The 57,671-nt window shown below is 36.1% G+C and carries 54 protein-coding genes and 3 tRNA genes (1 of these 57 running past the window's edge); 16 read left to right on the top strand and 41 right to left on the bottom strand.

What is annotated here, in order from left to right; translation table 11 throughout:
* From JML65_RS21570 to JML65_RS21485, 18 genes are all read right to left on the bottom strand, one after another.
* Nucleotides 1–140, bottom strand: partial view of a cysteine desulfurase family protein gene (locus JML65_RS21570; protein ID WP_202272105.1) — the 5' portion only. 1,036 nt of this gene lie to the left of the window's left edge; the window shows 140 of its 1,176 coding nt (coding positions 1–140); its start codon is at nt 138–140; its stop codon lies off the left edge, out of view.
* Nucleotides 141–142: 2 nt separating this feature from the next.
* Nucleotides 143–610: a hypothetical protein gene (locus JML65_RS21565; RefSeq protein ID WP_047486983.1), complete on the bottom strand. Its 468-nt coding sequence runs from the start codon at nt 608–610 to the stop codon at nt 143–145.
* Between the two features lie 24 nt (nt 611–634).
* Nucleotides 635–1,222 (bottom strand): HAD-IB family hydrolase, encoded by a 588-nt coding sequence (locus JML65_RS21560; protein ID WP_047486987.1) that lies wholly within the window; start codon nt 1,220–1,222, stop codon nt 635–637.
* Nucleotides 1,223–1,226: 4 nt separating this feature from the next.
* Nucleotides 1,227–1,952: an SDR family NAD(P)-dependent oxidoreductase gene (locus tag JML65_RS21555; protein ID WP_047486989.1), complete on the bottom strand. Its 726-nt coding sequence runs from the start codon at nt 1,950–1,952 to the stop codon at nt 1,227–1,229.
* A complete protein-coding gene (locus tag JML65_RS21550) occupies nt 1,952–3,271 on the bottom strand; it encodes an FAD-dependent oxidoreductase (RefSeq protein WP_047486994.1) in 1,320 nt (439 codons plus the stop codon). Before JML65_RS21550 ends, JML65_RS21555 begins: the two co-directional genes overlap by 1 nt.
* On the bottom strand, nt 3,268–4,155 hold the full coding sequence (locus tag JML65_RS21545; protein ID WP_047486997.1) for a decaprenyl-phosphate phosphoribosyltransferase: 888 nt from the start codon (nt 4,153–4,155) through the stop codon (nt 3,268–3,270). The genes JML65_RS21550 and JML65_RS21545 overlap by 4 nt, the downstream gene beginning before the upstream one ends.
* A 107-nt stretch (nt 4,156–4,262) precedes the next feature.
* Nucleotides 4,263–4,952, bottom strand: a complete 690-nt coding sequence (locus JML65_RS21540; RefSeq protein WP_047487000.1) for an OmpA family protein — start codon at nt 4,950–4,952, stop codon at nt 4,263–4,265.
* A 27-nt stretch (nt 4,953–4,979) separates the two neighbouring features.
* Entirely contained in the window at nt 4,980–5,471 is a 492-nt protein-coding gene (locus tag JML65_RS21535) for a lipocalin family protein (RefSeq protein WP_047487004.1), read from the bottom strand.
* 125 nt (nt 5,472–5,596) lie between these two features.
* Nucleotides 5,597–7,279 (bottom strand): S8 family serine peptidase, encoded by a 1,683-nt coding sequence (locus tag JML65_RS21530; RefSeq protein ID WP_047487198.1) that lies wholly within the window; start codon nt 7,277–7,279, stop codon nt 5,597–5,599.
* 99 nt (nt 7,280–7,378) lie between these two features.
* Nucleotides 7,379–8,002 carry a WbqC family protein gene (locus JML65_RS21525; protein ID WP_373866362.1) on the bottom strand — a complete coding sequence of 208 codons (624 nt, stop codon included), beginning with the start codon at nt 8,000–8,002 and terminating at the stop codon, nt 7,379–7,381.
* Between the two features lie 57 nt (nt 8,003–8,059).
* Nucleotides 8,060–9,709, bottom strand: a complete 1,650-nt coding sequence (gene lepB, locus JML65_RS21520; protein WP_202272103.1) for a signal peptidase I — start codon at nt 9,707–9,709, stop codon at nt 8,060–8,062.
* Between the two features lie 132 nt (nt 9,710–9,841).
* Nucleotides 9,842–10,543 (bottom strand): 4-hydroxy-tetrahydrodipicolinate reductase, encoded by a 702-nt coding sequence (gene dapB / locus JML65_RS21515; protein ID WP_047487008.1) that lies wholly within the window; start codon nt 10,541–10,543, stop codon nt 9,842–9,844.
* Between the two features lie 70 nt (nt 10,544–10,613).
* Nucleotides 10,614–11,255 (bottom strand): DUF5683 domain-containing protein, encoded by a 642-nt coding sequence (locus tag JML65_RS21510; RefSeq protein WP_047487017.1) that lies wholly within the window; start codon nt 11,253–11,255, stop codon nt 10,614–10,616.
* Nucleotides 11,255–12,145: a ParB/RepB/Spo0J family partition protein gene (locus JML65_RS21505; protein ID WP_047487021.1), complete on the bottom strand. Its 891-nt coding sequence runs from the start codon at nt 12,143–12,145 to the stop codon at nt 11,255–11,257. Before JML65_RS21505 ends, JML65_RS21510 begins: the two co-directional genes overlap by 1 nt.
* A 68-nt stretch (nt 12,146–12,213) precedes the next feature.
* A complete protein-coding gene (locus tag JML65_RS21500; RefSeq protein ID WP_047487023.1) occupies nt 12,214–12,987 on the bottom strand; it encodes a ParA family protein in 774 nt (257 codons plus the stop codon).
* Nucleotides 12,988–13,154: 167 nt separating this feature from the next.
* On the bottom strand, nt 13,155–13,997 hold the full coding sequence (locus JML65_RS21495) for a hypothetical protein (protein WP_047487026.1): 843 nt from the start codon (nt 13,995–13,997) through the stop codon (nt 13,155–13,157).
* Nucleotides 13,998–14,185: 188 nt separating this feature from the next.
* Nucleotides 14,186–14,470 carry a hypothetical protein gene (locus JML65_RS21490; RefSeq protein WP_047487028.1) on the bottom strand — a complete coding sequence of 95 codons (285 nt, stop codon included), beginning with the start codon at nt 14,468–14,470 and terminating at the stop codon, nt 14,186–14,188.
* A 125-nt stretch (nt 14,471–14,595) separates the two neighbouring features.
* Nucleotides 14,596–15,882 (bottom strand): adenylosuccinate synthase, encoded by a 1,287-nt coding sequence (locus JML65_RS21485; RefSeq protein ID WP_084087835.1) that lies wholly within the window; start codon nt 15,880–15,882, stop codon nt 14,596–14,598.
* A gap of 227 nt (nt 15,883–16,109) precedes the next feature.
* Between JML65_RS21485 and JML65_RS21480 the strand changes: the two genes are divergently transcribed.
* The 4 genes from JML65_RS21480 (at nt 16,110) to JML65_RS21465 (ending at nt 19,004) form a co-directional block, all read left to right on the top strand.
* Nucleotides 16,110–16,706, top strand: a complete 597-nt coding sequence (locus tag JML65_RS21480; RefSeq protein WP_202272101.1) for a hypothetical protein — start codon at nt 16,110–16,112, stop codon at nt 16,704–16,706.
* A 20-nt stretch (nt 16,707–16,726) separates the two neighbouring features.
* A complete protein-coding gene (locus tag JML65_RS21475) occupies nt 16,727–17,656 on the top strand; it encodes an alpha/beta fold hydrolase (protein WP_202272099.1) in 930 nt (309 codons plus the stop codon).
* 171 nt (nt 17,657–17,827) lie between these two features.
* Complete coding sequence (locus JML65_RS21470; protein ID WP_202272097.1) at nt 17,828–18,385, top strand: AAA family ATPase; 558 nt, start codon at nt 17,828–17,830, stop codon at nt 18,383–18,385.
* A gap of 100 nt (nt 18,386–18,485) precedes the next feature.
* Entirely contained in the window at nt 18,486–19,004 is a 519-nt protein-coding gene (locus tag JML65_RS21465) for a HEAT repeat domain-containing protein (RefSeq protein ID WP_202272095.1), read from the top strand.
* Between the two features lie 208 nt (nt 19,005–19,212).
* Here JML65_RS21465 and JML65_RS21460 read toward each other — a convergent pair whose 3' ends face one another.
* Nucleotides 19,213–20,802 (bottom strand): ABC-F family ATP-binding cassette domain-containing protein, encoded by a 1,590-nt coding sequence (locus JML65_RS21460; RefSeq protein WP_202272093.1) that lies wholly within the window; start codon nt 20,800–20,802, stop codon nt 19,213–19,215.
* A gap of 472 nt (nt 20,803–21,274) precedes the next feature.
* On the opposite strand from JML65_RS21460, the gene JML65_RS21455 reads away from it, so the two are divergent.
* From JML65_RS21455 to JML65_RS21435, 5 genes are all read left to right on the top strand, one after another.
* The gene (locus JML65_RS21455) at nt 21,275–21,829 is read left to right on the top strand and encodes a phosphoribosyltransferase (RefSeq protein ID WP_047487041.1); all 555 of its coding nucleotides are present in this window, start codon (nt 21,275–21,277) and stop codon (nt 21,827–21,829) included.
* Between the two features lie 136 nt (nt 21,830–21,965).
* On the top strand, nt 21,966–22,544 hold the full coding sequence (locus tag JML65_RS21450; RefSeq protein WP_047487043.1) for an adenylate kinase: 579 nt from the start codon (nt 21,966–21,968) through the stop codon (nt 22,542–22,544).
* Between the two features lie 79 nt (nt 22,545–22,623).
* Nucleotides 22,624–23,607, top strand: a complete 984-nt coding sequence (gene obgE, locus JML65_RS21445; protein ID WP_047487047.1) for a GTPase ObgE — start codon at nt 22,624–22,626, stop codon at nt 23,605–23,607.
* A 188-nt stretch (nt 23,608–23,795) separates the two neighbouring features.
* Nucleotides 23,796–24,284: a DUF6438 domain-containing protein gene (locus JML65_RS21440; protein ID WP_047487054.1), complete on the top strand. Its 489-nt coding sequence runs from the start codon at nt 23,796–23,798 to the stop codon at nt 24,282–24,284.
* 99 nt (nt 24,285–24,383) lie between these two features.
* On the top strand, nt 24,384–25,007 hold the full coding sequence (locus JML65_RS21435; protein WP_081988945.1) for a porin family protein: 624 nt from the start codon (nt 24,384–24,386) through the stop codon (nt 25,005–25,007).
* 81 nt (nt 25,008–25,088) lie between these two features.
* On the opposite strand, the gene JML65_RS21430 is transcribed toward JML65_RS21435, so the two are convergent.
* The 6 genes from JML65_RS21430 to JML65_RS21405 all read right to left on the bottom strand — a co-directional run bounded on the left by JML65_RS21430 (nt 25,089) and on the right by JML65_RS21405 (nt 32,382).
* On the bottom strand, nt 25,089–26,798 hold the full coding sequence (locus JML65_RS21430; protein WP_202272091.1) for a T9SS type A sorting domain-containing protein: 1,710 nt from the start codon (nt 26,796–26,798) through the stop codon (nt 25,089–25,091).
* 3 nt (nt 26,799–26,801) lie between these two features.
* Nucleotides 26,802–27,977, bottom strand: a complete 1,176-nt coding sequence (locus JML65_RS21425; protein ID WP_202272089.1) for a hypothetical protein — start codon at nt 27,975–27,977, stop codon at nt 26,802–26,804.
* Nucleotides 27,978–28,057: 80 nt separating this feature from the next.
* A complete protein-coding gene (locus JML65_RS21420; RefSeq protein WP_202272087.1) occupies nt 28,058–29,728 on the bottom strand; it encodes a T9SS type A sorting domain-containing protein in 1,671 nt (556 codons plus the stop codon).
* 14 nt (nt 29,729–29,742) lie between these two features.
* Nucleotides 29,743–30,885, bottom strand: coding sequence for a hypothetical protein (locus JML65_RS21415; RefSeq protein WP_202272085.1), 1,143 nt, complete (start codon nt 30,883–30,885; stop codon nt 29,743–29,745).
* Nucleotides 30,886–30,906: 21 nt separating this feature from the next.
* Nucleotides 30,907–32,091 carry a hypothetical protein gene (locus JML65_RS21410; protein WP_202272083.1) on the bottom strand — a complete coding sequence of 395 codons (1,185 nt, stop codon included), beginning with the start codon at nt 32,089–32,091 and terminating at the stop codon, nt 30,907–30,909.
* A gap of 141 nt (nt 32,092–32,232) precedes the next feature.
* Nucleotides 32,233–32,382, bottom strand: coding sequence for a hypothetical protein (locus JML65_RS21405; protein ID WP_202272081.1), 150 nt, complete (start codon nt 32,380–32,382; stop codon nt 32,233–32,235).
* A gap of 552 nt (nt 32,383–32,934) precedes the next feature.
* On the opposite strand from JML65_RS21405, the gene JML65_RS21400 reads away from it, so the two are divergent.
* Nucleotides 32,935–34,221, top strand: coding sequence for a DEAD/DEAH box helicase (locus tag JML65_RS21400; protein ID WP_047487071.1), 1,287 nt, complete (start codon nt 32,935–32,937; stop codon nt 34,219–34,221).
* A gap of 68 nt (nt 34,222–34,289) precedes the next feature.
* On the opposite strand, the gene JML65_RS21395 is transcribed toward JML65_RS21400, so the two are convergent.
* The 8 genes from JML65_RS21395 to JML65_RS21360 all read right to left on the bottom strand — a co-directional run bounded on the left by JML65_RS21395 (nt 34,290) and on the right by JML65_RS21360 (nt 41,971).
* Nucleotides 34,290–35,051, bottom strand: a complete 762-nt coding sequence (locus JML65_RS21395) for a TatD family hydrolase (RefSeq protein WP_202272079.1) — start codon at nt 35,049–35,051, stop codon at nt 34,290–34,292.
* 7 nt (nt 35,052–35,058) lie between these two features.
* A complete protein-coding gene (locus tag JML65_RS21390; protein WP_202272077.1) occupies nt 35,059–35,583 on the bottom strand; it encodes a DUF4269 domain-containing protein in 525 nt (174 codons plus the stop codon).
* Nucleotides 35,576–36,535: a GSCFA domain-containing protein gene (locus JML65_RS21385; RefSeq protein WP_202272075.1), complete on the bottom strand. Its 960-nt coding sequence runs from the start codon at nt 36,533–36,535 to the stop codon at nt 35,576–35,578. The genes JML65_RS21390 and JML65_RS21385 overlap by 8 nt, the downstream gene beginning before the upstream one ends.
* Before the next feature lie 87 nt (nt 36,536–36,622).
* Entirely contained in the window at nt 36,623–37,594 is a 972-nt protein-coding gene (locus JML65_RS21380; protein WP_047494488.1) for a polyprenyl synthetase family protein, read from the bottom strand.
* A gap of 101 nt (nt 37,595–37,695) precedes the next feature.
* Complete coding sequence (locus JML65_RS21375; protein ID WP_047494485.1) at nt 37,696–38,838, bottom strand: inorganic phosphate transporter; 1,143 nt, start codon at nt 38,836–38,838, stop codon at nt 37,696–37,698.
* 22 nt (nt 38,839–38,860) lie between these two features.
* Complete coding sequence (locus tag JML65_RS21370) at nt 38,861–39,499, bottom strand: DUF47 domain-containing protein (protein ID WP_042723220.1); 639 nt, start codon at nt 39,497–39,499, stop codon at nt 38,861–38,863.
* 152 nt (nt 39,500–39,651) lie between these two features.
* Nucleotides 39,652–41,367: a DEAD/DEAH box helicase gene (locus tag JML65_RS21365; protein ID WP_047494481.1), complete on the bottom strand. Its 1,716-nt coding sequence runs from the start codon at nt 41,365–41,367 to the stop codon at nt 39,652–39,654.
* A 421-nt stretch (nt 41,368–41,788) separates the two neighbouring features.
* On the bottom strand, nt 41,789–41,971 hold the full coding sequence (locus tag JML65_RS21360) for a bacteriocin-like protein (RefSeq protein WP_047494478.1): 183 nt from the start codon (nt 41,969–41,971) through the stop codon (nt 41,789–41,791).
* A 168-nt stretch (nt 41,972–42,139) separates the two neighbouring features.
* Here JML65_RS21360 and JML65_RS21355 point away from each other — a divergent pair, with 168 nt between their 5' ends.
* The 3 genes from JML65_RS21355 (at nt 42,140) to JML65_RS21345 (ending at nt 45,413) form a co-directional block, all read left to right on the top strand.
* Nucleotides 42,140–42,802, top strand: coding sequence for a DUF2461 domain-containing protein (locus JML65_RS21355; protein WP_202272073.1), 663 nt, complete (start codon nt 42,140–42,142; stop codon nt 42,800–42,802).
* Nucleotides 42,803–43,130: 328 nt separating this feature from the next.
* Nucleotides 43,131–43,925, top strand: a complete 795-nt coding sequence (locus tag JML65_RS21350; RefSeq protein ID WP_047494474.1) for an FkbM family methyltransferase — start codon at nt 43,131–43,133, stop codon at nt 43,923–43,925.
* Between the two features lie 9 nt (nt 43,926–43,934).
* Nucleotides 43,935–45,413 carry a lipopolysaccharide biosynthesis protein gene (locus JML65_RS21345; RefSeq protein WP_202272071.1) on the top strand — a complete coding sequence of 493 codons (1,479 nt, stop codon included), beginning with the start codon at nt 43,935–43,937 and terminating at the stop codon, nt 45,411–45,413.
* A 162-nt stretch (nt 45,414–45,575) separates the two neighbouring features.
* On the opposite strand, the gene JML65_RS21340 is transcribed toward JML65_RS21345, so the two are convergent.
* From JML65_RS21340 to JML65_RS21305, 8 genes are all read right to left on the bottom strand, one after another.
* Nucleotides 45,576–46,718 carry a cytochrome-c peroxidase gene (locus JML65_RS21340; protein WP_202272069.1) on the bottom strand — a complete coding sequence of 381 codons (1,143 nt, stop codon included), beginning with the start codon at nt 46,716–46,718 and terminating at the stop codon, nt 45,576–45,578.
* A 1-nt stretch (nt 46,719) separates the two neighbouring features.
* Complete coding sequence (locus JML65_RS21335) at nt 46,720–48,309, bottom strand: DUF6850 family outer membrane beta-barrel protein (protein ID WP_202272067.1); 1,590 nt, start codon at nt 48,307–48,309, stop codon at nt 46,720–46,722.
* A complete protein-coding gene (locus JML65_RS21330; RefSeq protein WP_084087854.1) occupies nt 48,299–49,642 on the bottom strand; it encodes a DUF4876 domain-containing protein in 1,344 nt (447 codons plus the stop codon). Before JML65_RS21330 ends, JML65_RS21335 begins: the two co-directional genes overlap by 11 nt.
* An 18-nt stretch (nt 49,643–49,660) precedes the next feature.
* The gene (locus JML65_RS21325; RefSeq protein WP_237390961.1) at nt 49,661–52,357 is read right to left on the bottom strand and encodes a TonB-dependent receptor plug domain-containing protein; all 2,697 of its coding nucleotides are present in this window, start codon (nt 52,355–52,357) and stop codon (nt 49,661–49,663) included.
* 213 nt (nt 52,358–52,570) lie between these two features.
* Nucleotides 52,571–53,617 carry a hypothetical protein gene (locus tag JML65_RS21320; protein ID WP_202272065.1) on the bottom strand — a complete coding sequence of 349 codons (1,047 nt, stop codon included), beginning with the start codon at nt 53,615–53,617 and terminating at the stop codon, nt 52,571–52,573.
* A 101-nt stretch (nt 53,618–53,718) separates the two neighbouring features.
* Nucleotides 53,719–54,573, bottom strand: coding sequence for a glycosyltransferase (locus JML65_RS21315; protein ID WP_202272063.1), 855 nt, complete (start codon nt 54,571–54,573; stop codon nt 53,719–53,721).
* Between the two features lie 78 nt (nt 54,574–54,651).
* A complete protein-coding gene (gene aspA, locus JML65_RS21310; RefSeq protein ID WP_047494455.1) occupies nt 54,652–56,052 on the bottom strand; it encodes an aspartate ammonia-lyase in 1,401 nt (466 codons plus the stop codon).
* Nucleotides 56,053–56,125: 73 nt separating this feature from the next.
* The gene (locus tag JML65_RS21305; RefSeq protein WP_202272061.1) at nt 56,126–57,151 is read right to left on the bottom strand and encodes an N-acetylmuramoyl-L-alanine amidase; all 1,026 of its coding nucleotides are present in this window, start codon (nt 57,149–57,151) and stop codon (nt 56,126–56,128) included.
* A 135-nt stretch (nt 57,152–57,286) separates the two neighbouring features.
* On the opposite strand from JML65_RS21305, the gene JML65_RS21300 reads away from it, so the two are divergent.
* The 3 genes from JML65_RS21300 to JML65_RS21290 all read left to right on the top strand — a co-directional run bounded on the left by JML65_RS21300 (nt 57,287) and on the right by JML65_RS21290 (nt 57,576).
* Nucleotides 57,287–57,371, top strand: a tRNA-Ser gene (locus JML65_RS21300).
* A gap of 14 nt (nt 57,372–57,385) precedes the next feature.
* A tRNA-Pro gene (locus JML65_RS21295) sits at nt 57,386–57,460 on the top strand.
* A gap of 42 nt (nt 57,461–57,502) precedes the next feature.
* Nucleotides 57,503–57,576, top strand: a tRNA-Arg gene (locus tag JML65_RS21290).
* Nucleotides 57,577–57,671 lie beyond the last annotated feature (95 nt).

Below are 57,671 nucleotides of genomic sequence, written 5' to 3'. Positions count from 1 at the left end.
ATAAGTATTTTTGCTTCCTGGCCAAAGCTGTGAGTGGAAGATGGATTTCCGAAATTCATCTTCATCGTACCAACCATTGCATCTATTACTTCTTCTGCAAGAGGAGTGGTTGCGGCATTATCTAAATATATTTTATCCATTATTATTTTGAATATTTTAATTCTACGGAGTTAAATTGGTAATCTGAAGGAACTGCAAAAACAAACCATGGGCTAGAAATCACCTGAATTTCCATTCCACCGGAAGGTTCTCCGGCAGGAACTTCTACATAAAGGATATTGTTGCTTACAGACACCGATTTAATCTCTGTAATTCTGTGACTTCCTGACCTGAAGCTTCCCAGGTTATAGAGAACAATTTTCTTATTTTTTGGAAATTTCGGGTAATTAATAGCGGATTCTTTTTCCATATCTGCAACACCCAAGCTTTCTTTGATGCTGTTCTGAAAATCTTTTTCGTCTTTAATTATTCTGAAACCAGCCTGGTCTGTGCCTCCCTGAGACTCAGAAACGAGAATTTCTACGCTTTTCTGCATACCTGAAGCCTTTTGGGATGGTGTATTTGCGCAGCTCACGAGCATTGCAGCACATACAGTTAACAGCCTTTTCATTTTTTACACTTTTATCATCCAAAATTAATGAAAAAATTGGTAATGTCCCTCATTTGCCCATTTCAACATTGGCCGATCTCCGGAAGTATCACCAAATGCAATAATTTTATCGTATCTGGAATCGTTTATTTCTTCTTTTATTCTTACCAGTTTTTCTTTTCCATTACAGTTTTTACCGATAAAATTTCCTGTGAAAACTCCGTTTTTAAACTCTGCCCGTGTAGAAACAAGCTGCATTTTCAATTCTTCAGCAAAAGGTTTTACCCAGATATCCAAAGAAGCTGTGACCAATAAACTCTGTATATTATTCCTATCGATATTTTTTATAAAGTCGAGGGCATTTTCCCTAACAATCTGAGGGTAATGGTGCTCAAAAAACTGCTTAGATTTCATCTCTATTTTTTCCTGGGTCTGTCCTTTCAGAATAGATCCTATAAAACTTTTTTTCACCTTTTCGGTTTCAGCAAGTTTCAGTTTCAGTAAAATAAAAAGAGGAACATGCTTTAAAAATTGTATTCTGTACTTTGTAGAATCGTAAAACTTGAGATACATAAACATAGTATCCTTATACGTCAAAGTTCCGTCAAAATCAAAACAATACAATTTTTTCATTTTTTTAAAGCTTTAATTTTTTAAATATAAATTCAGGGATATTCCTGATAATCATCATGATAATACTCCAAATCGGCAAAACATATGCCACGTTATTTTGCTTTTTGAATGCTTTATAAATACAGGCGGCAGCTTGCTTGGGGCTTGCTGTCAGCTTAGGATTTAAAGGCAGGCCTTCTGTCATTTTGGTAGCCATAAATCCGGGTTTTACTGTCAGGACATGTACTTTTTTATCAAAAAGGTAATTCCTCAGACCGCTTAAATAAGCTGTAAAAGCAGCTTTTGCACTTCCATAGATAAAATTACTCTGCCTTCCTCTGTCTCCGGCTACGGATGAAAGCCCGATAATGGTTCCCGATCTTCTGTTTTCAAATTTATGAGCAAAATAGTTCATTACAGGAATAAGCTTAGAATAATTGATCCCGATAATACGTTCTGTATTTTTGTTATCATAAAGCCCTTCTTCTGTTCCTTCCCCCAAATATCCCACAGCACAAAATAATACATTTGAATTGATATTATCAAATCTATTATAATCAATTTCTTTCATCAGATCCAATTCAACAACTTCAGACTGTTGCAGAAATTTGACATCTATATGTCTTGCAAATCTTTCTGTAGTTTCTTTATTTGAGGTAAAAAGATATATTTTTTCAAACTTTTCGCCTTCCTGAAGTGCTTTTTCCACAAAAGCCTGTGCCACCTCAGATGTACTTCCCAGAACTATCATTATGAGTTGTTATTTAAGATTCTTTTGTGCTGTAAAGACACAAATTTAGAGTTTCTAATATTTTTCAGGTAGTTGGTCAGTGATGATCTGCTCATACTGTCTTTGGTAAGGTAAATTCTTCCTCCAAACTCCTGAACGATGCTGTCCAGCTGATCTACCAGTTTTTTCAGTTTTGAATTCACTTTGAAATCCAGAGCCAGTGTATAGCCTTCTACAGGAAATGAATTATAAGCTTCCGGATTATTCTTTCCAAAAAGCTTTAATACAGCCAGAAATGACCCGTTGCCACTTTTAGCAATCGTTTCAAGGATTCTTTTCATCCCTTCTTTTCCTGCTTCCTTAGGAATAACCATCTGATACTGAATGAAGCCGGATTTTCCATAGATTTTATTCCAATCATTAATGGCATCTAACGGATAAAAAAACGTCTCATAATCAATAAAATTTTTGACCTCCTTCTTGGATTGTTTTTTATAATATAGCCAATTGAAAATTTTCACTGTCAGGGCATTCAATACAAATCCCGGAAAGTAAAAAGGAACGGTAGGCTGTAGTTTTTTCTTTAATCTGAGGGGTGTTTTCGCCAAATTCTGGGGAAGCTCATGCTGAAAAGCATGTTCTCCTCTCATGAGAATACTTCTGCCGATATTTTTCCCCTTTTGAAGACAGTCGATCCATGCTACCGTATACGTCCAGTTTTCACTTTCCTCAAACAGTCTGAAAATTTCATCCAGATTATCAGCTTTAATGCTTTCCTGACGGATGTAGGCGGATTCTATATTTTTAAGCTTAAATTTTGCAGTGAGAATAATTCCGGTAAGTCCCATTCCTCCAATCGTTGCCCAAAATTTCTCTGAATTCTCTTCTCTGGAACAGGTAATAATTTCTCCATTTTCAGTCATCAGTTTAAACTCTATGACATATTCTGAAAAACAACCTTCTGCATGGTGATTCTTACCATGAACATCGGAAGCGATGGCTCCTCCTACTGAAATAAATTTTGTTCCCGGTGTGACATAAAGGAAATATCCCTGTGGCACTGCTATTTCAAGTACATCTGAAAGCAATACCCCGGATTCGCATTCTATCACTCCGTTTAAACGGTCAAAACTGATGAATTTATTTAATTTTTTGGTAGAAAAAATGGTTTCCCCCAATGAAGCATCTCCATAGCATCTTCCATTACCTCTTGCGATAACCTCATTATGATCAAGAACAAACTTCTTTATTTTTTTGAAGCTGTCCTCAGATCTCATCTCTTTTTCTACTACCGGGAAATTTCCCCAGTTTGTAACCTTCTGTGTGAAATTCGGCTTCATTTCTTAAAGTAAATTTGAATTAAAAATGTAGCAACCCAAAGTAATAAGGTTACCTGTATATAACGGTCTCTATAGACAATTTTGGTTGGAGATTCTGTTCTGTTGTACACCAGTGTTTGCTGAAGATATCTCAAAAGGGCGAATACGACAAAAATAACCGTATAAAATACTCTTTCATGAAACCTTGCCTGCACTTCCGGTGAAAGGGTAAACATCAGGTAACATACAATGGCCAATGTAATGGAAATAGACAGTGCAATATCTGCAAACTGGACGTTATATCCATCCAACGCTTTTCTTGTCTTTCCGGAAACCTGAGCATTGATAAGCTCTCCTCTCCTCTTTCCGATCGCTAATACCAATGCCAGTACAAACGTCAATAAAATAGCCCATTGTGAAATACTGATTCCTGTAATATAACCACCGGCTAAAACCCGCAGTACAAATCCTATTGCAATAATAAAAATATCAATGATAGGAACATGTTTCAGTCTGAATGTATACGCAAGGTTCATCACCACATAAAAACTAATGATGGCTCCAAATTTCCATAAATGCTCATGAAAATAAAACTGCGCAAAGAATACAAGGGCGATATCTATAATCACCAGCCCTATAAGAATTCCTATAGCTTTTGATTTTGAGATCGCTCCACTTGCCAGCGGTCTTCTTCTCTTTTCAGGATGCTTTCTGTCTGCTTCAATATCATTATAATCATTCAGAATATAAACAACGCTGGCTGCTAATGAGAAAATAACAAAGGCAAAGATACTTTTAGAGAGCAGGTCTATATTGGTAATATTACCTGAGAAAAACAGAGGGACAAATACAAAAAGGTTTTTCACCCATTGCTCCACACGGAGCAGTTTAAGATATTTCTTCATTTATGTTGTTTCAAATACAAAAATAACAAATTCAAAATTGACAGCATAAAAATACAAAAAAAACCGCCGGGGCGGTCTTTTACGAAAATATTTATATGTTAAATTAATTATTGCCCTTGTTTGGCATCATTAATCATTTTTTCATTGGCAGTAATGGCAAATTCCACTCTTCTGTTTTTAGCTCTTCCTTCGTCAGTATCATTGCTGGCAACAGGCATATTTTTACCTTCACCTTTTGTGAACATTCTGCTGTTTGCAATTCCTTTTCCAGATAAATAAGCTTTTACAGCATCAGCTCTTCTTTGAGAAAGTGCCACGTTGTACGCATCTTTACCTACGCTGTCTGTATGTCCGTAGATATTGATGTTTGTATCCGGGTTATCCGCTAATACTTTAGCTAGTTTATCCAGGTTGGTTTGTGCTACAGAAGTAAGATTTGAAGAGTCGAAAGCAAAGTTTACGATACTTTCATTCATCGTTACTTTAATACCATCTCCTACTCTTTCAACCTGAGCTCCTGGTAAAGTTTCTTTAATATCTTTAGCCTGCTTATCCATTTTGTTACCGATAACGTTACCTGCAACTCCACCGATAATACCACCTAATACGGCACCAATCGCTCCATTTCCTCCTTTACCTACATTGTTACCTAAGATACCTCCCAATACAGCTCCTGATGCAACACCTACTGCTGTACCTCTCTGTTGATGGTTTGAATTCTGAACCGCTTCACAACTTGTCAATAACAAAGCTGATGATAAAAAAAGGGCTCCTACGTATGTTTTATTAAATTTCATTTTTTTTTGATCTTTTATGTTGATAAATTATTTCATTCCAGCTCTTTCGAAGTTGTAAACAACTTTTACATTTTCTCCGTCAAACGGAACATCCTGTTCAAGAGAAAACTGATCTGTAGTCTGGCTTACTAATGTCAGCGTATATCCAGCTGTATTTTGTTTTGCTTTAGTACCTGCAGCAATTTTTTTAAACATAAACGTGTTACCGTTTTTCACTTCAAACTTGATAGGTTGTGTCACAGCCGGGCAATTTCCACCACCGTTTAGGGTGTAAGCTCCCGTCCAGTTATTAGGAATCAGTCTCCAGTGACTTCCTACGAAACACTGAGCATCTGCTCCTTCATCGAAAGGCTTAATTTTATATCCTTTATCGTAATTTACGCTAACAATCTGCCAATCTCCTTTCATCTTAAGGAAATCTCCCTTTTGATTCTGAGCTGTAGCTGCTTTATTCACTGAGGAACAAGACACTGCAAAAATGGATGTTCCTAACATCCCTGCAAGTAGTAACTTTTTCATTTTGTTGTTTATTATTTTGTTAGTATAAAGTTACAAAAAACCGTGCCAAAATTGAAAATAAAAAATAAAAAAAGTCCGAAAATTTCGGACCTTTTATGGTTTAGCCTTAAATACAGGTAGATAAACTATTTTTTAACAGTCTTTTTTACGGATTTCGAAGGCTTAATTTTAGTTGAAGACTTACCGTTATAGAAGTTGGTGTAGGCATATTCTGCAGCTTTCTTCACATCAATAACACCTCCTGCCTGAGAATAATCAGCAAACCCGTTTTCTGTATTGGGATTACTACTTTTTACAAGTGCTTCAATAACCTGATAAGGTTTAAGGTCTGGCATATAAGCTAATAAAATAGCTGCAGCTCCCGCTACAACCGGTGAAGCCATAGAAGTTCCCTGAAGATACTTATATTCGTTTTTAGGAACGGTAGAATAGATTTCTTCTCCCGGAGCAAAAACATTGACCATTTTTTTATTATAGTTTGAGAAGCTTGCTCTCAATGCACTATTCTTATTGGTACTCGCTCCCACTACAAGAACATTGCTTACGAATGGTTTTTCATCAGCAACATTTTTAAAATTGGTAGGAAAAGCCAGGTGTTCTGCTACATCTTCATTTTCGTTACCGGCAGCTTTTACCAGGAGTACGCCTTTATCTTCAGCATATTTAAAGGCATCCCAAACTACATTTTTACCCGGAGAAACAGGTTTTCCAAAGCTCATATTTAAAACTTTAGCCCCATTATCTACAGCATATCTTATGGCATTGGCAACGTCTTTATCTCTTTCGTCTCCATTTGGAACGGTTCTTACAGACATGATCTTTGCTACTTTGGAAGCAACACCATACTGAATGACATTCCCCTGTGGAAGACCGGCAATAATTCCCGCTACGTGAGTTCCATGCTCTGCGTCAGGACCTTCATAATGGTTGTTACCATATTTTTTTTCTGAATAGTCATCATAGTTGTCTCCTACGATTTCTTTTCTTGTATCATAGCTAAGATCATATTGCTTGGATTGTGGAGCATAATAATCAATAGCTTCTTTCATCTGTTCTTTGATCAGCTTCTCAAATTCTGCAGAAGATTTCCCTTTGAATTCCGGGCTTTGAGACACCTGGCCTAAAACCTGAAATGCGATTGCATCTTTTTGTTCAGTAGGTGCTTTGATCGCTGAAATAGTTTCTGCTGTCACGGCTTTTCCACCCAGTAATTTAACCATATTCGGGACCAGCTCATTGATCATAGAATATGTCTGGAAATTCTGTTTTGCCTCTATGCTTTTTTTAGTGAAAAGCTCTTTAGCTTTCATATACATAGCAAAGTCTTCCGGCATCTTAGCCTGATTGGCTTTATTTTTTGTAGAATCATCCCCTTCAAAAAGCGGCTTATATTTGGCAACAACTCTTGTTACTTCCATATTGTCAATATCTACATCACCATTCTTGCCACCGATAAAGTTCCATCCGTGTACATCGTCAATATATCCGTTTCCGTCATCATCTTTCCCGTTACCAGGAACTTCATTAGGGTTTGACCATAGGTTTTTTACCAATCCCGGGTGATCAACCTGTACCCCACTGTCTAAAACCCCCACTACAACAGTTTTGGGTTTCAAACCTTTAGACTCTAAATATTGATAGGCGTTTGCCGTATTGACACCATATACTTTTGAAGTGGAAAAATCTTTATGATACCATGTCATCAGATCTTTATCTTCTTTCGGGTCGATGCTTTTAGCGCTAGACTCCTGTGCATAAGAGAAACTAAAACCTGCTAAAAAAACAGCAGCTAATAATACCTTTTTCATATGTTGATATTTATTTTTTTCTAAAATCATACAATCGTCATCTTCATTTAGCTTATTTGCCACGAAATTTCCTTAATAGGAATTCATATTAAATACAACTTAATACGATTGTTTAATGTTCTTTATATAGGTAAGAGATTCCGGTCCTTTGTTACAAATAAGATCCAGAATCGATAAATCTTCCAAAAACCCGAATTTATCTGAAAAGGTTTGGTAATATTCCTCCATTTCAAATTCAGAAGGATGTTTTGCCGAAAACTTTTCTCTGAAATTAATACTTTCAGGATTTTTGATATATTCTTCATTCAAAGAGTATGCCTTTTCTGTTTTAAGTATCTGTTGGATCACTTCTAACCCTTTAAGGTTAAAATCAAGAAGGAACTTTTCTTTCAGATCAAATATTTTCCTCAGTTTATCTTCATAGTATTCAAAATAGGGAGAACTTTGATATGCCGTTTTGATGGACTTCCAGTGAAGACTTCTAAAATCCTCCCTGTAGGAGATCTCCATATCTTTCATTTCTCTTTTCCCATTATGGTTCATTGGGATAATCAGTGAAAGTTTTCCATTAGCCCCATAAATATTGGCTCTGTTTCTATACGTTTGCTTTGGAAAATTTTCAAACTGTTCAAATACAATTTCATTTTCAGTGTTTAACAATACTGAAAACCATGACACCGGTGGCAGATAAAATACCGGCAATAAAACATTCTTCATATTCATAATGCAAAAATGAAGTATTTTTTCAAATACTTCATTCTATTTTAAGTTTAATTTTATTTATAACTCGTCTTCAGTTTTGTTCTTTCTGAATAATTTCACGAAATATTCCCAACCGAAGAATAATATTAAAATCATTGCTGCAATCCACCAGTACGAAGTTTTATTGGCTTCTCCTGTATTGGTTGCTTTAAACATTCTATCCCAACGAACCTTGAATGGCGCCTGATAGGTAGAGCTGCTGTCTGAGAAAGCTCCCTGAAGGCTCATCCATGTAAACATTGGTTTTCCAACAATATTTTCTTCCGGAACGAAACCAAAGAATCTTGCATCTAACGAAGCATCTCTGTTATCCCCTACCATCATATAATAATCCTGCTGAATAGTATATTGGTTGGTTTCCTTTCCGTTGATAAAGATCTTTCCGTTCTTTTTTTCTAAGCTGTTGTGCTCATATTCTGAAATGATCCATTGGAACATAGGAAGTGTTTCGTTGTTGATCGCTACGATATCTCCTTTTTTAGGAATTCTTACCGGTCCATACCAATCTGCATTCCAAGGTTTGTTGATTGGGAAAATAGACTGTGTAGTATCAATTTTTGTTTTAAGCTCATCCTTATAATATACTGCTGCTTCTCCTTTTGCAGAAACATCTTCCTTCATGTCAATTACCTGAGGAAGTTCTTTGATTTCTTTAGCCGTCTTATCGGTAAGACCCTGGAATGCGTAAAGATAGCCTCCGTTATTCTGCTGTAATTCCTGAACCGGCAAGAAACCGTATGCTTTGTATAAAGCTGGAATATCCAATTGGCTTCCTGTAGTGACAATATATCTGTGCTGTACTTCCTGGTCTCCTAGAACAACTTCAGGTTTTCCATTGACAAAAAGTCTTCCGGCTCTCATTTCGAAAGTATCACCAGCTGTAGCCACACATCTCTTTACATAAGGATCTTTTCTGTCTATTGCAGTATGCACAGAGTCACGAGGGTAGTTGAATACTACTACATCATTTTTTTGTGGCTTATTGAACTGCAGAATTCTAGTATAAGGTAATTTTACCCCATCTACGTATGATTTTGGATCATCTTTCGGATTCCCTTTCTCTCCTGTATCTGTAATGGTTCCCTGAAGGAAAGGTATTGCTAACGGACGCATTGGAAGTCTGTACCCATAGCTCCATTTATTTACGAAAAGGAAGTCTCCTACCAATAGTGTTCTTTCCATGGAACCTGTAGGAATCCCAAAAGGCTGGGTTACAAAAACGTGGATAATGGTTGCAAAAACCACGGCGAAAGTAATAGATCCCAAAAATGTATCTTTCTTCTTATCGCTTTTTTCTTCGTCTGTAAGAAACAGATCATTGGCATTTTCATCTTCAAGCTCTGTATCTTTAGAATAGTTCACCGTAGCCATATAGATAAACGGCAGGATCACTGTAAGGATCTGGTCCTTGAAAAGAGTTTTTCCGAACTTTTTCATTAAATAAAGATGAAAAACAGACATCATGATGGGTCCTACAATTGGCATATAAGACAGAATTGCCCACCATTTAGGATGTTTTGTTTCTTTAAGAATAATGAAATAATTATAGAAGGGTATAAATGCAAATAAGGGACTGTACCCCATTTTTTTAAACAGCTTCCATGTTGAAATTCCCATTAATATGGATAAAACGAGAACATATACTGTATAAGTTAAAAAATAATTCATAAAATTTTTTGCCTATTCTGATAATATAAATGATAAAATGATGAGTAATAAATGATCACAGCTTTTCCGCTATTTACAATTCACTATTCATCATTTCTGTTATTTGTCGCAATTTAAAGAATTTGTTACAAATTAAAGCCCTAAAACGTCTTTCATTCCAAAATTCCCTTTCTTGTCTTTAATCCACTCTGCAGCTACTACTGCGCCTAATGCAAAACCGTTTCTGTTAAAAGCTGTATGCTTAATCTCAATTTCATCTACTTCGCTTCTGTAGAACACACTATGGGTTCCCGGTACTTCATCTTCACGTACCGCAAAAATCCCAAGCTGATCTCCCTGAGTTTCTTCCAGTTTCCAGGCTTCAAATTTCGGATTGTTTTTAATAATACCTTCTGCAATGGAAATAGCTGTTCCACTAGGGGCATCTTTTTTATGGATATGATGAATTTCCTCAAGCTGGCAAGAGTATTCATCAACGTTTTTCATAAGATCGGCAAGCTTTTCGTTCAAAGCGAAGAACAGGTTTACTCCTAAACTAAAGTTGGATCCGTATAAGAATGCTGTTCCGTTATCAACAGCTAATTTTTCTATTTCATCTTTTTTCTCCAGCCATCCTGTTGTTCCGCAGATCACAGGAATTTTATTTTCAAGACAAGCTTTAATGTTATCAAAAGCAACTTCCGGAAGGGAAAACTCAATGACAACATCAGGATGATTAAGATTTTCAGCAGTTGGAGTTTCCTTAAGGCGGGCCACTACTTCATGACCTCTTTTTTGTGCGATCTCATCAATGATCTTTCCCATTTTGCCATAGCCAACTAATGCTATTCTCATACTGTTATTTTTATTTTATAATTTACCATAATAGCCATATCGGCTTTATGAGTGTACTTTTTTTTCTGTATTAAAATCTGTAGCTTAAACTTAATCCTGTTTTCGGTTGATCATAACCATACTGGTCCTGGATAACAGCCGGTTTAAAGGATAAATCCGGATCATGTCTGCTTTCATAAAGATGGGCATCTACTACGGCATCTACAATATTAAGGATATAAATTAATCCTGTAATAGCAATAGCATAGTCCCTTTGTCTTTTTGCTCTATCCTGTACATTTCCCAACGCTTTTTTATCCAGCCACGGATGGGTATCTACAAATTCGTTAGGCGTACCGTTAAGTTTAGCAATATAATATTCACGGTATTTTTTATACTGGTTGTCATTCCATACCGCAATACCTACTCCGGCTCCTACAGCTCCCCATACAATGGGAATTTTCCAGTACTTTTTATTGTAATACTGACCTAATCCCGGAAATACGGCTGAATACAGCCCGGCTCTGGTAGGGTTCAGTTTTAATGTCTTTTTGGTAGGTCCATTGGCTTTCTCCAGATCAGCAATGATCTTAGCTTCGGTTTTCCCTGGTTTTAAAACAGGAGGCGTTTCTACTTTCGGAGGACTTTGTATCTGAACAGTATCAATAGGGCTGACTTGTGAATAAGCCAGCACTGTAAGATTCAGGAAAAATGTGAAAAATATTTTCTTCATTATTTAATATGGGACAAAATATATTCCAATTCTTCTTCATTCTTGAAGTCCAGAACAATTTTACCTTTTTTACCATTTCCAGAAGCTTTGATTTCTACTTTTACGTCAAGAATATCAGCAATGGTCTTCTGGGCTCTTTTATAATTATTCGAAAGCTCTGCAGTTACTTTTTTGGCTGCCGGAGATTTTGGATTCTTCAATGCTGTTGCAGCCTGTTCAGCCTGACGAACATTTAATTTTTCTTTGATGATCAAATCAAACAGGATCTGCTGATTTTCTTCATTTTCAAGACTGATGATCGCTCTGCCATGTCCTGCAGAAATCTCACCACTTCTAATGGCATTTTGAATATCCGGATTCAACCTCAACAATCTGATTGAATTGGTAATGGTACTTCTGTCCTTCCCGATTCTCTGGCTAAGGTTTTCCTGAGTAAGACCAATTTCTTCTAAAAGCCTTTGATATGTTAAGGCTATTTCGATAGCATCAAGGTCTTCTCTCTGGATATTTTCAACAAGAGCCATCTCAAGAAGCTCCTGATCATTAACTAAACGGATATAGGCCGGAATAGTTGTTAAGCCTGCAATTTTAGTTGCTCTATAACGTCTTTCCCCGGATATGATCTCAAACTTTTCCCCGTCTTTTCTTAAAGTAATCGGTTGAATTACTCCTAAGTTTTTGATAGACTGGGCAAGTTCATTTAATGCTTTTTCATCAAAATAAGTTCTTGGCTGTGTCGGATTCGGATAGATATCCTCAAGTGCTACTTCTACAATATTTCCAACAAACTTATCTGCTCCCTCATCAGTCGCAGAATTGACACTCGCTTTGGATTCAGCACTTAAAATGGCTCCTAAACCACGTCCCATAGCTCTTTTTTTGTCCTTCATAGATATAATTGATAAATGATGTTTGATAAGTGATGACCAGCATTACTTATGGTCCATTTATTATTAATTTAATTTTTTATTAAATTCTCGTTCTTCAAAAGAACTTCTTCAGCCAACTGAATGTACTGAACGGCTCCTTTACTTTCAGCATCATAATTAAGGATACTTTCTCCGAAACTTGGAGCTTCACTCAATCTTACATTTCTGCTGATAATTGTTTCAAAAACCATTTCCGGGAAGTGTAAATTCACTTCTTCCACAACCTGGTTGGATAATCTTAATCTGCTGTCGTACATCGTCAGAAGAAGACCTTCTATATCAAGATCTTTATTGTGGATCTTCTGAACATTTTTAACGGTATTCAGAAGTTTTCCCAATCCTTCTAATGCAAAATACTCACATTGGATAGGGATAATCACTGAATCTGCAGCGGTAAGGGCATTCACGGTGATCAGACCTAAACTTGGTGCACAATCGATGATGATATAGTCATAATCATCTCTCACACTTGCCAATGCTTTTTTCAGCATGTACTCACGATCTTCTTTGTCTACCAATTCAATTTCTGCTGCTACCAGGTCAATATGTGACGGAACTATATCCAGATTCGGAGTTGCTGTTCTTTTGATACAGGCTCTTGTATCTGCACTATGCTCCAGTAGATTGTAGGTAGAATACTGAACATCTTCTACTCCCAGCCCAGACGTTGCATTTGCCTGAGGGTCAGCGTCGATGATTAATATTTTTTTCTCCAATACTCCTAATGCTGCTGCTAAGTTTACAGCGGTGGTCGTTTTTCCAACTCCCCCTTTTTGATTAGCAATACCTATGATTTTTGCCATTATTAGAACTTTAAGTTTCAAAAATACACTTTTTTCTTTGCTCTCGATGAATGACTAAAATCAAAATTGAGTTAAAATACTGTTAATAAGTGTTTTAACGATTAAAAAAATTATCCACAAAAAAAAATCTTTGTGGATAACTATTTAAAATTCGTTTTCTGTGGCGATTAATCGAACTTCATTGAGATAGGAAATTTGAAATAACTTCTTACGGATTCTCCTTTTTTATTTTTTGCAGGAATCCATTTTCCATTTTTAGAAATTGATTTAATTGTTCTTATCGCTTCATTGTTAAAATCTGCGTTGGTTCCATTAGCTTTTATCCCTGAAATACTTCCATCCATTTCTACAATAAAGGTAATTGTAGTCTTCATGACATCTTCTGCGTCAAATCCTGAGCTGTCAAAGTTGTTCATGACCTTATTTCGGAATGAATCTATCCCACCCATAAAGTTTGCCTCTACACTCAGCTCTGTTTCAATTTTTTTAGGATCTGTTTTTTCTACTATCGGATCTGTTTTAATAGAAGGTCCGGTTCCTCCTCCAATAACCTGAGGGGTAATAGGAGCAACATACGATGTCGTTTCCGTTTCCTTACCCTGTGAAGTCTGTACACTTGCTACTGCATTCACCTTGTCTATTACAGTTGCTTTCTCATTTCTTACAACTGCTTTAGGTTCCGGTAATCTGTTATCATAAGTTTTTACACTAGGAGGCGGAGTAGCCGGTTTTACAATGTGTACGGGTGGATCCTTCTCTGGTGTTTGAACAACCTTGATTATTCTTCTCCCGTCATCAGTTGTTCTAGTCACCATTGTATCTGAATGCATTGCAGAGACTACAAACGGAGTAATTGACACGGCGGCCAACAGGCTTACTCCTACAAAAAGTGCTTTGGTTAATATTCTATCTGATTCGTTTCTTAATGCGTAAGCGCCGTATTCTTTGTTGCGGTGCTCAAAAAGAACTTCGTTGAAGCGAAATTCCTGGTTTTGGTTCAGGTGTTTCATCACAATCTATTTAAACTGTTAATCATTATTAATTCATTAATTCTTATCGATAAGCATTAATTCGATATCAAAATATCTGCCAAAAAATTATCAAAACATCACAATTTTAAAAAAAATTATGATAATCTTTAATTTTAACATTTTCAACTGTTGTAAATATTTAAAAACGACCGTCAAACATATTCTATTTAAGAAAGAATCATCAGGAGAAGAATTAATGTGGATAGCAATCCCAGAGAATTGATGATAATGAAAATAATTGCCTTGATTTTTCTATAGTGCTTAAAGGCAAAAAATAATGCCCCCATATTGAATACAACACTGGCTACCATAAATAAAATGAGCAGTGAGTTACTGATCTTTTTCAATTCAATACCATTGTAAGTAATCAGTAAAATAATATAAGATACCGTAAAAAGCAGGCTGATAAAAATTTTTTTCTGAAACTGACCGGATATATCGTGATCGTGCATATATAAAATTATTTTTAAATTTCTTACTTATACTGACCCGTGATCAGCATGGTTTACAACCTATCCAACAAAAAAAAGAGACTGCCAATAGCAGTCTCTTTCTTATTATATTTTCTAAGGATATATTAGAATAATTCTTTTCTGATAATGTTCTGACTTCTTTCAGGACCTACAGAAACCAAATACACATTGATTCCTAAATACTTCTCGATAAACTCGATGTATTTCTGAGCATTGTCCGGAAGTTCATCATAACTTCTCGCTTTTGTAATATCTTCTCCCCAACCTGGTAAATCCTGGTAGATCGGTTCGTAGTTGTACAATTTCTCTGTTGATGAAGTGAAATAATCGATGATTTTTCCGTCTTCAGTTTTATAATGTGTAACGATTTTAAGGTTTTCAATTCCTGTAAGAACGTCTAATTTCGTAATTACCAGATTATTGATCCCGTTAATCATACAAGCATGCTTTAAAGAAACCAAGTCTAACCAACCTGTTCTTCTTGGTCTACCTGTTGTAGCACCAAACTCACCTCCAATCTGTCTGATTTTTTCTCCCAGCTCGTTATCTAGCTCAGAAGGGAAAGGTCCGTTTCCTACTCTTGTACAGTAAGCTTTTGCTACACCGATCAAGTTTTGAAGTGAAGTTGGTGGAACACCAGCTCCTGTACAAACACCTCCTGTAGATGGAGAAGATGAAGTAACGTATGGATATGTTCCGAAGTCGATATCAAGCATTAACGCCTGAGCTCCTTCAAACAGTACATTTTTACCATCTCTGATCGCTTCGTTCAGCTCTAATTCAGTATCAACGATTCTGTCCTGAAGCTGCTTTCCGATTTCCAAATATTCGTTGTAGATTTCTTCAACGTCTAAAGTTGGTTTTCCGTAATATTTTTCAAATAGAGAGTTCTTAACTTTTAAGTTCTTCTCAATTTTATCTCTTAAAATTTCAGGATTTAAAAGGTCTACCATTCTGATCCCGACTCTTGCAATTTTATCTTCATAGCAAGGTCCGATTCCTTTTTTGGTAGTTCCGATCTGAGTTCCTCCGTGCTCCTCTTCACGGTAAGTATCCAAAAGGATGTGGTAAGGCATAATTACATGCGCTCTTCTGCTGATAAAGATATGATCTGATCTTAAGCCTTTGCTCTCAATCTGACCAACTTCTTTAATGAAAGATTTAGGGTTTACCACTACACCATTCGCAATGATACATTTCCCTTTGCATTGAAGAACTCCTGAAGGAAGAAGGTGTAGAACGAATTTTTCATCACCCACATAAACCGTGTGACCAGCGTTGTCTCCACCCTGGAAACGTACTACATAGTCCGATTTTGCTGATAAAACATCCGTGATTTTTCCTTTGCCTTCATCTCCGTACTGAAGACCTACAACTACATAAGTTGACATATTTTACTTTTGTTTTTAGATTCGTGCAAAATTACTTTTAAAAAATTGGGTGAGCAAATTCTAGGTGGATTTTATTTTGGGGTGGGGTGAAAATCATAGCATTGAAGAAGGACCTGAGGTCAATTTATTTTTAGCTGATATTTTCTATAATTTATTTTCAACAATGCACTATATTTACTCTCCATATACATCTTCAGAGCAGTAACCCATCTTAAATTCCTATCGTCATGACCGCAAAATGTAAGATACTAGCCTTATTTTTCTTAATTAGTTTGTTTTCTTTGAAAGCTCAGAGTACAGGTAAAGTGAATGACTATCTCAATATCCCAGGCCCGATAAAACTTGATCAAAAAACATACAACCTAGTTTGGAGCTCGCATCCTAATGAAAATTATTTCAAACAAGAATATCTAAATTCAAATGAAGATCTCAAAAAGTATACTCGTTTAGTTATGATTGACTTCATAAAAGGAGACTATGCTCTCAAAGATATTATTGATCAAAAAGTCAGTGAATTACAGGAGCTAAAAAAAACTAATCCTGTTGTAAATTATCAAGTTCTTGAAAATAATGGAGAATATATTTTAGACTTCATTATTAGTGAAAATTCAAAGGATGGCAAAGAAATATTGATCGCAGAGAGGAATATTTATCGTTATAAATTAATTACCGAAAACAATAACAAAGGTATTTTACTTTTCGCAGTAAGCGAAAGAGGATACAAAGAAAATATGAATGTTTTTTTCAATAACTTAAAGAATAATTCTTCTAAATTAATTGAAATTGTGGGTAATTATAAATTACCCGAGATACAGTTAAAATAATATAACATTACACAAGTAGTATGACATCATCATCAAAATCAGCCTATTTACCTTCAAATCTAAATACTGAGTCTAAACTTTTCTCTACTCTGTTTTCTCCAGAAATAATAAAAGCTACTCTATTAATTGTTCATGGAATGCAGGAACACAGCGGAAGATATGCTGAGATTGCAGAATACTTTGCGGCTCATGGAATTGCTGTATTGACTTATGACCATCTGGGACATGGAAAATCTGTAAAAGAGAAAAAAGATATCGGATTTTTTCAGCTTGAGAAACCGGATGAAAGATTAGTAGCCGATGCAGAGATGATGGCTGATTACCTTGCAGAACAATATCCTGATGTTCCTCATTTTATTTTGGGACATTCAATGGGTTCTTTTATTACCCGCTGCCTTCTTCAAAAAGCCAGCAGTACATTTGCAGGAGCTATTATTACAGGTACAGGAGGTCCTTTACCCGGAATCAATATATTAAGAGGTTATTTGTCTTTAGCCAATAGTATAGCACCTCACCATCGTACTGTTTTGAACTCAATATTTACTAAGGTCAACAATAAGCAGTTTGTAAAGGATCAGGATTTTGGAGATACAAGCTGGCTGAGTATTAACCCACAAAACAGACGTAATTTTGAACAGGATGAACTTTGTGGAATTCCATTCACGAATAATGCCTTCTACACTTTATTTAGTGTTTACAAAAAGGCTACCGCAAGAAACTGGGCTGATTCAATTTCCAGGTCTTTTCCTTTTTTATTTGTAAGCGGCCAGGATGATCCAATCGGGGATTTCAGTAAAGGAGTGAGGTATACTGTTGATCATTTAAAGTCTGATGGTTTTCAGGATGTGAGTCAGGAGATCTATCCCGGTATGCGCCATGAAATTCTGAATGAGGAAATCAGAGAGGAAGTTCTGAATACTGTCTGTGACTGGGTTTTCAAGCATTCATAGATGCTATTCTCGCTGATAATACAGATTCAGCAGACTTCTAAATCAATATTCACTACTTCACAAAATGCGTACAGCTTTTTTTGTAATATATTCTTTAAACTCTTTCAGAAAGATAACTTCATATGAGCTGCTTTTTTAAGATTAAAGATTAAACATTGAAAATAAAAAAACATGAGAATACATATTTTCGGAGCATCTGGGTCTGGGGTGACAACATTAGGAAAGGCATTATCTGAAAAAATCGGTATTGAATATATTGACAGTGATGATTTTTTCTGGCTTACCACCCATATCCCTTTTACTGAAAAACAAAACCCGGAAATCAGAAACAACACCCTATCCGAAAAACTACACACTACCAGAAACTGGATCTTTGGCGGTTCTATCATTCATTGGGGAGATGATGTATTCCCTCCATTTGATTTGATTGTATTTCTTTATCTGCCTCCTGAAATAAGAATGGAAAGACTGAGAAAAAGGGAATATGAAAGATATGGTGAAGAAATTATCACTAATCAGGAAAGAGCCCAAAAGTTCCACGAGTTTATGGATTGGGCTAAAGATTATGACCACAACACCGGTATTGCCAATAGAACGTTAAAAGCCCACCTGGAATGGTTGTCCGGTATAAACACCCCACTGATTGAGCTCTCAGGAGATTATGAGCTTTATCAAAAGATGGACATCATTTTGGATAAAATAAAACAAAGAAACTTGCAGGTACAATAATTTATCTGTGAAATTGCTTCGCTTTGCTCGCCATGACAAAGGTGATGTTACTTTCAGAAGAATTCCTAAATTAGAACGCTGAAAAAACAAAATTAAAAACATGACGATAGAAGAACTTATTAAAGATAAGACGATAAAAGCAAAAGAAAAAACAGGCCTTATCAGTCAATGGATTCTTGACAAGTCTTTACCTCTTGATGAATTAATTGCTTTTGCCGAAAAATCAAAAGATCCAGTAAAGGCAACCTGCATAGAGGCCATAGAATATGCAACCAAGCAGAATCCTGGTATGGCAGATGAAACAGCATTTGCATTTGTCACCACCACCCTTACCGAAAAAGCTCCCAGAATAAAATGGGAAAGTGCCAAAGTAATAGGCAATACCGCTCATCTGTTTTCCGATCAATTAGACCAATCCATCACTAATCTGCTTGTCAATACAGAACATGAAGGAATTGTTGTCCGATGGAGTGCCGCATTTGCCCTCGGTGAAATTTTGAAAATGAAAACCCAGCACAACACCACTCTCCTCCCTACCCTCGAAAATATCAGTGAGAAAGAAGAGAAAAACAGCATCAAAAAGATATATCTGGATGCTATTAAAAAGACAAAAAAATAATATTTTGAATATAAAAAATCCTGGATATATTTTCCAGGATTTTTCTTTAGGTTTTGGCTAAAGCCAATTGGATTTATTATCTTAATGATGAATGGGCTAAAGCCCATTCCTATTGAATATTTTCTTTGTCATTAGAATAAAATATCACCTTTTTTATCGATGAATAAACATCTGCAAAATCTGTGTGATCTGTCGGAAATTAAAATAATCAAATCAATACCACTTCCCTATCCATCCCAATTTCCTTCAGGAAAACCTCATCATGAGAAACCACCACCAGTGTTCCATGATAGTCTTTAATGGTATTCGTTAAAATGTCTACATTCTGAAGATCCAGATTATTGGTGGGTTCATCAAGAACGATCATATCCGGTGTTTTGTTACTGATCGAAAGTCCACATAATAAAACTCTCAGACGCTCCCCTCCGCTTAACACTCCACATTTTTTATCCCAGGTTTCCTTTCCAAACAAAAATCTGGATAATAAAGTTTTCACCTCAGATTCCTGAAGTGCCGGATCATTGAATTTTTGGACAAAATCATAGATACTCAAATCACCTTCAATAAGAGAGTATTCCTGATCCACATAAATACTGTTAAATTCGGCTTTAAAAATCTTACCCTGATAAGGTTCTGCATTTCCAAGCAAGAGCTTTATCAGACTCGTTTTTCCAGACCCGTTCTGCCCTTTCAGTGAAATTCTTTCTCCACTTCGGATCTCAAGATTTAGATTTTCTTGCCACAGTTTTTCACTTCCATAGCTGAAATTCACGTCTTCCAATGTAATTAAAACTTTACCGGAATGTAGGCTGGAGTCATTGAAAGTTACTTTCATCTGATCAGAATTCTTTAAGGATGAACGCAAATCTCTCAGGTTCCCGGAAATACCACTGATTTTTTCAGCGTGAATATTTTTCAGTTTTGAGGTATTTTTCTCGGCGTTATTCCGAAGGGTATTCATCATAATTCTGGCGACACCGGACTTTTCCTGCTTCTGTTTTCCTCTGGCATCAAGCTTCTGTTTTCGTTCCAGTGTTTCCCGTTCTTTCTCTTTGGCTTTTTTTAAAGCGCGCTCTTTGGCATGAATATCATTATGTAAAGCCTCCTCTTCAATTTCTTTTTGCTGGATATAAAAGTCATAGTTTCCTCCATAGGTGGCAACCCCCTGATTGCTTAATTCAAAAATAGTGTCCACCAGATTCAGGAGTGTCCTGTCATGGCTTACCATAATAACGGTAGCATTTGTCTTATCAATCATATCGTACAATAATTTTCGGCCTTCCAGATCCAAATGGTTGGTAGGTTCGTCCAATACGATGATCTCCGGCTGATTGATCTGAATTCCGGCAAGGAAAACTTTGGTCTTTTGTCCTCCGCTTAAACTTTCAAGCTTTTGGTTGAGTCCAAAATCCTCAAGTCCCCAGTAGTGTAAAGCATTTTGGCTCCGTTCCTCGAGGTCCCAGTCGTCATTCAGGATTTCAAAATACCTTTCGTCAACGTCTCCCTCTGTTATTTTCTGAAGAGCATTTAGTTTTTGATCTATCTTGAGGCATTCTGCAATAGTAAGGTCATTACAATTTCCAAACATTTGTGGAACATAGAAAATATCACCCTGGATATTTATATTTCCGTTTAATGGCTGTAATTCCTCAGCAATAAGCTTCAGTAAGGTAGATTTCCCCATGCCGTTACTTCCCACTAAAGCAGATTTTGTTTGAGATGGTATCGTTATATTGATATGATTAAATAGCAGGTCTCCTCCCGGAAACCCAAAGGATATGTGATGTAGTAAAATCATGATTTCTTTCTTAAAATAATTAGGTAAACAACAGCAACTCTTTGGTTACTGCCTGATCAAGTCTGAAAGAAATTATATCCTACATGTCCGTATATTGGGTTTTGTAAGAACAAATATAGTGATTTCCCGCCATTTCTTTATTTTGCTGTCTAAAGAATCAAGTATAAACTTTCGGGTCCACACTAAAATACAATCTATTCTTTATACATCTTAAACTGATAAGAATCATCTGCTGGCTTATTATTTACTTTTCTTCCATACATTAAACAGTCTATTCTTTCACATGGATAAAATGCATTTTCTCAATGCTATGACTTGCTATATACTTAAGAACTTTATCGGTTATCGTTTAAACAGGCTCCATGATCATATGAACTCTGTAGCTTTCAAATCTTCAAAACTCTCAAACTCATAAAAACAGGAAAGTATTTTAATCAAAAATCCGTAACTTTGCCAACTACTAAAAATTTTTATGGAAAGCATTAAAGTTCACGACAAAACTTTCGTTCCTTATTTGAAGGACGCCGAGATTCAGGAAATTGTAAAAGAGACAGCGTTAAGAATTTATGAAGATTACAAGGATGAAGTTCCTGTTTTCATTGGCGTATTGAACGGAGTAATCATGTTCTTCTCAGATCTATTAAGGTATTACCCAGGTGAATGCGAAATTGCTTTCATTCAAATGAGTTCTTATGTGGGAACTGAGTCTACAGGGATTGTTTACCAAAAAATGGAATTGACTAAAGATGTAAGAGACCGTCACATTATTCTTGTTGAAGATATTGTGGATACAGGAAATACAGTGGAAAGTCTTTTCAAATACTTTAAGGAAACACAGCGCCCTAAATCTGTAAAACTGTCAAGCTTCTTACTGAAACCTGAGATTTACAAAAAAGATTTCAAATTGGATTATATTGGAAAGGAGATTCCAAATAAATTCGTTCTTGGTTATGGATTGGATTATGATGAACTAGGAAGAAACCTTCCTAATTTGTATCAGTTGGAAGACGGTCAAATCAACCATTAATGCCTATAGCTATTAGCTACTGGCTTTTAGCTTTAAATATTAAATCGAAATAAAAGTAAAATATTAACTAAATAAAGCTAAAAGCAAGAAAGCAAGCCAGACGCAAAATGCCAATTGCCGGAAGCGAATCAAAATTATGATAAACATTGTTCTGTTCGGCCCTCCAGGAAGTGGAAAAGGAACACAAGCTCAAAACTTAATCGAGAAATTCAATTTAAAGCAAGTTTCAACAGGTGATCTTTTCAGATACAATATGAAAAATGATACTGATCTTGGAAAACTGGCAAAGTCTTACATCGATAAAGGAGAATTGGTTCCGGATCAGGTAACAACAGATATGCTGATTGATGAGATCAGAAAACCTACCGATACCAGCGGTTTTATTTTTGATGGTTATCCAAGAACTACCGCTCAGACGGAAGCTTTGGAAAAAATAGTTAAAGAAGAACTGAATGACAAGATTGACATCTGTCTTGCATTGGTGGTAGAAGATAAAATTTTGGTTGAAAGACTTCTGAAAAGAGGAGAAACCAGCGGTAGATCAGACGACAGCAATGTAGAGATCATCGAAAACAGAATTAAAGAATATTATTCTAAAACGGCAGAAGTAGCCGAACTTTACAAGCAGCAGGGAAAATATGTGGAAGTAAATGGTGTAGGAGAAATTGATGAGATTTCACAAAAGCTTTTTGCTGAGGTAGAGAAAATTAAATAAGGATTTAGGATTTAGGGATTAGGATTTAGCATCGTTAAATATCTGTTCCCTAACCCCTAAGGCCTAAACCCTAAAAATTATGTCAAACTTTGTAGATTACGTAAAGATTCATTGTAAAAGCGGACATGGAGGAGCAGGTTCTGCCCACCTAAGACGTGAAAAATATATTCCTAAAGGAGGTCCTGACGGTGGTGACGGAGGTCGCGGCGGACATGTCATCATGAGAGGGAATGCACAAGAATGGACTTTACTTCCACTTCGATACACGCGTCATATAAAAGCAGAGCGTGGTGAAAATGGAGCAAAAAACCAGCTTACCGGAGCTGATGGTTCTGATATTTATATTGATGTTCCCATTGGAACTATCGCTAAAAATGAAGAAGGAGAAATCATCGGGGAAATCCTTGAAGATAAGCAGGAAATTATTTTGATGCTGGGTGGAAAAGGTGGAAAAGGAAACGAACATTTCAAATCATCGACCAATCAAACTCCTAGATATGCTCAACCTGGAATGGATGGTGAGGAAGGCTATGTTGTTTTCGAACTTAAAATTTTGGCAGATGTAGGTTTAGTTGGATTTCCCAATGCTGGAAAATCTACTCTTTTAGCATCTGTTTCTGCAGCAAAGCCTAAAATTGCAAACTATGCTTTTACCACTTTAACTCCCAACTTAGGAATTGTAGACTACAGAAATTACAAATCATTTGTAATGGCTGATATTCCTGGGATTATTGAAGGAGCAGCTGAAGGAAAAGGATTAGGACACAGATTCCTGAGACATATTGAAAGAAATTCAATTCTTTTATTTTTAATTCCTGCAGATTCTGAAGATCACTACCAGGAGTTTAAAATTCTGGAAAATGAGCTGGTAGAATATAATCCTGAACTATTGGATAAAGATTTCATTATTTCCGTTTCTAAATCCGATCTTTTGGATGATGAGCTGAAAAAAGAAATTGCAGCAGAATTTCCTGAAAACAGACAGCCGTTATTTTTCTCCGGTGTTACAGGAGAAGGTCTGGTAGAGCTGAAAGATGCTATCTGGAAGAAACTACATGGATAAAATACTGTTTGAATTCATCGGTCTTACTTTTACAAAGTAGATTACAACAAAATAAATAACCCCGGAATTTTTTCCGGGGTTTTGTTTTGGTCTCAATTTCCATTCTGTTATTGGAAGTAAGATTCCACAGGAACCAGAGAAAAAATCCTTTTGGAACAATTATTGAGAGATGTTCAGAAATTTAAACTATGAAATATATCCTGAGTTTTTGTGCCCTAGTACTCATATTTTCATGTACTTCTCAAAAAGTAAATTCGAAGTACTCAACCGTTGAATATGAAGCCACTCCCTGTTTCGGCTTTTGTCCTGTTTTTAAAATGACAATCCAGCCGGATAGAACCGCAGTTTTTGAAGCAGAACACTTTAATTTCAGTGAAAAGCCTTCAAAAGATGAGTTTTCCAATCCGAGAGAGGGAACTTTTACAGGAACCATTAAAGAGGAGGATTACCATACATTACTCAAGTTACTGGATGGTTTAGAGGTAAAAAATCTAAAAGATAAATATGGCGAAAAAAATATTACAGATCTCTCCACTTCTTATTTAAGGATTAATTTTAGTGATGGAACTTCTAAAAATATACAGGATTACGGAAAGCGGGGAAATGAGAAACTGTCTAAAGTTTATCATTTTTTTGAAGACCTCAGAAAAAATCAACACTGGACTAAAGTAAAATAGTTCCGGGTAACGATATTTAAATTATTTTTGCACAAATAATTCCTTCATCTGGGAGGAATTATTTTTTTTATAAAAACATTAATCATTTAATTCAAAAAAATGAAGAAGAACATTTTATCTGCAATATTATTTGCAGTATCTACTGTGGTATGCGCCCAAAGCTCGAGTATGAGTTTTGGTGTAAAAGGTGGGTACACGTTATCCAGTATGAAGTTTTTTGACGCAAAATTAGATTCAAAATCCTATTTCTATGTAGGCGCTGTGGCAGAGCAGGCACTATCTCCAAAATTTGCAGTACAGGCTGAAGTTCTTTATACCCAACTGGGAGGTAAGGAATCATACCCCTGGACCCAATTAGTAGGGAATGAAGTAGTAAATATGGGAGATATGAATTTTGAATACCAGATGAATCAGATACAGGTTCCAATTTCTGCAAAGTATTATTTTATTCCTAATCTTTCGGCTTCTGTAGGAATGAACATTGGAATCAATGTTTCAACAAAGATAAAAACAAGCAGCCTTTTCAGTGATACGGCTAAAGATAATTATGCCGGAGCAAAAACGATCAATCTCTTTCCTTTCTTAGGAGCTGAATATAAAATTAATGATCAGTTTTTTGTAGATGCCCGTTATCATTTTGATTTTATAGAAACCAATAAAAGTCAGCACGTCCCTACGAAAGTTGGTTTTTTACAGGCTGGTGTAGGATATAGGTTTAAATAGAACATTCTCCTTTACTGATTACAATACAAATGGCTGCCCTTATAATAGGCAGCCATTATTTTTGATAAAGGAAAATTCAATTTATTTTTTAATAAACTGTTTCGTGGTCACACCGGTTTCGGTTTTGATTCTGATCATATATGATCCGGACGGAAGACTTCTTACATCCACTGTATTACGGTTTAAAGTAATATTTACTTTTTTACCTGAAATATCAAATACCTCAACTTCACTGATTTTTGCTGATGTTTTAATGTTTAGCACGTCTGTAGCCGGGTTAGGGAACAATTCAACATTAGTTTTCTGCTCCATTCTTTCCTTCTTATCCAGTTCTAAAAACATTACCTTTGGCTCATGTTGAGCCTGCCCGCTTCTTTGTAACATTTCAGGTTTTCTGCAAGGAGCAATAAAGGCATGATACCTGGATCCTATTTCCATAGATGTTCCCGGTAAAAGATTAATGCTTCCGCCGGATTGCATGGTAATATCATGTTTAGAACCCAAAATATATCTATCCTTAGTGGTGATCTTCTTACCAATTTCATAATAATGAGACATATTAGGCTCAGTAGTCAGTACCAGATTCTCTATACACGGGGAACCTTCAGAGCTTTCTTTCATAGGAAGTAATTGGGGCAGCCCATACTGAGTTTGTCCGTTTCCTAAATGTACAGCATTGAAATCCACACTCATGTTGGGACCATATACGTCAGGATTTATCACTTTACCTAAAAATGAGCTAAATGATTTACTTACATACACCTCTCCATATTTATTTCTCTGAAGAGTCATACCTGTGTGAAGCGGTGCGTTGGTTTCAGTATAAATTTCCGTATGCAGCACATTGGAAGATGTAGAATTTACCAGATCAACAGCATGGATGTTTTCATAGCCCAGGAATAATACAGAGGCGTCCTTATTAAATTCGGGAACATATGCTCTCAATCCATTTATCTGCAAGGAAAAATCATTCGTAAGCTGCCCTGTAGAGGAATTGAATGAATAAACTTTATTAACATAATAATCCGGCGATGGATATGGATTTAGTGAATCAGACCAAAAAGAAATGCAGATATAATGAGAGTAGATACCATTATTAAGTCTTGGAGACTGTCTCACACTAAAATATTTATAAACGCCAAAAGTTACCGGGAAATTGAGATTACTTATAATTGGTGCTCCATTAGCAAACCCTTGATTACTCAGCTTATAACTGTAAAGCTTTGTTCCGTTTGGAATTAAAACCCAGAAAGACTGATCGGTGCCATTAGGAATAATAGTTACCGCTTCTGAATCAAACTGATTCCCTAAATTATCCAATACTGTAATATCTTTAGCCCCTGGCAGCACATCTCCAAGCGGAGATCCGTTAGCACCTATACTCCCTAAAGTCATGTCAACAATTGAGTAACTTATATAAAATGAGCTCCCAGCATTTTCCCCTGTTGTAAAAACATAATACTGATTATCATTTGCCGGATTTTTTACTATGGCAAGCTGTTGGGCACTTTCATTTTGCTGTGTGATCAAAGTACCATTAGGCATCACCTGATTCTGCCTGTTCCAAATCTTTTGACCATTCATATAAAAAAGAAGCTTTCCGCTTGCATCACTTGCGGTACCACAACTTTCAAGAGCTTTCATATTACTGTTATTTACAGCAACAGGAGTAGAAGATGAAAAGTTGAGTGCCGCATTATTTCCAAAATACCAGTTATCATTTTCGCCCTGAGCAAATACCATATTGACTCCAAAACCTAGTAGTAATAAGAGAAAAAATTTCGTTTTCATAGGCTATTGTTTAGAAGAATTAACCTGTTTTTTCAATGTTTCAATTTCCATTTTTTGAGCTTTTAATTCTTTATTCTGATCAATTAAATGCAGCGTAAGTTCTTCTACTTTTTTCAGCAAAAGAATATTCATTTCTTTAAGCTCAATCCCATTTTTTATGGCTTCTTCAGTAGTAGGAACTTCCGGTAAATGCCCATTTTTATCGATAAACTGTGCCAGATCATTCAAAGGCATCAGCTTATAGTCTTTTTCAAAAACATAGTCTGCCCATCCGTTATTGGCAGCAATATCTACTTTTACTCTTTCTGTTCGGATTCCTTCTTTTACAAACAGTTTATATTTCTGACCATCAGGAGCAATGCCATCGGCAGGAAGCTGAGTCGTAAACTGTCCTATACCAATAGTTCCATTATTTCCTACAATCCAGTTTCCGATATTCAGTTCATTTTGAGGCGAAGACATATAGGGCGTAATAAAATTTCCGATAAAAATATTATTATCCCCTGAAAGAATGGCTTTGGCATTGGAAGAACCAACTGCTATATTATTAGTACCACCTGCCAGGCTTACCAAAGAGCTTGTGCCCACTACCGTATTATTCTTTCCGGCAGTTAAATACCTTAATGCATCCCAGCCAATCCCTACGTTATAATCCCCGGTTAAAGATCCTGATCCCATCACGCTATTTCCTATACCTACATTTCCTGTCCCCTGTTTAAAATATTCCAATGAATTCATTCCCACTGCAACATTCATTGTAGCATCTATGGTATGCCTCATACTATTCTGTCCTACAGATACATTATTATCTCCACTGCTGATTGATGACATGGCATTATTTCCCAAAGCCGTATTACCATTACCTGTTGTATTTTGGGTTAGAGATCCCATTCCAAAAGCTGTATTAGATGACCCCGATGCATTATCCGTTCCACCTCCAAAAAAAAGGTTTTTATCCCAAACCATACCTGGCGATGTAACATTAAAAAATATAAACCTCCCATTAGGAGTAATCTTCATTTTCTCTGCATTGTTTGTTTTAAAGACTAAGGATTGGTTATCCGTGGTTCCAATAAAGTTAGTTCCAGGAGTTGTCCCCCCATTTCCTGTTAAATTCCATGATTGAGCATTTGCTGTAAAACCTGCTACTACAGCAAGTAAAAAAATTGTTTTCTTCACAATAAAAAGTTTTTATGATTTATTTAGTTATTTAAGATTCATGCACATTGAATATGATCTTACAATGAATATTGTTTGTTTTAATTAACAATGATTTTTTTGGTTATTTTCTTTCCTTTTTCCAAAGTGATATTTAAAAGATAGGCTCCTTTAATCATTGATTTCACCTCTATTTTCTCCCCATTGCCTTTTAGTACTATTTTTCCTGATAGATCATATATCTCCCATTCAAGCACTTTAGACCTAGTATCAATTTTAATAAAATCTGATGCCGGATTAGGGTAAATATTAATCGAGCTTTCCTCCGGGGTTTCTCTTAAGTCTAATGTCAAAGAAATTTTTTGATTGCTTACCGCCGCTGAAGCTCTTTGCATTTTCCCTGCAAGTACCTCACACGGAGCAATTGTCGCAAAGAAATCTGATCCAGTTTTAATCTCTGTATTGGGCAGCAGGCTAATATAATTCTCTGCTTTCATAATAATGGATTGATTAGTATGATCTACAGTATAATTATTAGAAGTAATAATATAGTTGTTCACGGAATAGGTATGGCCGCTATAAGTTTCCGGATTCTGCAGTGCAAGATCAATTATACATTCTGTTGCTCCTGCATTGGATAAATATACGTTTTGAGGCAATCCTAGATAAGTCAGCTTCCCTTTTAAATCAATTGCATTAAGGTTAACACTGCTTCCCCCGTAATTATCAGGGTTATTAATTTTACTTAGATAGCCATAATGTGGAGTACTTAAATAGATATCGGTATTGGATATATTCCTTTGTATTCCGTAGAAATTTATTCCCGGCGCTCCGGAATATATCTGGTTATAGACAGGGAAACTGGTAGATGCTCCTAAATTGATGGCATATATTTTATCCCTTCCCAGATACATTATTTTCCCATAAGAACTGAATTCTGAAATATAGGATATAGAGGTATTAACATCCAATGAAAAATGATTGGTAATCTGCCCTGTGGAGCGTTCAAAAGAATAAACCTTGTTCATATAGTAATTAGAGGGAATCCACATATTTAGTGAAAGATAATTGGTAAACCCTTTTCCATAATCAATTTGAGGTGATACTTTTATTCCAAAGTATTTTGTTTCATCCAATGGACTTGACAGCCCCAAACCGCTTACAACAGGAACCGGATTAAATCCTGATGCTGATAGTCTATAGCTGTATAAAGTATTACCATTAGGTACCAGAATCCAAAACGAATAGGTATCAGCATGGTCTTCGATAGTGATTGCTTCCGTTTTAATTTTATTACCGCTGGAATCAAGAATAGGTATTCTTTTAGCATTGGTTAAAACTTTTCCCAGCGGATGTCCGTCTCCACCTATGTCTCCCTGGTTCATATCAACAATTGTATAAGCAACATAGCTACCTGGGGTACTTATTTCTGCTGCTGTAAAAACATAATACTGTCCAGGATAAGCCGGATTTTTTGCGATGACCAGCTGCTGTGTAGAGAGCCCCCCACCTATAGATGAGCCATTCAGCATGACCTGATGTTGCCTATTATAAATATCAACTCCATTGGTATAAAACAGTAACTTCCCATTTTTATCACTTACAGTACCTACTGCTTCTTCAGCATACATTTGACTATCCGTGAGGGCTGTTGGTGTAGGTCCGCTGAAGTTGACCCCTGCATATTGTCCGAAATACCAGTTATCATTTTCACCCTGGGCAAAAGATAAAAGCGGTACAATCAATACTAATATTACATATATTCTTTTCATATATTGATTTTATATTATTTCATCTTTTTTTCCAGAGCTTCGATTCTTTTCTGTTGCTCAAGGGTATACAATGTCAGTTCTTCAATCTTTTTCAGCAAAAGAATGTTCATTTCTTTTAGTTCAATTCCATTTTTAATGGCCTCTTCTGTAGTAGGAACTTCTGGTAGATGCCCATTTTTATCAATAAACTGAGCCAGATCGTTCAAAGGCATCAACTTATAATTTTTTTCAAAAACATAGTCTGCCCACCCATTATTGGCTGCAATATCTACTTTCACTTTCTCTGTTCGGATTCCATCCTTTACAAAAAGTTTATATTTTTGTCCGTCAGGAGCAATTCCGTCTGCAGGAAGCTGAGTGGTGAACTCACCGATACCTATTGTTCCATTATTTCCTACAATCCAGTTTCCGATGTTCAGCTCATTTTTGGGAGAAGTGGTATTGTAGGGAACAATCTTGGTCCCAATAAAAATATTATTTTCACCAGAAGTAATCTGCGCCGCATTAGAATATCCAATTCCTATGTTATTATTTCCTTTAACAAAAGCTCTGTATGAGTCTCCTCCAAGTATCACATTATAATTTCCCTGATTGGCATATCTTAATGCACTGGAGCCTAGTGCTATATTAAAATCTCCCTTTAAATTACCCGATCCCATGGCAGCAGCTCCAATACCAACATTATTATTCCCACCTTGAAAGTTTTCCAGTGCATTCATTCCCACAGCAGTATTAGAATTTCCTACCACACTGTTTCTCATAGAATTAAAACCCACCGCAACATTAAATAGCCCATTGGTCATTAATGATATTGCATTGTTACCAATGGCTGTATTTCCGCCACCTTCTGTAAGCTGGGTAAGCGCACCCATTCCGAATACAGCATTATTAGTGGTCAAAGGATTATCCATTCCTCCTCCGAAAAAAAGGTTTTTATCCCATACCTGTCCTGGTGTTGCAATATTGTAAAATGTAAACCTTCCGTCCAGGCTTATTCTCATCTTCTCTATATTATTTGTTTTAAAAACAAGAGGCTGGGTATCTGATGTTCCTATAAAATTTGTACCGGGAATAGTTGATGCATTTCCAGTTAGGCTCCATTGGGCATTAGCTGTTAAACTGAAAACAGCAGCAAGTAAAACGATTGTTTTTTTCATGGTTAAAAGTTATCTGGTTATTTATTTTATTTTGTTTTTGAGTTTTTCTATCTCTTCATTTTGTTTTTTCAGCTGGCTGTTCTGATCGAGTAATTGTTTATTCTGATCTATTAAATGTAGGGTCAATTCTTCCACTTTTTTAAGCAAAAGAATGTTCATCTCTTTTAGTTCAATTCCATTTTTAATGGCCTCTTCTGTAGTAGGAACTTCTGGTAGATGCCCATTTTTATCAATAAACTGAGCCAGATCGTTCAAAGGCATCAGCTTATAATTTTTTTCAAAAACATAGTCTGCCCACCCATTATTGGCTGCAATATCTACTTTCACTTTCTCTGTTCGGATTCCGTCCTTTACAAAAAGTTTATATTTCTGTCCATCAGGAGCAATGCCATCGGCAGGAAGCTGAGTCGTAAATTGCCCTATACCTATGGTCCCATTGTTTCCTACGATCCAGTTTCCGATATTCAATTCATTTTCAGGAGACGTTGTGTTATAGGGAGTGATAAAGCTTCCAATAAAGATATTGTTGTTTCCGGAGGTGATCAGTTTGGCATTAGAATGTCCTACATTGATGTTCCCTGATCCCTTTGCCAAAGATCTGAAAGAATCTCCCCCAAGTATTGTATTATAGCTTCCGAGCTGGATATATCTTAAAGCACTTGTACCTACTGCCAAATTAAAATCTCCTACCAAGCCTCCGGATCCCATGGTTGAGTTTCCAAGACCCACATTTCCGAGACCTGACTGAAAGTGTTCTAAAGCATTCATTCCTAATGCTGTATTAAAATTACCTGACACGGTACTTCTCATACTGTTTGCCCCTAAAGCCACGTTGTTGTCTCCACTTGTGATAAGAGACAGTGCATTATTTCCTAAAGCTGTATTACCATTACCTGCTGTATTTTGGGTTAAAGTTCCCATTCCAAAAGCAGTATTGTATAATCCTGTCGGACTATCTACTCCGCCGCCAAAAAAAAGGTTTTTATCCCATACATGCCCGGGCCCTGTAACATTAAAAAATATAAATCTTCCATTTTCAGTGATCTTCATCTTCTCAGCATTGTTTGTTTTGAATACTAAAGATTGATTATCCGTAGTCCCTATGAAATTTGTTCCGGCAACTGTTCCGGCATTTCCGGTTAGGCTCCATTGGGCATTGGCTGTTAAACTGAAAACAGCAGCAAGTAAAACGATTGTTTTTTTCATGATTAAAAGTTATTTTTTGACTTTACATTTCTTTACAAAGGGAGAAATGAGTTTCCATCCTTCCTCCTGAATTAATTATTTTTAATGAATGGTTTAGAAATCCTGCAACAGCACGCACTGTACTACAAGCTTCTATTGCCGTCATCTGGCTATTGATAAGGGTAGCAGACTTGCATTGGAAAAATTAACGGTGGCCTTAGTTCCAAAGTACCAATTGTCATTTTCTCCCTGAGCAAATAGTATGTTTATTCCAAAACTCAAGAAAAACAAAAGAAAAATCTTCGTCTTCATATTATATTATTTAAATGGATTGATGTTTGGCTTTACTGCTTTATGTATCTCTTTCCAGAATTTCTACATTCTTTAGCAGATCACTTAAGTACATTTGAGATTCTTATACTTTATTAAGTAAAAGATCTTATACTGATGATGTTTTTGTTTGGGTAGGTATTATAGGTCTTGTGTTCCCGGTATGTTCATAAAATTGAACATACCTACTAAAACCTGTAATAGATACAGGTAGAAGGATTATTTTTCTCATGGTTAGTTTTTATTATCATTTCAAATGGATATCACAAGCACTAAAAAGATATTATGCCGCTTCAATGAAATGTTATATTTTTCAAAAATAATATAAATATAATTAAAAATATAAATTAAAAACCAAATAAAACGAAAACAAATTAATCAATACATCATAAAACAGGATTAAAACTGGAATATAATAAACCTATTAGCGGATCAGAAGAACAAAATTAATTCTTAAAAATATTTAGATTACCTTTGTAGAATGTAATTCTTTCAGGCTGAAGGAATTTTTATTTAAATTTTAAAATAATTCATTTGAATTTTACAGACTTACAATTAATAGAACCTATTGCAAAAGCAATCCAGGAACAAGGGTATACTAATCCTACTCCCATTCAGGAAAGATCTATTCCTGAAATCTTGAATGGCAGAGATTTTTTAGGATGTGCGCAAACCGGAACAGGAAAAACAGCGGCCTTTTCTATTCCTATTTTACAGAACCTATCTAAAAAGAAAATTTCTAACAATCATATAAAAGCCTTAATCCTTACTCCAACCAGAGAACTGGCGATCCAAATAGAAGAAAATATCAATGCTTATGGTAAATATCTTCCATTAAAACAGCTTGTTATTTTTGGAGGGGTAAAACAGGGCAACCAGGAAGCTGCACTGAGAAGAGGTATTGATATTCTGGTGGCTACACCGGGAAGACTTCTTGACTTCATTGCTCAAGGCATTATCAGCCTTAAAAACATTGAGATCTTCGTCCTTGATGAAGCAGACAGAATGCTTGATATGGGTTTTGTACATGATGTTAAAAGAGTAATTAAGCTTTTGCCTCAGAAAAGACAGACATTATTCTTTTCCGCAACAATGCCCGGAGAAATTCAGAAATTGGCTAATTCCATACTGAATAATCCTGTAAAAGTAGAGGTAACACCTGTTTCTTCTACAGCAGATACCATCAAACAATCTGTTTATTTTGTAGAAAAAGATAACAAACTAAACCTGTTATCACATATTCTTCAGAATGACATCTCAGATTCTGTATTGGTATTTGCCAGAACAAAACATGGTGCTGATAAGATTGCCAGAAAACTTCAAAAAGATAATATCTCTGCAGAAGCCATTCATGGTAATAAATCTCAAAATGCGAGACAAAACGCATTGAATAATTTCAAATCCGGAAAAACAAGAGTACTTGTAGCTACAGATATTGCAGCGAGAGGGATTGATATTGATGAATTAAAATTCGTAATCAATTTTGAGCTGTCTGATGTTTCTGAAACGTATGTACACAGAATTGGAAGAACAGGAAGAGCTGGTGCAGAAGGAAATTCAATATCTTTTGTAGACGGACTTGATCTTCTTAATCTAAAAAATACAGAAAAACTTATCGGAAAGAAAATTCCGATTGTAAAGGACCATCCATTCCATACAGATGATTTGGTTGCTCAAAAAAGAGATTCAAACAACAAACCGATGTCGGGAGGAGGCGAAAGACAAGGCCCGAGACCAGCAAGGACTCCCAATAATAAAAAACCGGCTGCATCCACAGGATTTAAAAAGCCTAAGAATAAAAATTTCACCAGAAAGAAATAAAAATAAAAAAGCCTTTTCAAAAATTGAAAAGGCTTTTTTATTTTATCTTATATTCAGTAAAAAGCAGTCTACTTAAATAATTTTTTTGCATTTTCAGTAGTAATCCTGTCAATCTCTGAAAAATCTTTCCCATAGATATCTACCAGTTTCCCGGCAACTAAATCAAGGTATGAGCTTTCATTTCTTTTTCCTCTGTGAGGAACTGGTGCCAGATATGGAGAATCTGTTTCCAGAACAATCTTCTCTAAAGGGATTTCGTTCAGAAACTGGTCTATTTTACCATTTTTAAAAGTAACTACCCCACCGATACCCAAAATAAAGTTAAGGTCTATAGCATGCTTCGCCTGCTCCAGATTACCCGAAAAGCAATGGAAGATCCCTCTGAGCTTCGGATGTTTTTTTCTTTCAAGTACTTCAAATGTTTCATCAAAGCTTTCTCTTGTATGGATCACAATAGGAAGATCTTTTTCTATGGCCCAGTCAATCTGCTGTTCAAAAGCTTTCACCTGAATATCCAGAGTAGTTTTATCCCAATACAGGTCGATTCCTATCTCCCCTATCGCCGGAAAATTTCTTTGATCAAGATAGTCTTTTACGATTTCAAGTTCTTTTTCCCAGGATTCAGGCTTTACATAACAGGGATGTAAACCCATCATTGAAAAAATCTGTCCGGGGTATTCGGTTTCCAGCTGAAGCATCTTTTCATGAGACTCAGAATCAATAGCAGGAAGATAAAACTCTGTAATCCCTTTATCTATAGCTCTTTGAATAGCTTCTTTTCTATCTTCATCAAATTCTTCTGCGTATAAATGTGTATGTGTATCAATCATTTTCTTATCATTTTAACAGATCTTCATAAGGATTTTCCAGATTCATCAGCATTCCAAATGCCGGTTCTGTCTTTATTCCCTGTTTTTTCAGTTCTATTATCTTCTTTTTAAATTCTTCTCCTTTTTCCTGTAGTATCCTGTATTCGGCAATCATATGCCTGTAAGCATTCTGCTCTCTGGCGGGTTTATTCTGACCAAAAATCTCAATGGGAAATTCGTCCAGCATAAAGTTTAAAACGATACTTGCTTCACCATTCACCGTTATATTTTCAACCTTAACATCGGTTTCCCGAGGAATCAGTTCATGTAAGCTTAGTTCTTCCAAAAAATCCTCTTTAGCTCTAAGGTCTACTTCACAGATAATATCCAGATCGCTGCCTGCAATATCGATTTCAATGGGAATGGTTCCGGCCAATAAAGGTGAATAATTACTTAGCTTTTCAAAGACCTTATATTTTGTGAGTACTTCAAAAGCCCTCTTTTGTCTTTCATTTCCATTTTTCAAATAATCAATCTGCGTAAAATCAATCATTTGAAAATATTTTATGTTTTACTTTCGTTCGTTGATTTTCGATTCTCTGATCCAGTTTTTCCCGGAATTCAATAAACTTCGGATCTTTTTTATCGCTTGTTTTATGTTCTAAGGCTTTGGTAATTTTAAAATTTTCTTTAATAAAATCTTTTGTATCCTCAGAAAAATAAGCATCCCCAAATTTGTCAAAAATATAGTTTACAGCCTGGGTACTGGGATGAATCATGTCTTCTTTATAAAAACGGTAATCCCGGAGATCATCCATTAAAATTTCATAAACAGGCAAATAATGACAATCTTCAAACACGGATATAGATTCATGAATAGCGGTAATGAGTTTGGATTTACTCAGCTGGTTCTCAATCATTCCGTCTTTGGTATGTCTTACCGGTGAAACGGTAAATAAAATCTGTACATCTTCTTTACAAATATCCTTAAGGTCTAAAATTGTATTGTAAATAGAATGTGTCAGTTCCTGATGGGAAAGCAATTTTTTTTCGAAAAACTTCTGGGGAATCTTATGACAATTGGCAACGAGCTTTTTCTTTGGAATAAATTCATAGATAAATGAAGTTCCATAGGTAATAATAATCCAGTCTGTCTCCTGAAGAAAAGCATTGCCTTCTTCAATCGCCCCATTGATTTTATCCAAAGTCTGATGAATATACCGTGTATCAAAACTCGTATGATGATCCAGTGAAATATATTCTTCATTATACGTGATCAGATCCTCTTCTTCATAAAATAATGAATCATGGAGTATTTTTACTTCATTGCGAATAGAAAAGGGGTTAAAAATGGTTCCAAAAGGATTATTAAGGGTCTGCAGCTGTCCCTGATGCAATAGATCAGTCATTTCTGAAGCAAAGCACGAGCCTATTGAAAATATTTTATCTTCAATCTCAATTTTCTTTTCTGATTTTTTAATATCAACCTCAGTTCTGAATTTCATTTTTTTCAGGGAGTAGAAATTAGGTAGCAGGTAATAAGTTCTTATTAACGAAACCTGTCACCTGCTAACTCTTATCTAAAATCTTATTTAGCTTTCTCTTCTCAACAAATAATTGGCCAATTCTATAAACGGCTTCTTCTTTTCTTCAGGGATATCAATTTTCTGAAGATAGCTCTGCCCTATTTCATTGTGTTTCTCAATTAAACGAAGTGCTCTATCATCTACTTTTGTTCTTCTGAAGATCTTTTCAACTCCATAGATTTTATCTACGTTATCTGTCTTCTTAGAATACCAGTAATCCAGTTCCTTTCTTTCTTCTTCCGTGGCATGTTCTTTTGCCAGTAAATAAAGAACCGTCTTCTTATTTTCATAGATATCTCCCGCATGTTTCTTACCAAACTGAGCCTGATCTCCGAACACATCAAGATAATCATCCATAATCTGGAAAGCAATCCCAATATGTTTCCCGAAATTGAAAATAGCTTTGGCATCTTTAAAATCAGCTCTTGCAATCAATGCACCGATCTCAAAAGAAGAAGCACTCAGAACTCCTGTTTTATAAGTAATCATTCTGATGTAGTCATCAAAAGTCACATCTTTCTGAGTCTCAAAGTTGATATCATACTGTTGTCCTTCACATAATAAAAGTCCTGTATGGGTAAAAATTCTGATACAGGCTTTAAAAATTTCAGGCTCCAGGTCTTCAAAGAATTTATAGGCTTTAAGCATTAGTCCGTCTCCGGAAAGAATACCTACATTGATTCCATGTAGCGTATGGATGGTGGGCTTATTTCTTCTTAAAGGAGCCTCATCCATAATATCATCATGGATCAGTGTGAAATTATGGAAAAACTCTATAGCCAAAGCAGGCTTTATAGCCTCCTTCAGGTCTCCTCCAAACAGATCACATGCCATCAGTACCATAATAGGACGAAGACGTTTTCCTCCATGAGAAATGATGTAATTCATCGGATCATAGAGTTCTCTGGGCTTATCTTTAAAAGTATACTTATTGATGGCGTCACCAACGATCTGCTGGTATCTGTCTAAAAATTCCATAAATTCTTATAATTTGAACAAAAATACGATTTTTCGGGGCTTTATAAAACAAAAAACTTTGCCCTTATGGACAAAGTTTATATGATTTTTTAATTTTTATCTTAAGATAAGAAACTTACTAAAAGATAGGTAATTCCTGCTACAATAGCTGAAATAGGAATTGTAAGTACCCAAGCCCAAAGTAAGCTTACCGTAATCCCCCATCTTACCGCAGAAATTCTTTTCGTTAATCCTACTCCGATGATAGAACCTGTAATTGTATGGGTTGTAGATACAGGAATACCAAAGTGGTCAGTAATGAATAGCGTGATTGCTCCTGCAGTCTCTGCACTTACTCCTTCCAATGAGGTTACTTTTGTAATTTTAGTCCCCATTGTTTTGATAATTTTCCAACCACCACTCATAGTACCTAAACCGATTGCCAGGAAGGAAACCAAAGGAACCCAAAGATAATGTTGTGCAAAGTAATCAAAACGTCCTGCAGAAGGAATATTCAGATAAATAGGATCATGCAGCATCTCCACATGATAATAAATCAATGCTGCTCCTATAATCCCCATTACTTTCTGTGCATCATTCAAACCGTGTCCTAAGCTAAATAAAGCTGAAGAAGCCAACTGTAATCTTTTAAAAGATTGGTCTGCTTTGTGTGGATTTGATTTTTTATAAAGATGAACAATAATTAATGTGATGATAATGGAGATAATCATCCCTATAATCGGTGCCATGAAGATGAACAAGAAGATAGGAATTACTTTATCAAATTTCACAACACTTTGTGTCGTTACCTGATGTAAGGCATGTTTACAGGTTTCAAAGAAGCCTAAAGCTGGTTGAGCTGCTGCCACATCGTGATAATCCATCATAAAAGCATGCATTAAAGCAGCTCCCAGAAACCCACCAATTAAGGTATGTGATGATGAGGAAGGAATCCCAAACCACCATGTCAAAAGGTTCCAGGCAATAGCCGCTACAAGACCTGAAAATATAACTTCAAGGTTGATGAAATTCTCATTGACCGTTTTCGCAATTGTATTACCAATTTTAAACTCTCCAATAATATAAGCAGCAATAAAAAAAGCGGCAAAGTTCCAAAGTGCTGCCCAAAGTACAGCCTGGAATGGAGTTAAAACTTTTGTAGAAACAATGGTTGCAATTGAGTTGGCTGCATCATGAAAACCATTAATATAATCGAAAATTAAGGCTAAAGCAATAATAACCGTAAGTAAAATAGGAAATTCCATTTTTTGCTATGTTATGTATTGTTTAGGCGTATTTAATCATGATGTTCTCAATCGTGTTGGCAACATCTTCTGCTTTATCAGTTACTATTTCAAGATAGTTCAATACAGATGAAACTTTGATGATATTGATAGCATCATTGGTTTCAAACAATTCTACCATTGAGTTGGACAGTAAATCATCTGCAATATTCTCAATAGAGTTTACTTTGATACAAGCTTCTTTTACTTGCTCCATATTCTTGAAACCTTTAAGGTTTTTCATAGCATTCTGGATTTCAAGACATGCTTTGTGGATCAACAAAGAGAAGTCTGAATAAGCCTTCATCTCAGGTGATTTGTACAAAAAGATATATTTTGTAGAAGCGTAGATGTAATCGGCGATGTCATCTAATCCTGTTGCCAAAGTGTGAATATCTTCACGGTCAAAAGGAGTAATGAAGTTTTTCCCAAGTTCTACGAAGATCTCGTGAGTAAGTTCATCATTTTTATGCTCAAAGTCGCTCATTTTTTTCAACATAGAGTCATCATTAAGATCGAAATCTTTGATTCCTGTGTTGAAGTCTTCAGACATTGCAACTAGATTTTCGGTTACTTTTTCAAAAAGCACGAAAAAGATTTTATCCTTTGGTTGAAAAGCGTGGAAAATATTACCAATTCCCATTTTTTAGTATTTATAATTCGAGTGCAAATTTCCTAAAAAAGGATTTGACCTGAAACTATCTAACATTAAGTTTTGTTAACATTCGCTTACCATTTGATAATCAAACAAAAAAACCGGCATTACTGCCGGTTTTATATAGTGTCAATAAGGGTTTAGTTTGCCACTTCAGCCCTCATATCTTTTCCTTTGAACTTCATTGACTGAATATTGCTTAGGACATTGTCTTTGAATGATTTCTCAACTTCGAAGAAAGAGAACTTTTCCAAGATTTCAATATCACCAATTTCAGCTCTTTTCTTGGTCTTTCCTCCAGCAGTAGCCTGATTGATAATATCTAAAACATCAAGCTTCTTCAAGTGATCTTTCTTTCCAAGATTAAAGAAGAATCTTACCATATTCTCATCTTTTCTTCTTGGCTTTCCACCACGGTCTCTATCTCTTCCGCGATCTCTGTCTCTGCTATCTCTGCTGTCTCTGTCTCTTCCACGATCTCTGTCTCTATCACGACCACGGTCTCTTCTTGAGTAATCGTCATCTCTGCTGCTCAATTTCTGCTCAACAAGATCGTGTTTGTCTTTGTAATATAAAGCAAGATCTTTCAATTGGAACTGTAGCAACTGGTGCACCAATTCTTCTTTTGTAAAGTTGCTTAGATCAGGAATCAGACTATCATCAAACGCAAAAAGATCTTCGTGTTCTGTTAATAGTTTTTCGAAAACTCCACCTACCTGAGCTTTGATAATCTGCTCACCTGTAGGAATGAATTTTTCGTTGATCTCAATCTTTGTTGCAGATTTGATCTGCTTCAGCTTTCTGCTTTCTTCAGGCTTTATTAAGGCCATAGAAATACCGTCTTTTCCTGCTCTACCTGTTCTTCCACTTCTGTGAACAAATACTTCAGGATCATCAGGTAAAGAGAAGTGAATAACGTGAGTCAGAGAGTTTACATCCAATCCTCTTGCTGCAACGTCTGTAGCGACAAGAATATCGATGTTTTTCAATCTGAATTTCTTCATTACCGTATCTCTCTGCGCCTGAGAAAGGTCTCCATGAAGTGCATCTGCTGCATATCCATTCTGCATCAAGAAATCAGCAACCTCCTGAGTTTCCATTCTCGTTCTACAGAAGATAATGGAATACTGATTAGGGTTTGCATCGATCAATCTTTTCAATGCCTCTTTTTTCTGACGGTAACCTACCACGTAATATTCGTGCGTAATGTTCTTCTTCACTTCGTTGATAGAACCTACTGAAATACGGTGTGGTTTTGTAAGGTAATTTTTGGAAATTCTTTCCACTTCTTTATTCATCGTTGCCGAGAATAAGAAAGTCTGTTTAGTTTCCGGAGTTTCGCTTAAGATGGTTTCCAATTCGTCTTTGAATCCCATAGAAAGCATTTCATCAGCTTCATCTAATACCAACCAATGAATAGCAGAAAAGTCTAATGCTTTTCTGTTGATAAGATCAATTACTCTTCCCGGAGTCCCCACGATAATCTGTGGTTTATCCCTCAAAGATCTCATCTGCTCTACAATACTACTTCCACCATACACCGCTGTGGTTTTGATGTCTTTCATGTACTTAGAGTAATTCTTTATGTCTTTAGAAATCTGAAGACATAATTCCCGTGTCGGACAAAGCACCAATAATTGGATTTTGCGACTCGTATCGTCAATCATATCCAAAATCGGAAGCGAAAACGCTGCTGTCTTGCCTGTCCCTGTTTGCGCAAGTGCGATCAAGTCGCGAATATCTGAAAGAATAAAAGGGATAGTCTGTTTTTGGATTTCTGTTGGGCTTTCGTAGCCCAGTTCGCCAATTGCCTTAAGAATATCAGGACTTAAATTGGTTTCCGTAAATAAATTCATTAACTATTTTAAAATTTTTGCAAAGATACAATAAATATTTGACTTGTTTTTGAATAAAGTTTTAAATATACAATCTTAAATTCAGAATCCTTTACTATTTCTTTAATTTTTTGAAAATTAAATCTAAAAAAACACCCTTCAAGTTAAAGACTTGTTAAACATTATTTTTTTTTATTAAATTGGATTGATTTTTTCTGTGTTATTTATGAATTTTCAAAAATACACCATACAACAGTTCCATTATTCTACCCATAAATGATTTTGAACCCATCGGTAAAAGCCTATTGGGTATTTTATAGTAGAACAGGAATTATCTTTAACATTCAATCTCTTCTAATTATTATTTTAGTTCAATAATACAATGATTAAAAATAAAGGCTGTCTTTCTTTTGAGACAGCCTTAAGTTACCTTTTCTAACAATTAATGATTAGGCACGCATCTTAAAAATGTAGGATCTCCATTAAGTGCCTGACAATAGCACTCGTAAAGATAATTTCCACATTGTTCTCCTACTTTACTGCAGTAAGATCCACAGCTGTATGCAGCTGCTCCTCCCTGTAACTTTTTCAAATCCATTCTTGAGATTTTTTTCAGATTTTTCATAGTATGTACGTTGTAATAAGTTGGTATCTCAAAGCTAAAAAATAAAATTCCCTGCCTCGTGAACTCCAGTTTAATTTTTGGTAAACGCAAGTTTATTTTTTAACTTCGTTTAAAAATAAATCGGCAGATCATCTTTCTTTACAACCCATAGTAATCCAACCTCACAAAATGAATACAATACAACCGGAAACACTTACATTTCTAAAAAAGCTAACCAACAACAATAACCGTGAATGGTTCAATGAGAACAAAAGTCTCTATACGGAATCACAGGAGAATGTGATTTCTTTCCTGGAAGATTTAATCAAAGAAATGTCAGGTTTTGATGAGAATCTGGCTAAAATAGATCCTAAAAAAGCCATGTTCAGAATTTACAGGGACACCAGGTTTTCAAAAGATAAAGTTCCATATAAAACCAACTTCGGAGCTTCTTTAGGAATGGGCAAAGGAAGTCAGAAAGGAGGATATTATCTTCATATTGAACCCGGGAAATCATTTCTAGCCGGTGGAATCTATATGCCTGAATCTTCTGTTTTGAAAGAAGTAAGAAAGGAGGTTTCTTTGTATGGTGATGACTTTCTCAAAATTTTAAATCATAAAGATTTCAAAAAGCATTTTCCAGAACTTGATCAGGATGATAAACTTAAGAAAGTTCCTCAGGGTTTTGAAAAGGAAGATCCTATGGCAGAATATCTGAAACTTAAAAACTTTATCGTACTCTACCATTTAAAAGATGAAGAAATACTGGATAAAAAAGCGGTGCAAAATCTGACAAAGATCTTTAGCCTCATGAAACCTTTTAATGACTTTCTGAACACTCCTTTTGTGTAACCAATCCGGAAACTGCATGATAAAACAGTTCTGTTAAATTCTTACAGATACTGCAAAATTCTCTTTACCACCCATTGATATGCCTTACAGGTAATATTGGGGAGAAAAACAGCTATGCTTTATCATTTTATGCTGTTCCAGAATCTTTAAAACAAGCTGTTTATTAGCCAGAGGAGTCTCCCGGACAAAGGAAAAACCTGTTATATCTCATTTTTCCTCAAAACTATCCGGAAATACTACCCACTGAAAATCAACCTATTATATTTAACATTTTTTAAGATAAGTTTTACATTTTTGCTTATCTTTGCTGTTCGTCAAAAAGCTAAGGATGTCTTTATACCAAAAAATTGCAGAAAAACTACAATATATAAGTCCGAATTTCTACAAAAAAAGATATTTTAAGACCTTAAACAATCTTAATAAAAATAATTTTTCGGAACGCAATGTAGAACCGGAACTGGTATGGATCAAGGAATACCTTCCAAAGAATGCTGTAATTCTGGATATTGGTGCGAATGTAGGAACTTTCCTTTATCAGTTGGAAAACAAGTTGGATCATGAGCATATTTATGCTTTTGAACCTAATAAAAAGCTTTATCAGCGTCTTAAAAGACTGTTTCCCACGATGCAGATTCTTCCGTTGGCCCTTTCTGACGAAAATACGACAGCTGAATTTAAAGTTCCTGTCATTAATGGAAAAACAATTGCTTCCCGGGGAACCTTAAATACTTCTTATAAGGAAAAAGGGGAAGAGAAAAGCCTTACTGAAAAAGTGAAGGTTATTAAATTGGATGATTGGGCTGCCCTGGAACATTTTGACAAACTGGATTTCATCAAAATAGATGTTGAAGGAAATGAGATAAAGACTCTTCTGGGAGCAAAAGAAACCATCAGACAGTTCCGACCGACCTTAATGGTTGAAATGGAACAAAGACACCACCAAACGCCTATATGGAATGAAATCTCTGAAGTGCAAAGCTGGGGATATGAAGCTCAATATCTTAACAGAGACAGCTTTATACTGCAAACACTTACAGAGGATATTTTACTGCAAAATACAAGTGACGAAAAAAATAAAACTCAGTATATCAACAATATTATTTTTATACCTAAAAACATTTAAAACAACTTTATGAGCGTAGTAGCGAGACAAGGCTTCAAATATTCCATTATCGGTTATATTGGTTTTTTGCTGGGCACGGTTTCCGCAATATTCATTTTCCCCAATGACTTTGAATTTTACGGAAAACTTCGCTATATCCTTCCTACTGCCGAAATGTTGGTTCCTTTTGTAGTATTGGGTATTTCTTATTCTAATGTAAAGTTTTTTCACTCGGTAGAAAAAGACGGTAAGAAGCAGAATATGCTTTCATTATCACTGCTCACTGTTTTTGTTAATTTTCTCATTTTTGCGGCAGTGTTTTTTGTACTGCCTTACTTTTATCCGAAGTTCAGACACTCGGAAGCATGGAAGATCAAAGAAATGATTCTTCCATTAATTTTGATTCTTTCGTTCTGCGCTATCTTCAATAAGTACACTTCCAACTATAAAAGAATTGTAGTTTCCAATATCTTTGATAATCTATTTCCCAAAATAGCCAATCTGGGCGCTTTTTGTTTATTTTATTATTTTGCCCTTTCTCAAAAAGTTGCTTTTGCCTTCTTTTTCGGAATCTTTGCTTTAATGCTTTTTGGGTACATCTATTACACGAACAAACTTGAAAAAATACATCTCGATTTTAATACAGATTATTTTAAGAAAGATGATTTATGGAAAAAGTTTTTCAACTACAGCTTTTTTGGGTTTCTGGGGACTTTCGGAAATTACCTGGCCATCAACAGTTTTATGATTGGTGAATTTATGGGAATGGAAGAGGTAGGAATTTATTCTGTACTGTACGCCCTTATTTCACTGATTTCTATTCCCCAGTTGGGATTATTTAATATTTCGGCCCCTATTATCAACAAAACACTTGCTGACGGAGATATGGAAGAGCTGGACAGGTTTCACAAAAAAACCTCGCTCTCTTTATATTTTCTAGGTGCAGTATTATTCTCATGCATTATGGTGGGATTTCCTTACCTGACTCAGTTTATGCCAAAAAACGGAACTATGCTAAGAGAATATGAGCCTGTAGTCTGGATTTGGGGATCTGCCGTTTTAATAGATCTGGCAACCGGCTTCAATGGAAATATTATTTCTCTCTCAAAATATTACCGATTCAATATTCTGGTAATGCTTTTATTAGCAGGATTAACCATTGGGCTAAATTATTACTTCATAAAAAATACAGATCTGAAACTCATTGGAATTGCCCTATCTACCGCTATTTCATTATCTGTTTACAATATCATTAAAATCATCTTTAATTATATCGTGTTTAAGGTATCACCTCTGACTATTGAGATGATTTTCGTTTCCATTATCTGTACTCTGGCAATTACCGTAGCTATTGTTCTTCCTAACTTCAACAGCAATCTTATCAATCTGATTTATAAACCAACCGTTGTATTGATATTGATTTATATTGGAAACTATTTCACCAAGATATTCCCCATTGAAGATTATCTGAATATGAAGTTTATTAAGAGTGTTTTCAAATTTAAATAGAAAGGCTAAGATATAATTTTAGATACAGCACAGCTTAAAACAATGCTACAGCATCAGGAATGTCAATCTTCTACTTCAATTAAGTCCAATACTATCATATAAAACAAAAAACGCTCCGTCCGGAGCGTTTTTATTTATTTCTGAATGCAGCATCTCTGCGTGTTATTGAGCGGGAAGTTCAGGGGGCCTCATTTTATATTTATAGCTGTTAAGTGTTTTCAAAAAAGCTACGATATCAAAAACCTCATCATCTGTAAGGTTCAGCTTGACAATCATCCCTGATTTATGAGGGAATTTCGGATCGTTCACCTGATTGGCTTTAGGTATTTCTCTTCCCATTCCAGCATTATACATCATCACAACATTGGCTAGTTCCGGAAACAGACCGTTATGCATATAAGGTTTATTGTCTGTAACCTCTCTCAGGGTAGGTGTTTTAAATTTCCCTACATCTTCATTTTTCAGGGTTTCCATATACCTTCCAAGATCTTCATATTTTCTGCCATAATACGTAAGACCGAGATTATGAAATTTCTGATCTGAAAAGTAAGGGGTGTTGTGGCAATTGATGCAATTCGCTTTAGTACGGAATAGATGAAGTCCGTTAACCTCAGCATCGGTAAGTTCATTTTTCTTTCCTCCAATAAATTTATCAAAACGGGAGGCAGGGCTCACCAACGTTCTTTCAAAAGTAGCAATCGCCTGGGAAATCCTGTCTTCAGTAACATCCTTAGTTCCGAATGCTTTTTCAAAATAGGTTCTATAACCTTTTATCTTACGTATATTTTTTGTCGCCAGCTTATAGTGAAGATTCATTTCTACAGGATTTTCAATCGGAGATTTCACCTGTTCTTCCAGCGTCATTGCTCTTCCATCCCAGAATAAAGTTTTAGCATATCCTATATTCACCAAAGTAGGAGCATTTCTTGTTCCGGTCTGCCTGTTATGACCAAAAGAGACCCTGCTACCATCGGCCCAGCCCAGATCCGGATTATGACAGTTGGCACAGGAAATCTGCCCGGAGCCTGATAAACGCGGATCAAAAAAAAGCATTTTTCCCAATTCTGCTTTATCTTCAGAATAGGGATTATCTGCAGGAAACTCCATTTTAGGGAGCGCTCCTATATCCTGAAATCCTTCTTTAGCCTCATCAAAAAGGGAGAGCTTAGGCCATAAAGCCTGATTTCCGCTTCCATACATTTCGCGCAGTTCTGTAACCGTATACCCTGTGGGGTCATTCGAAGTGTAGGCAGACATTATCATCACTGATGCAATAGCGAGTATTGCCAGATATCTTTCCTTCATTTTAATAAAATACTTTCAGTGCAAAACTAGCAATAAAGTTCGCATTCCCATTATAGCCTGGTACCGCTTGTTTATACTCATTGGCAGCAAGCCAGTTTTGTGTTAAAACTCCTTCCATTTCATATCGGATCTTCCCTCTGTTCATTTTATACTTCAGATTAAGGGTAAGCCCCAGCTTTTCAGAAGCATCATAAGCATAATCCGGAATAGCAATTTTCTGTACAAATATATTTTCTTTATTACTTTCATAAGGAGTGTATACAAAGTTTTTATGAACAGGAAGATAGAGATACTGATCCACTCCTACTGCCAGTTTATCATCAGCATTGATTCGGAATTCCTTTTCATATCCTGCACAATATTGGAAATAATTAATCTCCCTGTTCAGGACAACCGAAATATCCTTCACATTATTCCGTCCATACAACAGATCCAGACGAATTTTCTGAGATTCATTTTTTGAATTAAACCAACTCACACTATTATTCCATCCCAGCTGGTATTGATGCAGCCTGTAAGTTCTGTACTTAAGTTCATAATTAAAATTATCATCCAGCTGATCCCAGAAATCAAATCTCGAAGCCCAGTTATATCCATTAAACCGCCCTAAAAAGTTGGCATACACACTGTGTTTATCAGTTCTTAATCCTGAATACTTATCATAAACTCTGTAATTCTGATTGTCAGTATCTTTATAAGTATATACTTTATAAAACCGCTCAATAAAATACTGATAATCATATCCGGCACTGAAATGAATATTTCTGTTATTGAATGCATACTCCCCTCCCCAGATATAACCGTCAGACTTATACTCGGTGGAAGAATAAAGGGTTCCTTTGTACTGGTTTCCATACCCTTCATTATAACGGATATATACACTGTCACTGGAAGGAACATTGGTATTCAAATTGACGTACATAATGTCGTTTGCCCTATAATCATTAAAATATTTTCCTTTTGCAAAAAGGCTATGCTGTTTCCAGTTCAGACCAATTTTTGAAAATATATTATACACATAATGGTCTGTTTTCGGGCGGGGATCAGCATCTCTATACGCTTTTGTAAAGTTACCCTCCACTCCCAACTGGGTAATCAGAAAATTAACAGGTCTGTATGCCAATACTCCATAAATATTATAATCCTGTTTCAACCAATCTGCTGCCCGTGGAGCATAAAAATAGGACGGATTATGGATAAAGGACTGATTGGTGGTTCTTTCTTCCGTTAAGATAAAAGGAACGGCGTGTTCTTTTTCCCGAACAGCATTAAGCCTTCCGGAAAGCGCCACCTTTGGAGAAAGCTGAAATACACCTTGTGAATTGAAATTAAAACCTTCGGATTTCTCAGGGGACTGAACTCTTTTAAATCCCTGTTTATTAACCGAATAATTAAAAGATGTCGCAGAGAAATCCAATGGGTGAAAGAAACTCAGGTATGGATTTTCCAGCCTGATATTTTTTTCTACTGTGCTGATATCGATACTATCGAGCCTGGTATCCTGGGAGAATAAGCTTTGATTCGCTATTAACAACAGAAGTACCACTAGGCATGTATTGAGTGATAGTCTATTTTTATAATTATTGTGCATTTCCTCTTGGGTTCGCTTTTATAGTTGTAAAGTCATTTTGTGAGTTATTGGTGTCCATCAGAACCACTCTGCCTTTGATAATTTCTTTTGTTTTACGAATGATGGAATAAGAACTGTAGTCCGGATAAGGTGATCCTGCATCATTTTTTATGAAAGCTCTCGTAGCATCGATACTTACCGGTAAATCTTTCGGAGCTTTCTGCTCTTTATCTGTAGTATCTACCCCATCAATAATAATCTCTTTAGGAATTCTTACGAACAATGCTCCATTTAAATTTTTAGGACTCGGTACTTTTGTAAAAGAAGCAATCTCACCCGGTGTAGCTTTAAAAACAATAAATGCAGGTCTTGAAGTAACTCCCAGCAGCATATCCTTGGAATTCAGTGCCCAATGCACAATTTCCATATCCGGAACCATTATATTCTGGATATCATACAAATAAGGAGTTCCTCCATTAGCTGTAAAATAATCTCCAAGATAGGTTTCAAAGTCCGCTCCACTAAGATCTATAGTCTCTTCCGGTTTTTTTATACTCACAGACTGTCCTTTAATATCATCATACGGAGCTTTATGATTAAGTGCTGTCTGTGCAATCACAATGCTTTTCCCGGGAAGAATAGGATGCTCTTTTCCACTTCCCGGAACTCTGATGATGGTACTGGCATATACAAAATCTGTATTAGCACTTCCTCCGATAGTGTTTCCTGTGGATTTACTCCAGTCATACTGCCCGTTAGGTAAAGTATACGAAGTAACATTACTGTTTGTATTTCCCTCCAGAAGTCCCACATATAAACCGTCAGCATATATCATTTCGTTAGAATTATTATAAATTTCCAGGAAATGGTCTCTGAAACTTGCCGCTTCCGTGGTGGAAGAACCCGCATAATACACCTGCTTGATGACAAGATCTTCTATCCTGCCTGAAGAAAGGGTGATCACGGCTGCAGAAACATTGACATTAACAATAACTTTTTCCTGCATTCCACCGAAATACACTTCCGGATTGATCGTAGGGATTTCAAACGTATCTTCATAATCCTCTTTAGACATCGTCATGTCTGCAGTAATGGTATAGGTTCCGGGAAGAATAGCATTAAATTTCAATTCTCCGTTGACATCGGTTTTTCCAATAATTTTATCTCCCGTAGACGTATTTTCCAGAATAATATTGGCATTCACAGCTTCTTTACCCGACAGCTTTGCATCATATTTAGCTGCTATGGTAAATGGTACTGGCTGAAGATCACTTCCACTACCGAAATCATCTTCCCTTTTACATCCTGTAAGTATAAGAAGAGGTAAAAACAAATAAGTTATTATATTTTTCATAGTACAAAAAGTCTTTTATTAAAATTTATATGAAATATTAGCTCCGAAAGATGCAGGGCTAAAGTTGGTATAAAGCGTTCCGTATTCATTGTATGCCTTAAGGTTGAAAACATTGTTGACGTATATGGAAATTCTGAAACCGCTTAAGAAATCTTTTGTAACCCGAAGATGCACATTGTGTAGTGTTTTCTTCCCCAAACCGGATAAAGATTCTTCAGAGGCTTTTCTGAAAAGGGTCTGATATTTCTGGTCACTTCTTTCTCCTTCCGGAATCATCACAGTGTTAAGCTGCGAATCTATATATCCGATAGGGTAAATACTTCTGCCGAATGTTATTCTTTCATCGATTAAAAAGTGATCTGTGCGGAGCCCTATAATCAATCCGGAAGATGGCAGGTGGTAATCAAAACTAAAGCTGGCTCTTGCCATATTGGCATTAGAATAGGCATCATTATACAGTCCGTACTGAAAGGCAGGATCCGGAATAGGCAGGGCTGCTATTGTCGGTATACCTTCATTCTTTTTACTCTTCGTTTTTACGTAAGAGGCATTAAAACCTGTTATCAGGTTCAGTGCTTCTATCTTTTTAAAAGATACCATAAGCTCTAATCCTTTATCGGTAGATTCATAACCGTTGGTAATCCTGTTTTGTAAATAATAGAATGTATCCTTACCCACGATTTCAAAAGTAGGGACATCAGTTCCCACTGCCGTTATTTCCACTTTGGCTTTATCCATCATTTTTGCTACGGATATAGTGCTGAAGCCATCAAAAAGTTTATTGTAATATCCGGTTAGGTTTATGGTAGCAAAAGGCAGTCTGTAATCTATTCCAAATTCTGTTTTCCAGCTTTTTGAAGGTTTAAGATCTACATTATCTCCCGGAGTTACCACTGTCTGCATAATTCCAACGGTATAATGCCCCGGAATACGGTAATCTCCCAATAGCATATCAAAATACCTTGGTCCTGTATACAGCTGGTTCAGTGAAGGAGCTTTGGATGTCAGTCCTACTCCCGCACGAAGGGTAAGATCCCCCATCTGATATGAGGTATTTACTCTTGGAGACAGGGTTGATTTTCCATTTTGAATATCATAACGCAATCCAAGGTTAGCCCTTATTCCATGTTTGTTGTTTAATCTTTTAAAAATATTATCCTGCACATAAAAGGCATATTGAGTAGTAGCCAATACATTATCCTGATAATTATAATCTCTTACTCCGTTTGCCGTTCCTCCGGCAGAGGCAATCGTTGAGAATTGTCCGGCGGTACCATATTTTCCTTTTCCAAGGTTGTCTCCATATCTGAAATTAAATCCTGCAGAATAGGAATGAACCCATTTTTTAGAGGTAGCATATACGCCATCAGCACTTGCATTGAGGTAAACATTTATCGGTTTTCCATCCACGTAGGTCATGTTTTCATAACTTGGCGGAGTATAAGGAGCGTAGTAGACACTATTTTCCATGGCATTACCATAGGGGCGGGCTCCCTGATTCAGAAAATACTTTCTTTCTGTAAGCTGAGTGGCATAGCTCAGTCCCATATCGGCTCCAATACTTCTAAATATTTTTTTATTGCCTTTAAAAACATATTTAAAATTATTACTTAATGAAAAGCTCTTATTCTTACTGCTGAGTACAATGCCCTGAAGATCGTCAGGATCTTTTTTCCCATTACTCGTATTTTGAGAGAAAGCAAAAGAAAGTTTATTTTTTATGTTGGATGTATTAATTCCCCAAAGAATATTACTGCTAAATCTATCATAGCCTACCAGGCTTGTCCTGGGATCAACAATAGAATTCATATAGTCTGCTGACACATTCAGGGCCTGATCATTTTTCAGAGAAAATCCCCGGGTAAGCCCCAGCTGATAGGTCCCTTCCCTAATGGAGGCATCCAGACGCAGAGGAGATCTTTTGGCAAATGTGGTTACCTTAATCAGCCCGGAAGTCAGATCTCCGTATTTAGCATCAGGAATTCCCTGGATGACTTCTATACTTTCAATATTTTCTGTGGGAATTTCACGCAGGTCAACTCCAAAATTGGGTTGTGCCGGAGTCAAAGTACCTGATTTTCCGGCTGTCGTGGTAAAACCGATTCCGAATGGTGAGCCATAGGCAGAATTATAGCTTTGCATATTTTCATTATTAGACAATGCAATGTCATTCACCATCACCTGTACCCCAAAAGCTTTGTTTCCGGCCTCATCTCCGCTTAAGGAAGTAGAACTCGATGTTATCGAAGCTCCACTCGCTGTACGAAAGACTATATTTTTAAATTTTGCATTATCAAAAGGCTGTATATACTGTCCCGGCAATTGCTGAAGGACATCACCAATAGAAAATGACTGTATATTCTGAAGAGCCTCCTGCTTGATTTCTATTTCAGAGAAGTTTTTCTTTTTCGCGGTAAGTTCTATTCCATCTATTCTAATATCTGAAACAACATCTGTGTATACTATCGCCGCTTTCTTGTCTTTAACAACAAGTTTTTCATTCTTCTTTAAAAAAATAGTTTTAGGAGCTTGCCCAGGTTGCTTTATAATGATTTCACATCCACCGGTGTAGGTAATATCATTTTTATTGGCATAGATCATTCCGCATTTCTTAACTTCAAAAGTCCCGGCATTCAGGTCAATCTTCCTCTCCTGACCATATAAAATCGTAACAGACCCTATAAATAGGGCTGCGCTTAATACAATTCGTTTCAATTTTTTATAATTAGAGCGCGAAGTTATTTATAATTTTTCTAAATAAAAATAATTAAACATTGAAATTTATCATTTCTGCAATAATTATAATAAAAAAATTCGATTTAATCAATTAATACACTGCGCCGTGAAAAACCATATTATATACTAAAAAAGAAGCTCTACCGTAAGTGAGAGCTTCTTTTTGTATGCAAATATTGTTACCAGATCGGGTTATTTAGAAATAAGCCTGAATAAAATTTGTTCTGTTTTTTTCTGAATTTCTATTTTGTTATAATATTTCTGAAAATCAAAATGAAGATGCGTAAGTTCATTCAGCTGGTTCAGAATATTTTCTTTTTCAGGAATAATAAAATCGAGTTTTGAGGGATAACCGGAAGGAAAAACAGCCCATTTTCCGTAGGCTACAGCATCCCCTAGATTACCCGTCATTTTTGTGACTCCGTAGGTTTCTTTTAGGCTGAAGAATTCAGTGTGTTCTTGAATAGGACACCAAAGGACATCTGCTTTCTGCATCCATTTTTCAAAATCTTCAGCAGAAACTCTTTCTGAAAAATAAGTAATGCGGATATTTTCCGGTAATTTTTGCGACAGTTTTCCCAACTCTTTTAATTCACTGTCTTTTGCTTTTCCAAGGAATACAAATTCGCAGGGTTTGTTGGTTTCAGAATGTTGAATTGTTTTAAAAATATAACGGTAGTCTCTTCTTTTCTGCGATACACCACCGGGAATAACAACAACCCTATCCTGGTTTTCAGCAGCACGATAATCCTTTGTATAAAAAAGGGGTAAAAACTGATATTTTTCGGAGCTCATAGCCTCATCCAAGACCAAAAGCGTTCCTGAGGTCTGATATACTTTAGAAGAATAGAACAATCCTTCTTTCAGCCATAACTTGAGCCTGTAAATCACATCTTTTTTAAAGACACTTTTTACCAGATCCAGCTTTGAGGCTTTGCTAAAATTGAGATTGTGAGCAATAACTGCTGTATTGTATTTCTTTGTTATGGCCAAAAATGTATTAAAAAAACGGTGAACCGTTCCAATAATAATCAGATCATATCCTTTATCCTTCAATTGGTCTAAGATCATAGAGCTGTCTGACAGAAATACAGCCTCATCATTTTTACTGATCTGGTCCTTAATTTTTTTTGAAAAATAATAATCTACGGTAAAATCCTTAGTATCCCTCATGATATCCATGAAAGCCTGTGCTATTTCTGCGTGGGTATCAATTTCTATATAGGCTATTTTTTTCATGAATTGCTGGAGATCTTTTTAGGTTTTAGCTAAACCGGGTGATTTTTCCTTTTTTTATTACACAGGCTATATCCTGTTTCTATTGAATATATCTTTTTACTTTACATTTTAAGCCATTTCTTTTTCAGCATTTTCCAACGCTGATCATTTACGGCTTTCTGTTCTTCTTTTGTGATCTTCAGCTCCATTTTTTTTGATCTGCAGTTTTCGTAAGATGAAATAATATCAAAGAAAAATGATGGCGACTTACTTTTCATCGCCTCTTTGGAGGAAGCAATATAGGCAAGGAATCTGTTTAAACCCAGAAAATAAAAATATCTCCCATAGTAATCGGCGGGCCGTATGGTATAATCAGCTCCTTTCACTTTAATAAGTTTAACCTGAAGCTCCGGAAGAACTACTTCCTTCCATCCAAGGTTATCAAGAAGTATAGAATCTATATTATCCCAGCCTAATGTTTCCCTTAAGCCACCGATCTGAATAAAACATTCTTTTCGGTAAGCCTTCATAGGGCCTCTTACATGATTTTTGTTGGAGTTTCCTTCATATATCCAGTGTCCGTCTTTCTCCATATACAGTAAGCCACCTACCAATCCATAAGCAGGATTAGCGGCAAAGGCTGTTTCCAGTGTTCCCAGATAATTTTCAGGAAGAATAATATCTGCATCAAATTTACAGATGATATCAAAATCATCCATAGATTGTTTCTGCAAACCGTTTTTAAAAGCATGAACCACTTTAGAGCCCGGCTGATGCTCAGATTTTTGAAGATTAATGGTTTCAAAGCGTGGGTCAGTCTCCGTATATTTCCGGATGACCTCAGCAGTACGGTCCGTGGAACCGTCATTAACCACAACGACTTTAAAATCTTTACTGCTTTGCTGCTGTAAAGAATCCAAAGTAAATGAAAGATTATTTTCTTCGTTATGGGCAGGAATGATGATTAAAAACCTCACTACTATTTTATAAAAAATGAATAATAAGTGATAAATGATGTGAAACAATCGCAATCATTTATCACTTATTGATTGATATTATTTGTTATGCGGTTTCAGCATATTTTTCGGATCCAGAATTTCATCTAATTTTTCCTGAGAAAGAATTCCTTTCTCCAAAACAAGATTATAAACGCTGTTTCCGGAGGATAATGCTTCTTTAGCGATCTCTGTAGACTGCTTATAACCTATATATGGGTTAAGTGCTGTTACGATACCGATGCTGTGTTTTACCATATTTAAGCACACTTCTTTATTGGCAGTAATTCCTACTACACACTTATCACGAAGTGTATCCAAAGCATTGCAAAGGAAATTGATATTCTCCATGATTGCATGGGAAAGTACCGGTTCCATTACGTTAAGCTGTAATTGTCCTGCTTCTGCGGCAAATGTTACGGTAAGATCATTTCCAAATACTTTAAAGCATACCTGATTCACAACTTCCGGAATAACAGGATTTACTTTACCTGGCATAATGGATGATCCAGGCTGCATTGGAGGAAGGTTGATTTCAAAAAGACCAGCTCTTGGTCCTGAGGAAAGTAATCTTAAATCGTTACATATTTTTGACAACTTCACAGCAAGACGTTTCGTTGCTGATGAATAAATCACATAAGAACCTGTATCCGGTGTAGCTTCTACAAGATCCGGTGCCGAAATAACCGGGAACCCGGTAATCTGAGCTAAATTCTTAGCACAAAGGGTTGCATAGCCTACCGGAGCATTTAAACCTGTTCCAATTGCTGTAGCCCCCATATTGACCTCTACAAAAAGACTGGCATTGTTATTCAATTTGGAGATATCTTCTTCCAGCGTAGCTGCATAGGCTTCAAATTCCTGACCCAAAGTCATGGGTACAGCATCCTGAAGCTGAGTACGTCCCATTTTGATGACATCCTGGAATTCAACTCCTTTAGCACGGAAAGCTGCTACAATTTTCTCTAGTCTTTCTACCAGACCGATATTCATGTGCAATAATCCCATTTTAATGGCTGTAGGATAGGCATCATTGGTGGATTGGGAAAGGTTAATATGATCATTTGGAGAGCAGAATTCATATTCTCCTTTATTTTTTCCTAACTTTTCCAACACGATGTTAGCAATTACTTCATTCGCATTCATATTGATTGAAGTTCCTGCTCCGCCCTGGATCATATCTACCGGAAACTGATCATGATATTTCCCACCAACAATTTCATCACAAGCTTCTGCTATTTTGAAATATAGGCTTTCATCAAGAAGTCCCAATTCATAATTGGTTTTTGCCGCTGCTTTTTTTACAAAAGCTAAGCCTTTAATAAAATCCGGGTATGAAGACAAAAGCTGCCCCGAAATTTTAAAATTGTTGATTGCTCTTTGTGTCTGAACCCCATAATAAGCGTCTAAAGGTACATTCAGTTCCCCTAACAGATCGCTCTCTTTCCTGAAATTTTCCATTACAGATATTTTACTGTTTTTGATGGTTTAAAGATAGCAAAAACGCATCTAAACGATGCGTTTTAATTTGACTTTATTTTACGGGATATTTTTGAATTAATGCCTGAAGTATAGACCATGTTTCAGCGTCCATAATTCCGTCATAATTTTGAGGACGGTAATGGTACTGGAAAGCTTCAATTGTTTTCTTGGTTGCATCATCCCATTTTCCGCTAAGATCTAAAGCGTAACCAAATTTCTGCAATGCCGTCTGGGTCTGGAAAATAAAAGTAGGATCAATGTATTTTGTTGCAAAATCTGCCTGTGCAATACTGAATAAATTCTGTTTTGCCGTTTCATCATACCACATTCCCAACTGATACTCATCATAAAGCTTTTTCCATGGAAACATAGGTCCCGGATCCTGTTTTCTGGTAGGTGCGATATCCGAATGAGCCAGCACATTGGTGGCCGGAATCTGATATCTGGTCACAATGTCTTTTGCCAAAGCAGCTACTTTTCTCACCTGCTCATCACTGAATGTTGCAAATATTCTTTTCCCGGTTGCATCTGTAGTGTATCCGGCATTTACAATCTCTATTCCTATGGAGGTATCGTTAAGGTTTTTATCATTTCTCCATGCACTTACTCCTGCATGATAAGAACGTTTGTTTTCATCTACCAGCTGATAAATCTCGTTATCTCCGGTATTGTTTACCAGATAATGTGAACTTACAGCTTGCTGGGTAAGCACTGTAATCGACTTATCATCCGGAAGTGCTGTATAATGTAATATTAAGTAACGTTGTCTGAAATTTTGTGCAATAGCAGGGAAATAAGTCTTTACCACTTTATATCCAGCCGGTTTTGCAGAAACAATTGAACCGTAACTTGCCGTATTATCATTTTTTGCAGGGTCTGCTATATTAGTCGTAAAAAAATCTACCCCACGGTCAGAAACAATTTTTGGTTTTGGAGCTTCCGGACTTGTTGTTTTAACGACCGGTTTAGGCTGTGATACGGGGGTTTTCGGTTTGTAAGTATTTTTTTTCACATTTTGCTGAGAAGTACATGAAAAAACAAAAGTGCTTAATCCGATGATATATAATGTCTTACGCATTTGTTCAGTTTTTTAATGATTTATTACTTCAAAAATACATAAATTTTTCTTGAATTTTATTTGGTAAATAAAGAAATCTATTCTATATTTGCACTCGCAATAACGGAACAACGATCATTAAAAAATAAACAAAAAGGAGGGTTGCCAGAGTGGTTAATGGAGCAGTTTGCTAAACTGTCGACGCGAAAGTGTCGCAAGGGTTCGAATCCCTTACCCTCCGCACTCTATATATCTCGGGGCGTAGCGTAGTCCGGTCATCGCGCCTGGTTTGGGACCAGGAGGTCGCAGGTTCGAATCCTGCCGCCCCGACTTTTTAATGAAGCTTATTCGATAAGCAAAATCAACTTTTAAGGGTGCGTAGCTCAGCTGGATAGAGCATCTGCCTTCTAAGCAGACGGTCAAAGGTTCGAATCCTTTCGCGCTCACAACGAACTCACAATTTTTATTGTGAGTTTTTTGTTTTATATTAGTTTCATGTGTTGCTGCTGCTATATACTTTATTCTCAATCCTTAGAAAAAT

The organism is Chryseobacterium sp. KMC2 (assembly GCF_016756935.1).
GTDB classification, from domain to species: domain Bacteria; phylum Bacteroidota; class Bacteroidia; order Flavobacteriales; family Weeksellaceae; genus Chryseobacterium; species Chryseobacterium rhizosphaerae.
Note: the sequence above shows the minus strand (reverse complement) of the source record. Positions and strands in the feature narration are given on the sequence as shown.

Excerpts from the sequence above, each read along its gene's own strand:
- JML65_RS21565 (WP_047486983.1), bottom strand. The coding sequence starts at position 610 with ATGAAAAGGCTGTTAACTGTATGTGCTGCAATGCTCGTGAGCTGCGCA.
- JML65_RS21560 (WP_047486987.1), bottom strand. The coding sequence starts at position 1,222 with ATGAAAAAATTGTATTGTTTTGATTTTGACGGAACTTTGACGTATAAG.
- JML65_RS21555 (WP_047486989.1), bottom strand. The coding sequence starts at position 1,952 with ATGATAGTTCTGGGAAGTACATCTGAGGTGGCACAGGCTTTTGTGGAA.
- JML65_RS21550 (WP_047486994.1), bottom strand. The coding sequence starts at position 3,271 with ATGAAGCCGAATTTCACACAGAAGGTTACAAACTGGGGAAATTTCCCG.
- JML65_RS21545 (WP_047486997.1), bottom strand. The coding sequence starts at position 4,155 with ATGAAGAAATATCTTAAACTGCTCCGTGTGGAGCAATGGGTGAAAAAC.
- JML65_RS21540 (WP_047487000.1), bottom strand. The coding sequence starts at position 4,952 with ATGAAATTTAATAAAACATACGTAGGAGCCCTTTTTTTATCATCAGCT.
- JML65_RS21535 (WP_047487004.1), bottom strand. The coding sequence starts at position 5,471 with ATGAAAAAGTTACTACTTGCAGGGATGTTAGGAACATCCATTTTTGCA.
- JML65_RS21530 (WP_047487198.1), bottom strand. The coding sequence starts at position 7,279 with ATGAAAAAGGTATTATTAGCTGCTGTTTTTTTAGCAGGTTTTAGTTTC.
- JML65_RS21525 (WP_373866362.1), bottom strand. The coding sequence starts at position 8,002 with ATGAATATGAAGAATGTTTTATTGCCGGTATTTTATCTGCCACCGGTG.
- lepB (WP_202272103.1), bottom strand. The coding sequence starts at position 9,709 with ATGAATTATTTTTTAACTTATACAGTATATGTTCTCGTTTTATCCATA.
- dapB (WP_047487008.1), bottom strand. The coding sequence starts at position 10,543 with ATGAGAATAGCATTAGTTGGCTATGGCAAAATGGGAAAGATCATTGAT.
- JML65_RS21510 (WP_047487017.1), bottom strand. The coding sequence starts at position 11,255 with ATGAAGAAAATATTTTTCACATTTTTCCTGAATCTTACAGTGCTGGCT.
- JML65_RS21505 (WP_047487021.1), bottom strand. The coding sequence starts at position 12,145 with ATGAAGGACAAAAAAAGAGCTATGGGACGTGGTTTAGGAGCCATTTTA.
- JML65_RS21500 (WP_047487023.1), bottom strand. The coding sequence starts at position 12,987 with ATGGCAAAAATCATAGGTATTGCTAATCAAAAAGGGGGAGTTGGAAAA.
- JML65_RS21495 (WP_047487026.1), bottom strand. The coding sequence starts at position 13,997 with ATGAAACACCTGAACCAAAACCAGGAATTTCGCTTCAACGAAGTTCTT.
- JML65_RS21490 (WP_047487028.1), bottom strand. The coding sequence starts at position 14,470 with ATGCACGATCACGATATATCCGGTCAGTTTCAGAAAAAAATTTTTATC.
- JML65_RS21485 (WP_084087835.1), bottom strand. The coding sequence starts at position 15,882 with ATGTCAACTTATGTAGTTGTAGGTCTTCAGTACGGAGATGAAGGCAAA.
- JML65_RS21480 (WP_202272101.1), top strand. The coding sequence starts at position 16,110 with ATGACCGCAAAATGTAAGATACTAGCCTTATTTTTCTTAATTAGTTTG.
- JML65_RS21475 (WP_202272099.1), top strand. The coding sequence starts at position 16,727 with ATGACATCATCATCAAAATCAGCCTATTTACCTTCAAATCTAAATACT.
- JML65_RS21470 (WP_202272097.1), top strand. The coding sequence starts at position 17,828 with ATGAGAATACATATTTTCGGAGCATCTGGGTCTGGGGTGACAACATTA.
- JML65_RS21465 (WP_202272095.1), top strand. The coding sequence starts at position 18,486 with ATGACGATAGAAGAACTTATTAAAGATAAGACGATAAAAGCAAAAGAA.
- JML65_RS21460 (WP_202272093.1), bottom strand. The coding sequence starts at position 20,802 with ATGATTTTACTACATCACATATCCTTTGGGTTTCCGGGAGGAGACCTG.
- JML65_RS21455 (WP_047487041.1), top strand. The coding sequence starts at position 21,275 with ATGGAAAGCATTAAAGTTCACGACAAAACTTTCGTTCCTTATTTGAAG.
- JML65_RS21450 (WP_047487043.1), top strand. The coding sequence starts at position 21,966 with ATGATAAACATTGTTCTGTTCGGCCCTCCAGGAAGTGGAAAAGGAACA.
- obgE (WP_047487047.1), top strand. The coding sequence starts at position 22,624 with ATGTCAAACTTTGTAGATTACGTAAAGATTCATTGTAAAAGCGGACAT.
- JML65_RS21440 (WP_047487054.1), top strand. The coding sequence starts at position 23,796 with ATGAAATATATCCTGAGTTTTTGTGCCCTAGTACTCATATTTTCATGT.
- JML65_RS21435 (WP_081988945.1), top strand. The coding sequence starts at position 24,384 with ATGAAGAAGAACATTTTATCTGCAATATTATTTGCAGTATCTACTGTG.
- JML65_RS21430 (WP_202272091.1), bottom strand. The coding sequence starts at position 26,798 with ATGAAAACGAAATTTTTTCTCTTATTACTACTAGGTTTTGGAGTCAAT.
- JML65_RS21420 (WP_202272087.1), bottom strand. The coding sequence starts at position 29,728 with ATGAAAAGAATATATGTAATATTAGTATTGATTGTACCGCTTTTATCT.
- JML65_RS21415 (WP_202272085.1), bottom strand. The coding sequence starts at position 30,885 with ATGAAAAAAACAATCGTTTTACTTGCTGCTGTTTTCAGTTTAACAGCT.
- JML65_RS21410 (WP_202272083.1), bottom strand. The coding sequence starts at position 32,091 with ATGAAAAAAACAATCGTTTTACTTGCTGCTGTTTTCAGTTTAACAGCC.
- JML65_RS21405 (WP_202272081.1), bottom strand. The coding sequence starts at position 32,382 with ATGAAGACGAAGATTTTTCTTTTGTTTTTCTTGAGTTTTGGAATAAAC.
- JML65_RS21395 (WP_202272079.1), bottom strand. The coding sequence starts at position 35,051 with ATGATTGATACACATACACATTTATACGCAGAAGAATTTGATGAAGAT.
- JML65_RS21390 (WP_202272077.1), bottom strand. The coding sequence starts at position 35,583 with ATGATTGATTTTACGCAGATTGATTATTTGAAAAATGGAAATGAAAGA.
- JML65_RS21385 (WP_202272075.1), bottom strand. The coding sequence starts at position 36,535 with ATGAAATTCAGAACTGAGGTTGATATTAAAAAATCAGAAAAGAAAATT.
- JML65_RS21380 (WP_047494488.1), bottom strand. The coding sequence starts at position 37,594 with ATGGAATTTTTAGACAGATACCAGCAGATCGTTGGTGACGCCATCAAT.
- JML65_RS21375 (WP_047494485.1), bottom strand. The coding sequence starts at position 38,838 with ATGGAATTTCCTATTTTACTTACGGTTATTATTGCTTTAGCCTTAATT.
- JML65_RS21370 (WP_042723220.1), bottom strand. The coding sequence starts at position 39,499 with ATGGGAATTGGTAATATTTTCCACGCTTTTCAACCAAAGGATAAAATC.
- JML65_RS21365 (WP_047494481.1), bottom strand. The coding sequence starts at position 41,367 with ATGAATTTATTTACGGAAACCAATTTAAGTCCTGATATTCTTAAGGCA.
- JML65_RS21360 (WP_047494478.1), bottom strand. The coding sequence starts at position 41,971 with ATGAAAAATCTGAAAAAAATCTCAAGAATGGATTTGAAAAAGTTACAG.
- JML65_RS21355 (WP_202272073.1), top strand. The coding sequence starts at position 42,140 with ATGAATACAATACAACCGGAAACACTTACATTTCTAAAAAAGCTAACC.
- JML65_RS21350 (WP_047494474.1), top strand. The coding sequence starts at position 43,131 with ATGTCTTTATACCAAAAAATTGCAGAAAAACTACAATATATAAGTCCG.
- JML65_RS21345 (WP_202272071.1), top strand. The coding sequence starts at position 43,935 with ATGAGCGTAGTAGCGAGACAAGGCTTCAAATATTCCATTATCGGTTAT.
- JML65_RS21340 (WP_202272069.1), bottom strand. The coding sequence starts at position 46,718 with ATGAAGGAAAGATATCTGGCAATACTCGCTATTGCATCAGTGATGATA.
- JML65_RS21335 (WP_202272067.1), bottom strand. The coding sequence starts at position 48,309 with ATGCACAATAATTATAAAAATAGACTATCACTCAATACATGCCTAGTG.
- JML65_RS21330 (WP_084087854.1), bottom strand. The coding sequence starts at position 49,642 with ATGAAAAATATAATAACTTATTTGTTTTTACCTCTTCTTATACTTACA.
- JML65_RS21320 (WP_202272065.1), bottom strand. The coding sequence starts at position 53,617 with ATGAAAAAAATAGCCTATATAGAAATTGATACCCACGCAGAAATAGCA.
- aspA (WP_047494455.1), bottom strand. The coding sequence starts at position 56,052 with ATGGAAAATTTCAGGAAAGAGAGCGATCTGTTAGGGGAACTGAATGTA.
- JML65_RS21305 (WP_202272061.1), bottom strand. The coding sequence starts at position 57,151 with ATGCGTAAGACATTATATATCATCGGATTAAGCACTTTTGTTTTTTCA.